Consider the following 57,671-nt stretch of genomic DNA (forward strand, 5'->3'; position numbering starts at 1 on the left):
TCGGCTTGTCGATCTGTTATGACATCTGGTTCCCGGAAACCACCCGCCAGCTGACCAGCCAGGGCGTCGAAGTGCTGCTGCACCCGGTGCTGACCGGCACCACTGACCGGGATGCGGAGATTGCAATTGCCCGCGCGACTGCGGCGCAGTTCCAATGTTATGTCTTTGACGTCAACGGGCTGGGCGCAGGCGGCGTCGGCCGGTCGCTGGTCGTGGATCCTTCGGCCACCGTGCTGCACCAGTCGGCGGGCCAGGAAGACATGTTCCCGATCGAGATCGACCTCGATCAGGTCCGGCGGCAGCGTGAAACCGGCCTGAAAGGGCTGGGGCAGGTGCTGAAAAGCTTCCGCGACCGCGAGGCCGAGTTCACCGTTTACGACCGCGCCAGCGGCGCGGATGCCTATCTCAAGACACTGGGGCCGCTGGAAACGCCGGGGCAAGGGTCGCCGCGCGGTTTGCAAACCGCCGATCCCAGAAGCTCGCTGGAGAATTTGGAACAGACTTTCTATTCGCCGCATAATTTCTCTGTCTTCCCAGGGAAGACAGGCTCAGATTAACCGGACTGGAGGGCGGCACCGGTCCTGACGCGTCAGAAAGGAGGCAGGTTTTGAACTTGCACTCGCGTAAGAAGACGTTGCCGTCGATCCGGGACTACTACAGCGCGACACAGCTTCGCGCGGACAGGTGGAGCGCATTGCGGGAGGCCGCTGAAGGCCTCGCGCGGCACCGCAAGGAAGGCCGAAAGAGCGAGAAGCTCCTGAAAACGGCGGAGCATCTGTTCGAGGTGCTGGCCCCGATCGAGCAATACTGGGCGTTTCCGGGGATACATGCTTTTGAACATCTCCGCCGCCTTTTGCAGCATGGCAATGCCGACGACTTGTCAGTGTCCATCCGCCGCATTGCCAGGGCGCTGACCTCCGGCGCCTACCGGCGGCGGTCTATTCCGCTTTCGTCAGAGGAAATCGACAACGAGGACTATGAGGATGAGGCCTCGCTCGCGCCGGAAGCGCGGGCGCTGGGCCGTCCCTATTTCGAGGTTCTGATCGTTGACGACGTGACTGAATCGCAGGAGCGCTTCCTGCGGCAGAACCTGCTCCGCATGCGCCGGGTCGAGGATCAGTTCATCTATGAGCCGGTGATCGTGCCCTCGCTGGAAGACGCGCTGATCGGCATCCTGTTCAATTACAATGTGCAGGCCGTGGTGGTGCGCCCGGGGCTTTCGCTGAAGTCCAAGATCGACCTGCCGATCCTAAGCCAGTATCTGACGCGGGTCAGCGAGGAGGAGGCCGTCGATGCGATCGAGCCTCATGAATACGGCCCCGAGGCCTGCCGCCTGATCGAGAAGATCCGCCCGGAACTGGATGCCTATCTGGTCACTGACCGGTCAGCTGAGGACATTGCCGGGCTGGACTTGGGACGCTGCCGCCGCGTGTTCTACAACCAGGAGGATTTCCAGGAACTGCACCTGAACATCCTGCGCGGGGTGGACCGCCGTTATAAATCGCCGTTCTTCACCGCGCTCAAGGAATATTCAAAGCAGCCCACCGGCGTTTTCCACGCGATGCCGATCAGCCGCGGCAAGTCGATCAGCCGCTCACATTGGATCCAGGACATGGGGGCGTTCTACGGCTCCAATATTTTCCTTGCGGAAACCTCCGCCACCTCGGGCGGCCTCGACAGCCTGCTGGAGCCGCGCGGCCCGATCAAGGAAGCCCAGGACATGGCAGCGCGGGCGTTCGGGGCCAAGCATACGTTCTTTGCCACCAACGGCACTTCGACCTGCAACAAGATCGTGGTGCAGTCGGTGGTGCGCCCCGGCGACATTGTGCTGGTGGACCGCGACTGCCACAAGTCGCACCACTACGGGATGGTGCTGGCAGGCGCCAGCGTGGCCTACATGGACAGCTACCCGCTGCATGAGCATTCGATGTACGGGGCGGTTCCGCTCAGGGAAATCAAACACACCCTGCTGCAGCTCAAGGCGGCGGGCAAGCTGGACCGGGTGAGGATGGTCTTGCTGACCAACTGCACCTTTGACGGCATCGTATATAACGTGCGGCGGGTTATGGAAGAATGCCTGGCCATCAAGAAGGACCTGATTTTCCTGTGGGACGAAGCCTGGTTTGCCTTTGCGCGGTTTGACCCGACCTACCGCCAGCGCACTGCCATGGGTGTTGCCAACACGCTCAGGGGCACGCTGCGCAGCGAGGAAACGGCGGAGGCCTGGAAGGCGCAGCAGGAAGCGCTGAAGGACGCCGATGAGGAGACCTGGCTGAACACCCGGCTGGTGCCGCCGCCGGATGCGCGGGTACGGGTCTATGCAACCCAGTCCACCCACAAGACGCTGACATCGCTGCGTCAGGGCTCGATGATCCATGTCAACGATCAGGACTTCAAGGGCGAAGTCGAGCAGGCCTTTCATGAGGCCTATATGACCCATACCTCGACTTCCCCGAATTACCAGATCATCGCCTCACTGGATGTCGGCCGCAGGCAGGTGGAGCTGGAAGGCTTCGAATTTGTCCAGAAGCAGATCGAAACCGCGATGTCGATCCGCCGCGCCATTTCCGACAACCCCTTGCTTAACAAATATTTCCGGGTGCTGACCGCCGGCGACATGATCCCCGAAGCCTTCCGGGAAAGCGGGGTTGAGGCCTATTATGATCCCGACCACGGCTGGGCCGACACCTGGAACATGTGGAGCCAGGATGAGTTTGTGCTGGATCCGACCCGTGTCACCCTGGCGGTGGGCGGCACCGGCTGGGACGGCGATACCTTCAAGACCAAGATCCTGATGGATAAGTACGGGATCCAGATCAACAAGACCTCCCGCAACACGGTGCTGTTCATGACCAATATCGGCACCACGCGCTCTTCGGTCGCCTATCTGATCGAGGTGCTGGTGGAGATTGCCAACGATCTGGATGATCTGCTGGACGATGCCTCGAAGATGGAGCGCCGGTCGTTTGAGAACCGGGTCTCAGCATTGGTGGAGCACGTGCCGCCCTTACCGGACTTCAGCCGTTTCCACGATGCCTTCAGGGCTGGCAGCGACACACCGGAGGGCGATATCCGCACCGCCTTCTTCCTCGCTTACAACGAGGACAACTGCGACTACATCCCAACCGATGACAGCCTGATGGAGCGCCTGGAAGCAGGCGAGGAGCTGGTGTCATCCAGTTTCATCATCCCCTATCCGCCCGGTTTTCCGATCCTGGTGCCTGGCCAGGTCATCAGCCCGGAGATCCTGTCGTTCATGCGGGCGCTCGACGTCAGCGAGATCCACGGCTACCGCGCCGACCTGGGCCTGCGCGTTTTCACCAAGGAGGCCTTGAAGTCCGTCCAAAAGTAGAAGTCCGAAGATCAATTAGAAAAATCAGGGAGACGTTACATGCCGAAGAAAGTTCTGAACAACATTTCGGAGATCCGCCGCTATTTCCACACCAATTCGGACCCGATCTATTTTGTCTCAGCGACGAACTTCAATCTTCTCGGGCTTGATGAATGGGTAAAGAATTTCAAGTACATCTGCTACATGGACTGTTTCGACGGCCGTCATCCGAATGTTTTGGTCCCGTCCGAGCTGCCGCACGATGAATTCCAGTCGATCGAAGACATCAACAACTACCTGCTGCAGCACAAGGAAGTCATCGACTACGTCAAGGCGCGCGGCGGCAAGCCGAAATTCGTGTTCCTGATGTTCGACGAAAAGACCGAAAAGCTGGTCAAGGAAATCGGCGGTGAGGTCTGGTTTCCCAAGGCAAAGCTGCGCACCAACATGGACAACAAGATCCAGACCGTACGCGTTGGCAACAAGGCAGGCGTGCCGTCGGTGCCCAATACCCTGTCCAAGGTGGACAGCTACGACCATCTCAAAAAGATCTGCAAGAAGGCGGATCTGGGCGACGATCTGGTTCTGCAAAGCGCCTTCGGGGATTCCGGCCACACCACATTCTTCATCAAGAACGAGGGCGATTTCCGCAAGCACGAGCATGAGATCGTCGGCCAGGGCGAGATCAAGATCATGAAGCGGATCGATTGCCGCGGTTCCGCGATCGAGGCCTGCTGCACATCCGAGGGAACCATTGTCGGCCCCCTGATGACCGAACTTGTCGGTTTCAAGGAACTGACCCCCTACCGCGGCGGCTGGTGCGGCAACGAGATCTTCTCGACCGCCTTCCCGCCGAAAACCCGCGAAAGGGCGCGGGAGCTGACTTTCAAGTTCGGCGAACAGCTGCGCAAGGAGGGCTACCGCGGCTATTTCGAGCTGGATTTCCTGATCGACAAGAAAACCGGCGACATCTGGCTGGGCGAGCTCAACCCGCGGATCACCGGGGCGTCGTCGATGACCAACCACGCGGCCTTCGCCCATGCCGATGCGCCTTTGTTCTTGTTCCATCTGCTGGAGTTCTCGAAGAAGCCGTTCAAGCTGGACGTCGAGGAGCTGAACGCGCGCTGGGCCGACCCGGACATGATCGACTCCTGGTCGCAGATGGTAATCAAGCACACAGAGGACACCGTGGACATCGTGACCAAGGCCCCGGAATCCGGCATCTACAGGATGCTGCCGGACGGTCAGGTTGTGTTTGACCGCTTCGACTACCACCGCCGCGCAGTTGAAAGCGAGGACGAGGCGTTCTTCCTGCGCATTTCCAATGCAGGCGATTACCGTTATGAAGGCGCCGATCTGGGCATTCTCGTCACCCGCGGCCGGTCGATGACCAAGGGGTTCCAGCTGACAGAGAAGTCGAAACGCTGGATCGACGGCATCAAGAACGCCTATTCCGCGCGGCCGCTTCCGTCAGCACAGGCCTTTGAGGATCCGGCGTTCAAGATTATGTAGGCTGCATGAAACTGACCTTCCGCGCCGTCGAAGAAGCGGAGCCTGGGCAGAAACTGTCCGGGCTCTTTGCCGAATACCGCACCGCCTATCTGAACTGGTGGGCGGGGGAGGGGCTGTCGGGCCGGCCGACCTATGCGGAATGCCGCCGGGCGCTGAATGCCTATATGCCGGAGATCATGGGGGTCTATGACCAGCTGTGCGCTTCGGTCGGCGGCGGCGACCTCGAAGCGCGGTTCCTGAGCTTCTATTGCCCGCCGCGCTACCTGGCCGGGTGCAGCCAGGCCATCTGGCAGGGCCGGGAGCCGCTCCTGGTGCGCAACTACGACTACAACCCCTCGGCCTTTGACGCCGTATACCTGAAAACCGGCTGGGGCGGCCGGCAGGTGATGGGCACCACGGACGGGCTGTTCGGCCTGCTCGACGGGATCAATGACGCCGGGCTTACGGTTTCGCTCACCTTTGGCGGGCGCCGCGCGATGGGCGATGGCTTTGGCGTGCCTCTGATCCTGCGGTACATCCTGCAGACCTGTTCGGCGCTTGATGAGGCGGAAGATGTGCTGCGGCGGGTGCCCTGCCACATGAGCTACAACGTGACGGTGCTGGACCGTGCCCGGAACTTCTTTACCGCTTACCTTGCGCCTGACCGGCCGACCGTCATCACCCGGGCGGCAGTCGCCACCAACCACCAGGAACGCGTCGAGTGGACCAGTCACGCCCGGCTGACCGCCTCGGTGGAGCGGGAGCGCTTCCTGCTGCAGCGGCTGACGCTGCATCCGGAGACAAAGGAAAAATTCACTGGTTCCTTCCTGAAGCCGCCGCTTTATTCGCTGGCCTTCGACAGGGGGTTCGGAACGCTATACACGGCGGCCTATCACCCCTGCGATCTGTCGGTGGAGCTGCTCTGGCCTGACCGTGTGTGGCGCAATAAACTGGGCCAGTTTGAAACGGGCCACCTTGGCGTCGATTACCCCGATTTCCAGCGCCAGCCCTTGCCATAGCATCCAGTGCGGCAGCCGCCGGGAAGCCTTGCCAGGCGGCTGATCGGCTCCATATTCAGCAGGGGCGCGCACGCAAAGAATGCTGCAGGGCACTGGATTGAAAGTGCTGCGCCTCGTCATCTTTCGATCCAGCTGTCTGGGAGCTGCCGCGGCAGCTCCGGAAGGGGGCGATGATGACACCATTTTCAGAGGTTTATTACTTCGGCGACAGCCTGACGGACGAGGGCAACGCCGTAGACATTCTGGCATCAGTCATCGAACCGGTCATCCTGCTGGACTTGATTGCCAGCTTTGGCGGGTTTCCCTCTTCGGATGACCTGGACCAGCTTCGGGCTGAAGCCAAAATTGTGGCCCGGCAGACAGTGATCGACAGTTTCGGCGAAGTCGGCCCGGAAGGTGCTGTGACCAATGCGCTGACCCATGCCAGCTACGCCGCCGCACTCGGCGGTTTCAAGGCCGTGAACTATGCAGTAGCGACGGCAACAGCCCTGGGCGATGGCCTGCTGGAGGACCTTATCGACCTCGAAGCCCAGGTTGAAGATTTTCTGGAGGATGCCGCGGGCGGAGTGCCGCCGGACTCGGCTGCGTTTTTCCTGATTGGCGGCAATGATTTCATTGATCTGCTGAGGACAGTTAAGGAACAGAATATCACCAGCCAGGCTGAATTCCTGGCGCTTGCGTCGCCGCTGGTCGAGGCGCTGATCGCGCAGATCGTTTCCGCCGCCGAAACCACCAGCGCCGCCGGGGTTGGCACGGTTTTCCTGGCAACTCAGCCAGCCGATGGTTTCTATCCGGAGTTCGACACGCTCTCGCCTGAGCACGCGGAATTTGCGGATCTGCTGGTCGGGATGTTCAACGCCAGTCTCGCTGACAGTATCGCGGATCTTCGCAGCGGTGGAATCGATGCCAGGGCCGTTGACCTGTTTGCAGTTTCAGAGGCCCTTACCGAGGATCCGGCAGGATTTGGCATTCTCGCGGACCGGACGGACTACCTGATCGACGGAAGCGTATTCGACAGCGACCAGGTGCTGGCGTGGGACGCCATTCATCCGGCGGAAACAGCGCATCAGGTCTGGGGCGCCTATGCTGAATTTGTCATGGGCGGCGGCACGACGGCGCTTCTGGATGACGGCGCATCGGCTCTGAGCACCGGTTCTGCGGCAAATGCAGTGTTTGCGCTGGGCGGAGATGACACCGTAAGGGCCGGCGGCGGAAATGATGTCGCAATCGGCGGCACGGGCAATGACGAACTCCATGGCGGCGGAGGCAGGGACATTCTGCTCGGTGGAAGCGGTAATGACATCGTGAAGGGCGCCAAGGGCAACGATATCATCAGCGGCGGCGACGGCGCGGACGAGCTTCGCGGCGCTGCAGGCAGGGATGTCATCGTGGACGGGCGCGGCGACGATACGGTCTTTGGCGGGGCGGGCAATGACACGTTCATTTTCACCGAAACGGTGCTCATCGGCGGTGGCGGGGAGTCCAACGATGTGTTCCATGGCGGGAAAGGGAACGACACGCTTTATCTTGTCCTGGACGAGGCCAGTTACCTTGCTTTCGAGGGCGGCGATGTTGACGGCGTTCTGAGCGAGCTTGGCATCACCGTTTTTGGTGTGGAGTTCATTCACGCCATCGCGGGCAGGGGCAGTATCGCAACTGAATTTGACAGCTTCGGCTGGTTCCCGGCCGCCGATTACTGGGGGGCGGTTTCTGCCCCGTCTTCCGGCGATGACCTGCTGACTTGACGCAAGGGCAGGCTTTGGACATCGCAAAAGCTCGTGCACGATCCCAAGCAGGGCAGGCGTACTGTCCGGCTGGTTTCATAGGTTCAGCCTATGATGTGATGTGTATAATCGATTTTTCTTGCTCTGCAATTCTGTCAAACTGCCAGTCACTAAAAAAACATAAGTCCAAAGCGCCTCGTCAGAAGGTGCGTGAAAACGACATCAAGCCAACAGAGGAAATCCATGAAACAGAAAGCGTCATTTTTAACCGCACTGGCCTTCACCATGACGGCGGCCACCGCCGGGCTGGCCGAAACGGAGCTGACCGTTTACACGGCAGTGGAGGCGGAAGACCTTGCGCGGTATGCGGAGACCTTCAACCAGAGCCATCCGGACATTAAGATCAACTGGGTGCGGGACTCCACCGGGATCATCACCGCCAAGCTTCTGGCGGAACGCGACAACCCGCAGGCCGATGTGGTCTGGGGGCTGGCCGCAACCTCGCTGCTGCTGTTGAAGTCGGAAGGGATGCTGGAACCCTATGCGCCGGCCGGGGTTGAAGACCTCGATCCCAAATTCGTCGATGGCGACAACCCGCCCAGCTGGGTTGGCATGGACGCCTGGGTGGCCTCTGTGTGCTACAACACGGTTGAGGCAGAGAAACTGGGCCTGACACCGCCCGCGTCCTGGAAGGATCTGACCGATCCGCAGTATGCCGGCCATGTGATCATGCCGAACCCCAATTCCTCCGGCACCGGCTTCCTGGATGTCTCCAGTTGGCTGCAGATGTTCGGCGAGGAGGAGGGCTGGAAGTTCATGGACGCGCTGCATGAAAACATTGCGCGCTACACCCATTCCGGTTCCAAACCCTGCAAGCTGGCGGCGGCTGGCGAGATCCCGATCGGTATTTCCTTCGCCTTCCGCGGCGCCAAGTCCAAGGCCGCAGGCGCACCGCTGGAGATCATTGTTCCCTCCGAGGGCGTCGGCTGGGACATGGAAGCAACTGCGATTGTGGCCGGCACTGCAAATCTGGAAGCGGCGCAGACACTGGTCGATTTCACCGTCACCAAGGAAGCCAACGAAATGTACAACACCGGCTATGCGGTTGTCGCTTACCCAGGCGTCGCCAAGCCGGTTGAGCATTTCCCCGAAGGGCTTCTGGACGCGATGATCGACAATGATTTCGAGTTCGCGGCCAACAACCGCGCTGCGATCCTCAAGGAATGGCAGGCCCGCTACGACGGCAAGTCGGAAGCGAAATAAGCCTTCAGGGGCGGAGGTTTAGCCTTCCGCCCCTCCGCCTTCCTGAACCTTACTGCCCCATGCCCTGAGCCATGCCGCCCGTTGACAACAGACAGGGTGCCGCGTTGGCATATGCAAGGACCAACGACGTGCTTCAAATGACCCCGCCAAAAGAAACCTACCTGAGCATCCGCGACCTCTGGAAAGCCTTCGGCAGCTTCATCGCGCTGAAAGACATCTCGCTGGACGTGAAGGAGGGCGAATTCATCTGCTTCCTCGGCCCGTCCGGCTGCGGCAAGACCACCCTGCTGCGTGCAATTGCGGGTCTGGACCTGCAAACCAAGGGCACGGTGACCCAGGGCAGTCAGGATGTCTCCAACCTGCCGCCGTCAGAGCGCGACTTCGGCATTGTGTTCCAATCCTATGCATTGTTCCCGAACCTTACGATCGAAAAGAACATCGCCTTCGGCTTGGAAAACGCGGGCCGCAGCAAGCAGGAAATCAATGCGCGCGTCGCTGAACTGCTGGAACTGGTCGGCCTGCCGGACCAAGGCCGCAAATACCCGGCCCAGCTGTCCGGCGGCCAGCAGCAGCGGATTGCCCTGGCGCGCGCCATTGCCACCAATCCCGGCCTTTTGCTGCTGGATGAACCGCTGTCTGCCTTGGATGCCAAGGTGCGTGTCCACTTGCGCCACGAGATCAAGGAGCTGCAGCGCAAGCTGGGTGTGACCACTATCATGGTGACACATGACCAAGAGGAGGCGCTGGCGATGGCCGACCGCATCGTGGTGATGAACCACGGGGTGATCGAGCAGGTCGGCTCTCCCACGGAAATCTACCGAGAGCCGGCCAATCTGTTTGTGGCCGACTTTATCGGCGAGATGAACCAGATCAGTTCATCGGTCGCCAAGGGCGGCCGTCTGGCTGTGGGTGAAAAGACCTTTGCCTGCCTGCCGCATGAATTTGCTGACGGCACCCCGGTCATTGCCGCCATCCGGCCCGAGGATGTGATCCCGCATGAGGCCGGATACCTTGAAAGCAGCGGCAACCGGAACTGTATCGACGTTCAATTGGCGGAAATGGAATTCCTCGGCTCCTTCTGGCGCTGCCGCCTGACCAGTGAGCGTTTTGGCGGCAAGGAACTGATCGCAGACTTCTCCATCAACGCGGTGCGGCGCCTGGATCTGGAGGCCGGCTGCCAGATGGAAATCGAACTGCCTGACAACCGGCTGATGGCCTTTGCGCAAGACGGGCAGGGGGCGTGAGCAGATGACTGATACCACGCAATCCGTCATGCCCGCTGGACCTGTGATCAAGGGCAAGCTGAGCCGCGACGATATCATTATGCGCGGCAGCATGATCATCATCGCGCTTTACCTGGTCGTATCGCTGGTCTTTCCGCTTTATGCGATGCTGTCGAAATCCTTCTCCACCTACCGGGTGGAGCTGTCGCAGTATGAGTTCCAGGTCAGCGATGAGGCGGGTCAGTTCGATGGCAGCGTCCTGACCGGCGCAGACCTGAACGCACGCAGCGCCACCTTTGCCGATGCCGATCTGTCCACCGGTGCGGACGGGCGACTGCCGGTCACCGGTTTTTTCCCGGACTTCAGCTTCCGCAGCCCGGTGATGTACCAGATCCGCAATACCTCTGACTCCGGCCGCTTCCTGATCGGCTCCAACCTGCAAACCGGCACCGAGTGGGTCACGCTCGACTCAAACACCTTCCGCCGGGTGCAGCTGCGCCCCGTGCAGGCGCGGGGGCTGGACAACTTCGTCTCCTATTTCTCTACGCCTGCGCTGTTCAACTCGATCAAGAACTCGCTGTGGATCGCGGTCCTCAGCACCGTTGTCACCGTCTCGCTTGCCTTCTGGTTCGCCTACGCGCTGAACCGCAGCTGCATGAAGTACAAGGGCGTGTTCCGCCTCATTGCCATGGCGCCGATCCTGGTGCCGTCGCTGCTGCCGGGTATCGCGCTGGTCTATCTGTTCGGCAACCAGGGCATGATCAAGGAGCTGTTGTTCGGCGCCAGTATTTACGGCCCCATAGGCATCGTGATCGGTTCTGTTTTCTTCACCTTCCCGCATGCCTTCATCATCATCTCAACCGCGCTGGCAATTTCTGACGCCCGTCTTTACGAGGCCGCTGCCAGCCTGCGCTCCACCCCGTGGCGCACCTTCTGGACGGTAACAGTTCCGGGTGCGCGTTACGGCCTGATCTCGGCAGCCTTCGTGGTCTTCAACCTTGTGATCACCGATTTTGGCCTGCCCAAGGTGATCGGCGGCCAGTTCAACGTGCTGGCGGTGGACATCTACAAGCAGGTGATCGGACAGCAGAATTTTGAAATGGGCGCGGTGGTCTCGGTGGTGCTGGTGATCCCCGCAATCCTCGCCTTTGCCATCGACCGCATGGTGCAGTCCAAGCAGGTGGCGCTGCTGTCGGCCCGCTCGGTCCCGTATGAGCCGCAGCCGAACAAGAAGATGGACCGTATCTTCTTTGCCTATTGCACCCTGATTGGCATCTTCATCGCCGGGCTGCTGGCAGTCTGCCAGTTTGCGGCACTGATCAAGTTCTGGCCCTACGATCTGAGCCTCAGCCTGAACAACTACCAGTTCGATAAGATGGACGGCGGCGGCTGGGGCTCCTACGTGAACTCCATCAAGCTGGCGCTGATGACGGCTGTGGCCGGCACTGCCGTGGTGTTCTTCGGCGCCTATCTGGTGGAGAAGTCCAAGGGCTTCCGCACGGGGCGCGCCATCTTCCAGATGTTTGCGATGCTGCCAATGGCCATCCCGGGCATGGTTCTGGGACTGGCCTACATCTTTTTCTTCAACAACCCCGCCAACCCGCTCAATGCGATCTACGGCACCATGGCGATCCTGGTGGTCTGCACCGTCACCCACTTCTACACGGTGTCGCATCTGACGGCGGTCACCGCCCTCAAGCAGATGGACCGGGAGTTTGAATCCGTCGCCGCGTCGCTCAAGCAGCCGACCATGAAGCTGTTTGCCCGCGTCACGGTGCCGGTCTGCCTGCCCGCTGTGCTGGACATCTCAATCTACCTCTTCGTCAACGCGATGACGACGGTGTCGGCGGTGGTGTTCCTCTATTCACCCAAGACCACGCTGGCGTCGATTGCGGTGCTGAACATGGATGACGCAGGCGACATTGCCCCGGCTGCGGCGATGGGGATGATGATCTTCTACACCAATGCGCTGGCGCGGATCATCCACCTGCTGGCCTCCCGCGGCATCCTGCGCCGCACCCAGGCCTGGCGCAGCCGCTAGCCCGATCTCAAGCAGCTGGCCGCCGCAGATGAGGGCGCGGCCAGCTGCACCTGCTTTGACTGCCAATAGAGCGCAACAAGACCGGTGCGGCACGCCCCGGCAGCCAGCGGTGCGTTGTCGCCATATTGACAAAACCGGTTTTGTGGTTATTTTGACCTGATGACGACATCAAGTTTCAACGCCCGCGCCCTTGCCGCCTTGGGGCACGACGCCCGCCTGGCCATCTTCCGGCTGCTTGTCAAAGCAGGGGAGGACGGGCTGCGGGTCGGCGACATCGCCGAGCATCTGGGTCTCGCGGCCTCCACACTGGCGCACCACCTGTCGACGCTGGTCGATGCCAAACTGGTGGTGCAGGAAAAGCGCGGGCGTGAGGTGTTCAGCCGGGTCGACTATCCCGTCATACTGTCCGTCGTGAACTTTCTGACATCGGAATGCTGCGCGGGCGTGGCCCTGACCGCAAAGGAGGAGACCGCTTGAGATGCTGGCGGGCTTTTCTTCGATCTTAAACAACTACAAAACTGGTGATTTAGAAATGACAAGCACAACAGAAAACTCCCCAAGGCCCGGCGCTGCCGTCTGGCAGGTCCTCAAGGACCAGCGGGTCTGGGCGGCCTCCGCGGCCATCCTGCTGCTGCTGGCGCTGTTCGACCCGGCGCAATCGGCAGACAGCGCGGTCTTTGCAGGCACGGCTTTTGCCCATACGGCGCCATACCTGCTGTTCTCCATTGCCGTCGCGGCCTGGGCCGGGGCAACTGGCGCGGACAACCTAGTGGCCAAGGCCTTCACCGGCTCACCGCTCCTGATGATAGCGCTGGGGGCGCTGGCGGGCGGGCTGTCTCCGTTCTGCTCCTGCGGGGTGATCCCGCTGATTGCGGCGCTTTTGTCGATGGGCGTGCCGCTGTCAGCCGTCATGGCTTTCTGGCTGGCCTCGCCGATCATGGACCCGTCGATGTTTTTCCTTACCGCAGGGGTGCTGGGTGTTGAGTTCGCCGTAGCCAAGACCCTTGCCGCTGTAGGTCTGGGGCTGTTCGGCGGCCTGACTGTCCACCTGCTGAGCCGCGGCGGCGCATTGACCGACCCTTTGCGCGATGGTGTCGGTAACGGCGGCTGCGGCGGCTCGAAAATGCGCGCGCCGAAACCGGTGGTCTGGCGGTTCTGGCGCGAGGCGGAGCGCCGCGCGAAGTTCGGCGCGACCGCCTGGACCACAACCTTGTTCCTCGCCAAGTGGCTGCTGCTGGCGTTCATTCTCGAAAGCCTGATGCTGGCCTGGGTTCCGGCAGAGACCGTAACCGCCGCCCTCGGCGGCGAGGGCCTGCTGCCGATTGTCACTGCAACGCTGGTGGGGGTGCCTGCTTACCTGAACGGCTATGCCGCGCTGCCGCTGGTTGGCGGGCTGATTGATCAGGGTATGGCGCCCGGTGCGGGCCTCGCCTTCCTGGTGGCCGGCGGCGTCACCTCAATCCCAGCGGCGATGGCGGTCTGGGCGCTGGCCCGCCTGCAGGTTTTCGCTCTATACCTCGGGCTGTCGCTCTCCGGCGCCTTTGCGGTTGGCCTGCTTTTCCAGCTCTGGCACGCAGTCTGACCAAATACCGGCCCGGGCACTGTTCATTGCCCGGGCGATCTTTTCCCAGCGGCCTTGCCAAGCCCGGCACAGCATTCGGGTACGCGGCCGCTTTGACCGCCGGGGGCTGCGGTAACAGGCGGCAGGTTGGCAAGGCTGCAAACCGCCGTTGGGCCGCCTGTTGAGTTTTTGCCTGACCAGTGATTCCGTCCTTCGGTTGTTTTTTACGAATAATTACCGCGGCCGAAACATGCATTCGGAGCATTGGTATGATGTTGTTAACAGCTCTCTCTCAGGTTGATCGGCAACCGTTTTTTAAATGAGTGAGGCGAAAGCATGGGTGCGAATGAACCAGCTGCAGTGTCTGTTTCCGATCACGGCAGCGCAGAACTTACGGGGGTTGTTGACGCTATCAACCGGGTTCAGGCCGTCATAGAATTTGAGCTGGACGGCACGATTATTACGGCAAACGAGAATTTTCTGGCGACGGTCGGCTATTCCCTGGAGGAAATACAGGGACGGCATCACCGCATGTTCTGCGACCCGGCATATGCTTCCTCGGATGAGTACCGCGACTTTTGGCTGCAACTGGCGATGGGCGAATTCTCTGCCGGGGAATACAAGCGCTTCGGCAAAGGCGGCGCGGAAGTGTGGATCAACGCCTCTTACAACCCGATTTTCGATGCGGACGGCAAACCGTTCAAAGTTGTCAAATTCGCCACCAACATCACCGGGGAAAAACGGCGCACGGCAGAGCAGGACGGCAAGATGGCCGCAATCAGCCGGGCTCAGGCGGTAATCGAGTTCGAACTGGACGGCACCATTCTGACCGCCAATGAGAATTTTCTGGCCACTGTCGGCTACTCCTTGGAGGAAATCCGCGGCCAGCATCACCGGATGTTCTGCGACCCGGCATACGCCAGCTCTGCGGAATACCGCAAATTCTGGGCCGATCTGGCCGCTGGCGAGTTTTCGACCGGTGAATACAAACGCGTCGGCAAGGGCGGAGAAGAGGTTTGGATCAACGCGTCCTACAACCCGATTTTCGATGCGGACGGCAAGCCGTTCAAAGTTGTCAAATTCGCCACCAACATCACCGGGGAAAAGCTGCGCACGGCAGAGCAGGACGGCAAGATGGCCGCTATCAGCCGGGCCCAGGCCCTGATCGAATTCGAGCTGGACGGCACGATTATAACGGCAAATGAGAACTTTCTGGCCACCGTCGGCTATTCCCTGGAGGAAATCCGCGGCCAGCATCACCGGATGTTCTGCAACCCGGAATACACCAGCTCTCCAGAGTACCGGAAATTCTGGGCGGACCTGGCCGCGGGCGAGTTTTCAGCCGGGCAATATAAGCGCTTTGGAAAGGGCGGGGCAGAGGTCTGGATCAACGCCTCTTACAATCCGGTTTTCAATGCCGATGGCAAACCGTTCAAGGTGGTCAAGTTCGCCACTGACATTACGGCCGAAAAAATGGTCGAGCAGGAAGTGACGCGGATCGCAACCCGGTTTGCCGAGCAGTCACAGGAGATCTCCGCGCAGGCACAGACGGTCGCCAGCGGCGCCCAGACGCTGGGGTGCACGACAGAGGAAATCAGCGCCTCCGTCGAAGAGCTGAGCGCCTCCATCGACTCGATTGCCCAAAACAGCAATCACTCCGACGAGATTGCTCAAAAGACCAAGGAAGAAGCCGACTTGGGCGCCAAGGCGATCGAACGCTCGATCGAAGCGATGGATCTCATCAATGCCTCCTCCGAGGAGATCAGCGAGATCGTCAAGACCATCAGCGAGATTGCCAGCCAGACAAACCTGCTGGCCTTCAATGCCGCGATTGAGGCGGCGCGGGCCGGCGAGCACGGTTTGGGCTTTTCCGTGGTTGCAGACGAGGTGCGCAAGCTGGCTGAGCGCTCGTCGCAATCGGCCAAGGAAATCAGCAAGCTGATCAGTGAAACGGTGAAACGGGTGAGCCTGGGCAGCGAGGTCTCAAGAGAGGCTGGCGCGGCCTTCACCAAGATCCTGGCAGGCATCTCCGACACCACGGATTCCATCGCCCAGATTTCCGTGGCCGCGAACGAGCAGCAGACCGCAGCGCGGGATGTCGCGGAGGCGATCCAAAGCATCGTTGACGCCTCCGAGGAGGCCGTCATCGCCTCCGATACCATCGCGGCGGCAACAGAGGAGCTGAACACCGGGGCGCAGGAACTGAAGACGGAAGTCGGCAAGCTGGGGTGCTGAACCCTTGCACGGGCACAAGGAGGGGGCATGAGTAAGCCTGACACCGATGTCACCATGAGCGATGGGGATTTTTCCAAGCTCCGTGCCATCGTTCACCAGAATACCGGGATCACCATCGGGGAAACCCGGAAAACGATGCTGGTCAGCCGCCTGCGTCGGCGCCTGCGCGAGGTTGGTGAGCCAAGCTTTGCCGCCTACATTTCGCGGCTGTCTTCAGATCCTGAGGAGATGCAGGAACTGACCAACCGGGTGACCACGAACGAGACCTATTTCTACCGCACCCCGCGGGTCTGGAATTACTTCCAGGAAGTGTACCTGCCAGAGTATCTGGCGAACGGGCCGGACCGGCGGATGCGGGTCTGGTCGGCGGCGGCTTCGACCGGGGAAGAGGCGCATACCATCGGTGCGATGCTGGAACAACGGCGCCTTGCCAACCCGGGTTTCGACTATTCGGTGCTGGGCACAGATGTCTCCTCCCGGGTGCTGCAAGTGGCGCAAAAGGGGGTTTACAACGGCCGCTCGATTGCCCGGTTCCGCAAGGAGCAGCCCGCGCTGTTCGCAGGCCAGATGGCCGGCAGTGATGCGGCGGGGTACAAGGCGGTGCCGCAGATCCGGGCGCGCCTCAAGTTCAAGCTGCACAACCTGTTGGAACGGCTTGGCGGAACCAGTCCGTTTGATGCGGTTTTCCTGCGTAACGTGCTGATTTATTTCACCGATGAAGATCAGGAAAAGATTCTCCGCCATGTCCGGGATCTGATCAAGCCTGACGGTGTTCTGTTCATCGGTGAAAGCGAGACTTTGAACAACCTGCGCACCGGGTTCGAACAGGTGGCCCCGATCATTTACCGGCCGGCGGCCAGGGCGGGCAGTCCATGTGCGTGAATGAAGTGCAGAAAATCCATGTTCAGATCGGCCAGGTGAAAACCGGCCGGGCAGGGCAATCACTGAATGCAATCCTCGGCTCCTGCATCGGCCTGGGCCTGCTGTATCCCGCCAGGGGCATTTGCGGGCTGGCCCATTGCCTGCTGTCCAAGTCGCCGGAAACAAGTGACGCGATCAGCGGCAGGCACGTGGATCAGGCTCTCAGATCGCTGCAGTCCCTGATGGAGGTTTCCGGCAAGGACTTGCGCAAAATTCAGGCGATCGTTGTTGGCGGTGCCAACATGACAATGCCTGCGGACACGGATCCGGGACGGCTCGTCGGAAGCATCAATGCGCGCTCCGCCTACCGCGCCTTGCGGGATGCCGGCGTTCGCAACATTCACGAGGACGTCGGGGGCGTGCAGGGCAGGCAGGTGGCCATCGACTGCACCAGCGGCGAGTTCACAGTGAAATCCATCCCGCGCTTGGGGGCACGCACATGAAACCGGACATTTCAGACCCGCTGATCCCGGGGTCGCACGCTCTGACCGTTGACGGCGGGGATCGCGCCGGTTCCAGCGGCCAGGAGGGTGATGCTGTACGGCAGAGATCCGGAATGCGGCCCGGTGGCCGGACGGGGCAAGGCTTGGCCGAGAAATACGGCTCGTTTCTGATCGGCGACAGCGAATTCGCCATCTCTGTTTCCGTGCTTCAGGAGGTCGTGAATGAACCGGGGGACATTTCACCGGTACCGCTTGCGCCGCCTTACATGCTCGGTCTGTTCAACTTGCGGGGCATGATTGTCCCGGTTGTCGACCTGCGCAAGCTGCTGGATTTTCCGGCTGCCGAAAGCGGGCAATCCCGCAAAGTGGCCATCATTGAACACGGCGAACACTGTATTGGCCTGCTGTTTGACCGGACCGGCGAAGTTTTGAACGCAAAGGGCGTGGCGCGGGTGGATTTCCGTCCCAATGGCAAAGGCGTCAGGGATGTTGTTATCAGCGGCGTGCTGAAGTTCGATAGCGGGGAAAGGCTGGTTCAGATACTCGATCCGCATGAATTGCTGAATCTGGAAAAGGTGCCGAGAGCTGACAATGACTCCGGGCAGGAAACCGTCAAATTCAGCAGAGGCAAGAAACTCGCCTGCGTGTCGTTTCAAACCGGCCATACGGTATGCGCAATCGATCTGCGCTACGTGAAAGAGGTCAAAACCGTTCCCAAGCTGGAGCAATCCTTGCTGGCAGGAGGCAATGTGATCGGCACCGCAAACCTGCGGGGGATCATTTTGCCTGTGATAGATTTCCGCGGCTTCATGGGGGACGACGCCAAGTTCGTGCTTGGGGAAACCCTCCCCAAGGAACGCAGAATGCTGGTGATCGATACCGCGGAAGGTCCGGTCGGCCTTATGGTTTTCTCCATCGACAGCATCCTGTCCTATTACGGGGATGAAGTGCGGCCGTTTGCCAAACTGGCGCTGCCGCGCGGTGATCTCGTCAACGGATGCCTGATCGGTAAGAACAACCAGATTGTCATGATGCTGGATCCAGAGAAGCTCATGCAGGAGCCGAGCTTTCTGGCGGCTGCAAAGTCCTGCCAGGAGATATTCCCGCCCGAAGCGCCTGACGGCGAGGCGGCGGAACTGGAAGCGCGAGCGGCGCGGCGCACCTTCATCAAGTTCACCTTCGAGAGAAGATTTGCCTTGGATACGTCGCATGTCAGCGAAGTGATCAATCGCCCCACGGATCTGCTGGAGCCGCCATTCTCGCTGAATTTTGTCGAAGGAATCCTCAATCTGAGAGGCGACCTGATTACCGTGTTCAATCCCCGCGTGCTTTACGGCTTGCCGGTGAAGCCCTGCCAGGATCAGAAGGTTCTGATATTCAGGCACGGCGCGCAGAAGTTTGGAATTCTTGTGGATTCCGTCGACGAAATCATCATTACGACCGAAAGCCGCGTGGCCGAACTCAAGCCGCTGGATCAGCAAAACACCTCCAAAAGCATTGCTGAGGATGTGGCCGGCTGCCTGCAGCACACCTCGCCGGACGGCAAGTACGAGTCGATATTGATCCTGGATACCAGCGCTCTCGTGGAACGCTGCTTCAAGGCTGCGTAACAGGCGCTGGCAGGGCAGCACTCCCGGACGGGAAAGCGCCGGGCAGGCGCGGCCGGGCGGGCTCAAGACCACTATGAGCCGGTGTGATTGCCCGCGGCCACCTGCGCAAGGGGGCGGGGCGGGTGTGCAAACGGCCGCCTGTTTCTGCCGCCGCTCTTGGGTGAAAAATCAACGCCGGCCCGAGCCGTCGCAACCCGCCCTCCCGCGGCTGGCTGGCAAGAATTCAGCAATCCGGACGAACTTTTTCTTGCCGCACGGTAAGTGATGCGCTACCCGCGCTTCACCGGTCCCGTGAGGGCTAAGAGGGAATCCGCGGCGCCGTACGGTGCCAAACGGAACTGCCCCCGCAACTGTAGGCGGCGAGTGCTGTCCCATCGTGTCACTGGGCCTGACCGGCCCGGGAAGACGGGACAGACAGTGACCCGCCAGTCAGGAGACCTGCCGGTGCGAAACCGAAACACACCGGACGGGGTTGTCCGGGGAGGTTGCCGATAAGATGCGCCGCCGCTGTCTGGCGCCGCATGCAGGGGGCCAGGCTCCCGCCTTAGCGGTCAATGCCCTTTCACCCGTTCTCCGGTCATTGACACATGGAGATCGAAGATCATGTTTCTGCGTTCCGGCCTGATGGGCCTTTCCTTTGTTGCGGCAGCTCAGGCCGCAGCAGCCAGCGAGACCTTTCCGCTGACCATTCAAAACTGCGGCGAGGCCGTCACCTTCGAGGCGCCGGTTGCGTCCTCCGTGACCGTCGGCCAGGCCGCGACAGAGGTGCTCTATGCGCTGGGGCTGGGCGACAAGGTGCTGGGCACCTCGGTCTGGTTCAACGACGTGCTGCCCGAATATGCCGAGCTGAACGGCAAGGTCGAGCGGCTGGCCGATAACGACCCGAGCTTTGAAAGCGTCGTGGCCAAGCGCCCGGGCCTGGTGGCTGCCCAGTATGAGTGGCATGTCGGCCCCGAAGGCGTAGTCGCCAAGCGCGAGCAGTTCCATGACCTCGGCATCCCGACCTATGTGATGCCCGCGGATTGCGTCGGCAAGGACAACACCACCGGCGGCGACGGCACCCGCACCCAGATGTTCACCACCGAAAGCCTCTATCAGGGCATCGAGGAACTGGCAGCGATCTTCGGCGAGTCCGAAAAAGGCGCAGAGCTGGTCGCAGACTACAAGGCGCGCGAGGCCGCGGCTGTTGCCAAGGCGCAGGAGGTTGCGCTGGACGACGCCTCCGCCGTGTTCTGGTTCTCTTCGCCGGAGATGGAGAGCGACCCGTTCGTGGCCGGCCAGAAGGGCGCACCGGGCTACATGATGCAGCAGCTGGGCCTGCGCAATGTCATCGAAACCGACGAAGAATGGCCGACTGTCGGCTGGGAAACCATCGCCAAGGCCAACCCGACGGTGATCGTGATTGCCCGCATGGACCGCCGCCGCTTTGCCGCGGATGACTACGAGAAGAAGCTGGAGTTCCTGCGCAATGATCCGGTCGCCAGCCAGATGGAGGCGGTCAAGAATGATCGCATCGTGGTGATGGACGCCCAGGCCATGGATGCAACCATACGCGCCATCCCGGCGCTGGAGGATATTGCCGCTGAGCTCAGCGCGATCGGCAACGGCGAATGAGCGCAGCCGCCGCACTGGCCTGGCAGGGCCTCCGGGGCGCATGCCTGGCCCTGCCGGTGCTGGCTGCGGCGGTTCTGGCAGGCGCAATGATCGGGGAAACCTCGCTTGCGCCTGACCTTGTCCTGTCCGTTCTGGCCAACAAGCTGGCCGGGGCGGGCCTGCCGGTGGACCCGGTAGACCAGGGCATCATCTGGAGCTACCGGCTGCCGCGGGCGCTGGTGGCTGCGGCCTGCGGGGCGGCGCTGGCGGTGGCCGGCGTGGTGTTGCAGGCCTTGCTGCGCAATGCGCTGGCAGACCCCTATATCCTTGGTATTTCGGCCGGCGCCTCGACCGGGGCGGTGGCGGTCACCATTGCGGGGCTGGGCGGCGGCGCCCTGTCGCTGTCCTTCGGCGCCTTCAACGGGGCGCTGCTGGCCTTTGGCTTTGTCGCCGTTCTAGCCCGCGCGGCCGGGGCAGGGGGCAGCCGTGCAGCGGCGGCGCAGATCGTTCTGGCGGGCATTGCCGGTTCGCAGCTGTTCAACGCGCTGACCGCCTTCATCATCGCCAAGTCCGCCAATGCCGATCAGGCCCGCGGCATCATGTTCTGGCTGATGGGCAACCTCAGCGGCGTGCGCTGGCCGGATGTATGGCTGGCGGTGCCGCTGGCGCTGGCGGGTTGGATGATCTGCCGGTTCCATGCCCGTGCGCTGGACGCCTTCACCTTTGGCAGCGACTCCGCCGCCTCGCTTGGCATCCCGGTCCGGCGGGTTCAGGTGGTGCTGATCTTCGCCACTGCGCTGACGACCGCGGTGATGGTGTCGATCGTCGGCTCCATCGGCTTTGTCGGCCTGGTGATCCCCCATGCCGCACGCTTCCTGGTCGGCCCCGGCCACCGCAGGCTGATGCCTGCCGCGGCGCTGACCGGCGCCGTGTTCCTGGTCGCCGCCGACATCGTGTCCCGAATCATCATCCCCGGCCAGGTGCTGCCCATCGGCGTTGTCACCGCCTTGATCGGGGCGCCGTCCTTTGCGGTGATCCTGGTGCGCGGGCAAAAGGCTGCGCGATGAAGATCGAAGCCCGCAACCTGTCGTTTGCCGTGCGCGGCAAGACCTTGCTGCAGGACGTGTCGCTGGCAGTGCAGCCCGGCGAAACGCTGGCGCTGGTCGGCCCGAACGGCTCCGGCAAGTCGACCCTGATGCGGCTGTTGTCAGGCTTGGCCAAACCCTCGCGTGGCGAAGTGCTGCTGGCAGGCAAGCCGCTGGCCAGCCTGACCCGCCGGGAGATCGCCCAGCGGATCGCCATTGTCGAACAGCAGGCCGAAACCGCCGAGCGCATTACCGCGCGCTCCGTGGTGGAACTGGGGCGCACCCCCTGGCTGTCGGCGCTGAAACCCTGGAACGGGCAGGACACGCAACTGGTGGACAAGGCGCTGCGCACCGTTGAGATGGAAGGCTTCGCAAGCCGCGAGTGGGCCACTCTGTCCGGCGGCGAACGGCAGCGGCTGCACATTGCCCGTGCCCTCGCGCAGCGGCCGGGGCTTCTGCTGCTGGATGAGCCGACGAACCATCTGGACATCCACCATCAGCTGTCGATCCTGAACTGCATCCGGAACCTGAAAGTGACCACCTTGGTGGCCCTGCATGACCTGAACCAGGCGCTGACCTGCGATAAGGTGGCGGTGCTGTCACGCGGTCGCCTCGTGGCCTGCGGCGCGCCCAGCCAGGCATTGGCTCCGGAAACCGTATCTGAGATTTTCGGCATCCAGGCCCGCTGGGTCCGGAATGCCGAGGGCGCGGCTCCCTTCCTGTCCTTCCAATTGGCCTGAGACATCAGGGATGACTGGCACCCAGCCATGCCGGGTGCTTCAGCCTGGCTCGCCGGACAGATCGCAGGACTGAATAAAGGCGCAGCACTCCTCGGTCAGCGCGGCAAAACGGGATCGTTCGCGCTGGTACAGGTAAACCGCCCGCTTGTCGGGCAGATCGGCAACCGGCCGAAACGCCGTTGTCTCCGGCATGAAGCGGGCAACAGTCTGCGGCAGTACGGTCACCCACTTGCCGGTGCGGACCATGGTGATCAGCGAATGGGTGTTGTGGATCGTGACATCTGCCGTGCTGCTGGCCTCAACGAAGCGTTCATTGCGGATCAGATCGCACAGGGCATTGCGGACAAAGGACGCGTTGATCACATCGGCAATTGCGGGCGGCTGCTCCTGGGTGAACAGCGGGTGGTCGGTGGAGCAGACCAGGCCAAACCGGTCCTCGAACAGCGGCACCGCTTTCACGCCGTTCAACGGGTGGTGGCCGGAGGCGATGCCGATATCCGCCTTGCCCTCTGCCAGCGCGTCCAGCACCTGCTGGGTGTCGGTGTCGCGCAGTTCCACCTTCAGGCCCGGATGCCGCGCCGTCATGTGTGCCAGCACCGAAGGAAAGACCAGCGCCGCGACCGATGGGACCGAGACAATCCGCAGCAGCCCGTGCGCCGCCTCAGCGGCCATCTCGATGCTCTGCAATGTCTGATCGAACTGTCGCACCTGTTTCTGGGCCAGCTCGAATACCTGCTCGCCCAGCGGCGACAGCTGGTTCTTGCGCTCGCCCTCGAACAGCCGCTTGCCCAGGTGATCCTCCATCTGCTTGAGCGTCATGGAAACGGCGGACTGGGTCCGGCCCAGCCGGTTGGCGGCCTCGGACAGGTTCCCGGTCTGCGCCACAGTGCAGAAGGCGCGCAGCATTTCGATTTTCAGGGTCATGCTTCAATTTTTCTGAAGTTGTTTACAGTTTATTGAGTTTGACTGATGCGGGCTGCGGAGTCCATCCTGTTGCAAACCTGAAATTCAGCATCTGGGGCTTCTCCGTGACCAAACTGAACCTGATTGCCGGCGAATGGCTGGCGGGCGAAAGCGAAATCGAAAACCGCAACCCTTCGGACCTGAGCGATCTGGTCGGCATGTTTGCCCAGGCCAGCTCCGATCAGCTGGAGGCGACCCTGGATCAGGCGCTAATCGCACAGCGCGAATGGGCGGCTTACGGGCTGGAGCGCAAGCAGGCGGTGCTGATGAACATCGGCAATGAGCTGATGGCCCGCGCCGAGGAGCTGGGCACGCTCTTGAGCCGCGAAGAAGGCAAACCGCTGGCCGAGGGCAAGGGCGAGGTTTACCGCGCCGGCCAGTTCTTCACCTATTACGCCGCCGAATGCCTGCGCCAGATCGGTGAAAACGCCGACTCCGTGCGCCCCGACATAGAGGTGGACGTGCGCCGCGAGGCCGTGGGCGTGGTGGCGATCATCTCGCCCTGGAACTTCCCGACCGCGACCGCTTCCTGGAAGATCGCGCCGGCGCTTTGCTACGGCAATGCCGTGGTTTGGAAACCCGCCAACATCACCCCCGCCTCGGCCGTTGCCCTGACCGAGATCATCGCGCGTCAGGACATTCCCAAGGGCCTGTTCTCCCTGGTCATGGGGTCGGGCCGTTCCATCGGCCAGCGTCTGGTCGAAAGCCCCAAGGTGAACGCGATCTCCTTCACCGGCTCGGTGCCGGTGGGCAAGGGCATCGCGTCCGCCGCCATCCAGAACCTGACCAAGGTGCAGATGGAGATGGGCTCCAAGAACGCGCTGGCGGTGATGGACGACGCCGATCTGGATCTGGCCGTCACGCTGGCGCTGGGCGGCGCCTTCGGCGGCACCGGCCAGAAATGCACCGCTTCCTCCCGGCTCGTGGTCCACGCGGCTGTTCATGATGCCTTTGTCGACAAGCTTGTCGCCGGGGCACAGGCCATGAAAGTGGGCCACGCGCTGGAAGAGGGCGTGCAGATGGGGCCGGTGGTCAGCGAGCAGCAGCTGAACGAGAACCTGGCCTATGCTGACCTTGGCAAATCCGAAGGTGCTGAGCTGGCCTGCGGCGGCCAGCGCCTGGAGATGCCGCACGAGGGCTTCTACATGTCCCCGGGCGTGTTCCTCAACACCACCAACGATATGCGCATCAACCGCGAAGAAATGTTCGCGCCGCTGACCAGCGTGATCAAGGTCGGCAGCTATGACGAGGCGCTGTCCGTGGTGAACGACACCAACTTCGGCCTGACCTCCGGCATCGTGACCCAGTCGCTGGCCCGCGCCACCCATTTCCGCCGCAACGCGCGCACCGGTGTGGTCACTGTCAACCTGCCGACTGCAGGCACTGACTACCACGTGCCGTTCGGCGGCCGCGGCGACAGTTCTTATGGCCCGCGCGAGCAGGGCAAGGCGGCGGCGGAATTCTACACCACCGTCAAGACCGCCTACATAAGCGCCGGCAAGCCGGTCTGAGACTGAAACCGTGGCAGCGCCGGACACCGGCCTGCCAGTTTGCGGAAGCGCCCGCCCTCCTAGTTTCCCCTGTGGCAGGCGCTTCCTGCCCGCCGCCAGAAGGCCGGGTGTGTGACATTGAAAACCGAGGTGCCTGAATGACCGGATACCGTATCGACTGCCTGCAATACGCCAACTGGTCGGAAAAGATCTTCCGCCAGCTGCGCGAGGGCGGCGTGGACGCGATCCATGTCACCATTGCCTACCATGAGAACTTCCGTGAGACGGTTCTCAACTTCGAGAAATGGAACCGCTGGTTCGAGCAGTACCCGGACCTGATCATGAAGGGGCAGTGGGCCTCTGACATCGACAAGGCCCGCGAAACCGGCCGCACCGCGGTGTTCTTCGGCTTTCAGAACCCCTCGCCGATGGAGGACGACATCGGCCTGGTGGAGATCCTGCACACCCTGGGCGCCCGCTTCATGCAGCTCACCTACAACAACCAGTCGCTGCTGGCGACTGGCTGTTACGAGGCCGAGGATATGGGGATCACCCGCATGGGCAAGCAGGTCATCAAGGAGATGAACCGGGTGGGCCTGGTTGTGGACATGAGCCACTCCGCCGACCGCTCCACCATCGAGGCGGCGGAGATTTCCACCCGGCCGATCGCCATCACCCATGCCAACCCGCATGAGTGGTCGCCCGCCCTGCGCAACAAGAAGGACGATGTGATCCGCGCAGTGACCGGCCACGGCGGCATGCTGGGCTTCTCGGTCTATCCGCACCATCTGAAGGACAAGTCCGACTGCACCCTGCAAAGCTTCTGCGAGATGATTGCACGCACCGCAGAAAAATACGGGGCAGAGCACCTCGGCATCGGCACCGACCTTTGCCAGGACCAGCCCGACAGCGTCGTTGAATGGATGCGCGTCGGCCGCTGGACCAAGGAAATCGACTACGGCGAAGGATCAGCCGCCGCGCCGGGCTTCCCGGCAATGCCCAGCTGGTTCAACGACAACCGCGACTTTGGAAACATCGAAGAAGGCCTTCGCGCGACGGGCATGAACGATGACGAGGTCAGCGGCATCATGGGCGGGAACTGGTACCGGTTCTTTGCCGAAAACTTTGGCCCAAAGGGATAGGTCATGGAAACAACCGCGCAGACAACGATATCACGACGGGACCCGGCTCAGGTTATGCGCCTCAGCCGTCTGGGCTCCCTGCACCAGTGCCGCCTCAGCTTCATGCGGGTGCTGACACGCCGCATGGCCCGGGAAAACTGGAGCTTTGCACGCCCCAAGTTCGATATCGACGGTAACGGCGTCGGTGTGGCGGTCTACACCGCCGCCGGCCCTGCGCGGACCTACTCGCTGATTGCCTTCGCCCACGACCTGCCGCCGGAGATGCGCTCAGACCGGGTGATCGCAACCGCCTGGGACGCGACTTTCACCCTGTTCGACGGGGTGCCGACGGATGCGGACATCGAACGCCTGTCGAAGAACGTTCCCTATCAGGAGGCGGGCCGGGTCAACGAGAAATCCCTGTCGGTCTCCCGCGCCAACCGCTCGGTGCGCCTCTGGGCGCATTTTGTCGACGCGCTGTCGCAGGGGCAGCAGCCGGACCCCGCGCAGGTGGATGCTGTCGGCTACCTGATGCGCACCACCGCCGTTTACGGCTCCGGCAAGCTGGGCGCTGCGGACCGGGAGGCAATTGCAGACCGGCCCGAACTCAGCGCGCCATTCCAGGCAGAGATGCTCTCGGTCTATCTGACCCGTGCCTTTGTCCGCGATCTGGTGGAACATATGGCCCGTGCCAAGGGCGGCGAAAAAGCGGTGCCGCTGGCGCCGGAGACCGCGCGGCGGCTGGGCATCGGCAACTCCACCGGTCTCGGCATGGCGCCCTACATCGTCAACCACCCGGTGCTGTTCAACAACTGGATTGCGGCACGGGAAGAGGCGATTGCCCGGGTGCGCTCGGTCGAAACCGCCTCGGCTGAGGAAGCCGCCTGTTTCCGCCGTATGCTGCGGCGGAGCGAACTGTCGGCAGCGCGCTGGCATTCGGAACACCCGGCGCAGATCGAAAAGCTGGCAAGCCTTCACAAGGATCTTGAGGCCCTGGCCGCCTGGGCGGCAGCAGACGATCTGCTCAACGACCATCCTTGGGACCGCCTGATCCGCTGGAGCGAGACAGCTTTGGGCCTGGAGGGGCAGGAGCTGGCAGCCTCGCTGATCCTTGAACCCTATGCGGACCTTGTGGACGGGCTGTCTGACTGCATGGCCGATGCCAACAAGGACGCCTTCATTATCGACGGCGCAATGCCGGTGTCGCAGGTGCGGCAGCTGATTGAGGCCAGCTTTGCCTGGGCGCTGGATCTGGACTGGGCTGCCCGCGAAAACTGCGCCCGGGCCTGGTATGTCTCGGAGGAGAAGCTGGAGCCGCGTATGGGCGAACGCTTCGATGAGCCGATTGCAGCTTATGAGCAGCCGCTGGCCCCGGCCCGCGACGCCGCTGCGGCCCATGCGGCGCTGGCAGATTGGGACGGGGATGAACCCGTCGCAGCCTTCCTGCTGCGCCACCCGGAACACCGCCACACCGTGCGCCGGGCGCAGATGAGCCAATTGGCGCCCTATGGCGAGATCCGCAGCAACACCATCAGCGACCGGGTGCTGCCGGTCGACATGCTGCGGGCCAAGCTTTCGTTCTTCGGGGCAACGCATTTCGACCCGCGATCCGACCGCTGGGTGCGGATCTGCATGTATGCGGGCGCGCCGTATCCGGAGGACCTGACCGCCGCCAACGCCGACCTGTGGGTATATCCGGAGGCAGACCAATGAGCTATGCACTGAACGAAGTGGAAGCCACCGCCAAACGCGCCGCCCGCGGGGCTGGCTACGACTGGGGCCTGTCCGAGGAAGCTGCAAAAGCCACCCGCTGGCTCTGCGCGCAGGGGCTGGACGGGGCCGCGGTGCTGGCAGGCCTTCTGGAGGCTGGGTACGCCGCTGAGCTCTCTGCCCACGTGCCGCAATCGCTGGACGGCAGCTGGTCGGCTCAGGCGCCGCTTTGCCCGCTGGCCACCGGTGCGGCCATTTCCGATTGTGCGGCACGGCTTCAGGACGCGCCGCTGTCGCTCGGACAGGTCTCACAGCCTGCAATGATCCTGCCTTTTGCCGCGATGGCCGCACGCCAGCTTGATGCCTGCGTCACCGTCGAGTGCGAGGGTTTCCAGGCCGTCACCGATGGCGCCGCGCTGCATTGCGTGGGCGACCTGCCGGATGCGGCAGCCCGGCTGACCATCCGCGCGGCCGGCAGCCTGTCAAACCGATACCCGACCCACACCCGGGCCGAACCGGAGGAGGCGGCCTGGGCCGTCCTGAACCGCTTTGCCCATAAAACCTACGCTCCGGCCACCGAGGAGTCGCGCCTGCTGGGCGCCGGCGCCGGGCTGTCGGACAACGACTGAAGAGGCACCGACATGACCGAAACCAGAACCATGACCCTTGCCGAGATCGAGGACCTGTCCTTCCGCGCCCTGGTGGCGGCTGGCACCTCCGAGGCCAACGCCCGCCCGCTGGCGGTTGCCACCGCCGCGACCGAAGCCGATGGCGTGGCCAGCCATGGCCTTGCCTATATCCCGATCTATGCCGAGCACGTGCAATGCGGCAAGGTGGACGGGCAGGCGGCACCGGTTCTGACCCGCCCGCGCCCCGGCGTCGTGGCGGTGGATGCCGCCACAGGCTTTGCCCATTCCGCGATTGATATGGGCTTTGAGGTCCTGATCCCGGCGGCACGGGAACAGGGCGTCGTGGTCCTTGCCATCCGCAACAGCTACAACTGCGGTGTTCTTGGCTACCACACCGCCCGCCTGGCCCGCGCCGGGCTGGTGGGGCTGGGCTTTACCAACGCGCCGGCCTCGATCGCGCCCTCGGGCGGCAACAAGCCGGTTGTCGGCACCAACCCGTTCTCCGTTGCAGTGCCGGGCGAGGATGGCGAGCCGGAACTGCTGATCGACCAGAGCGCCAGCACCATCGCCAAAAGCGAGGTGATGAAGCACGCCCGCGAAGGCAAGGAAATCCCCTTGGGCTGGGCGCTGGACGCTGACGGCAACCCGACCACCGACCCGGACGCGGGCCTCAAGGGCTCGATGGCGCCGTCGGGCGGCTACAAGGGCGTCGGCGTGGCGCTGCTGACCGAAATCATGGCCGCCGCGCTGACAGGTGCCACCCTCGGCATCAACGCATCGCCGTTTTCCGGCACCGCGGGCGGGCCGCCGAAAACCGGCCAGATGTTCATCGCAATCGACCCGGCTGCGACAGCAAATGACGCTTTTAGTGCTGGAATGGCCGGGATCGTGGAAGCGGTGCGCGGGCAAGCCGGCGCACATCTGCCCGGAGACGGGCGGCGAGCAAAACGCTTGCAGGCCCGCCAAGACGGCGTCGCTGTCAGCGTTGCAACGCTGGCAAGGATCGAAGCCCTGCTGGGCTGACGCCAGACTCCGGCGGTTGCGCGAACCGCCGGACAACCCGCACCCCGGTGCGGAACGTGCGAAACGGGAGGAAACGCATGTCAATAAAGCAACCTTTTACGGATCTGGAGATCAAGACCTCCGACGAGGGCTTCTATAAGGGGCACAGCGTCGAGATCGCCTTGCTCAGCAAGGGGATCATGGTCGCCCTGGTTCTCTGGGCACTGGTCTGGCCGGCAAACGCCACGGGCGTTCTGGGCAGCCTCAACTGGCGTATCCTCGAGGATTTCAACGCCTTCTACATCATTATCGTCGGTTTCTTCGCCTTTTTCCTGTTTGTGGTCGCCGCATTGCCGCAAACCGGTAAGCGGATCATGGGGGGACCGGAGCAGGGCAAGGAATTCTCGGACTTTTCCTGGTTCTCGATGATGTTCGGCGCCGGTCTGGGTGTTGGCCTGATGGTTTTCGCCACCGCCGAGCCGCTGGGTCTCTGGGGCTCCAACCCGGTGGTGCTGGCGCAGGAGGTGACACCGAACACCGAAGAAGCCATCCAGTCCGGCTTCCGCTACACGTTCCTGCATTACGGCTTCCACGCCTGGGCGATCTATGTGGTGACCGGCCTGTCGCTGGCCTACTACGCCTATACCCGTGACATGCCGCTGACCATCCGCACCGCGCTGACGCCGCTGTTCGGCAAGCTGATGAACGGCTTCCTGGGCCACGTCGTTGACGTGCTGGGCGTTGTTGCCACCATCCTGGGCGTCTCCGTGACCATCGGCTTCGGCGTCTCGCAGTTCGTGGACGGCGTTTATGCCATCACCGGCATGGAATGGATGATGGACATGAGCGGCGAGGCTCCGGCACCGGGCACCGTTGGCCTGCTGGCCGGCCTGTTTGCCATCATGGGCCTGTCGATCATCTCGGCGGTGTCCGGCGTCGGCCGCGGCGTGAAGTATCTGTCGAACCTGAACCTGGTTCTGTCGATCATCCTGCTGCTGACCTTCGTGGTCTTCGGCTCCTTCATGTTCGCCATGACCACCTATGCCTCGGCGTTCGTGGACTACATCCTGCACTTCACCTCGCTGAGCTTCGGTGCCTACGGCCCGCAGTCGGCGTCTGACTTCGCGGCGGCTCTGCCGGCCGAGGCTGCACCCTACGCCGATGCTCTGCGCGGCGGTGCAACCAATGCCTGGGGCTCTTTCGATGGCTTCAAATCCGGCCTGGAAGGCGAAGCAGCCGCCCTGTCCGACGATGTTCTGGCCGCAACCTACGCCGCTGGCGAGGCACAGCGCCAGTTCGGCTGGCAGGCAGGCTGGACCACCTTCTACTGGGCCTGGTGGATCGCGTTCTCGCCCTTCGTGGGCCTGTTCCTGGCGCGCATTTCCCGCGGCCGCTCGGTGCGTGAGTTCATCGTTGGCTGCGTGTTCGCCCCGGCGCTGGTCTGCTTTGCCTGGATGACCATCCTGGGCGGCACCGCCATGGACCTGGAACTGTCCGGCGCGGCAGAGGGTGCAATCATCGGCGCTTCCAACACCGCCAAGCTGTTCGTGACCCTGCAAAGCATGATCGACGGCGGCCTGCTGTCCGGCATCACCATCATGTGCGTGGTGCTGATCATGACCTTCCTGGTCACCTCGGCGGACTCCGGCATCCTGGTGATGAACACCATCATGTCCGGCGGCGACCAGAACATCGGCAACAAGCACAAGATCGTTTGGGGCCTGATCCTGACCGCAGTCATCGGCACCCTGCTGTTCGCAGGCAAGCAGAACGGCGGTGCGGACCCGATGGAAGCGCTGAAGAGCGCAATGATCATCGGCGCGCTGCCGTTCACCATGGTGATGGGCCTGATGTGCGTGTCGCTGGCCAAGGCGCTGTTCCGCGACGGGCAGCGTGAGAAGGCCGCGGCGCCCGCCGAATAACACCAGAACACCGGGCAGCGCTGCCGCGTTTGCCCGGCCGTTACAAAACGCCTTTCCGCGGAAGGGCTGGAAGGCCGGGGGAGAGATCCTCCGGCTTTTTACTGGCTGTAGTGCAGCGGCTGGCGGATTCAGCCGCGCACAAAAAAGCGCCCCGGACATCCGGGGCGCTGCTCTATTGCTGTTGGGAGTTCAGCCTGCCAAATCGAACCGGTCGGCGTTCATCACCTTGACCCAGGCCGCAACAAAGTCGCGGACAAAGGCAGCGGCGCCATCATCCTGGGCATAGACCTCCGCCAGCGCCCGCAGCTGCGAGTTGGAGCCAAACACCAGATCCGTGCGGGTGCCGGTCCATTTGACCGCGCCGCTGGCCCGGTCGCGGCCCTCATAGGTGCCGTCGCCGGCCGGTTTCCACTCCACCCCCATGTCGGTGATACCGGTGAAGAAGTCTGTGCTCAGCACGCCAATCCGGTCGGTGAAAACACCGTGCTTGGAGCCGCCGTGATTGGCGCCCAGCACCCGCAGCCCGCCAATGAGCGCGGTCATCTCCGGCGCGCCAAGTGTCAGCAGCTGAGCCCGGTCCACCAGCATCTTCTCGGCCGGGACGCTGTACTCCGCCTTCTGGTAGTTGCGGAAGCCATCGGCCTCCGGCTCCAGCACCGCAAAGCCCTCGACATCGGTCTGCTCCTGCGAAGCATCGGTGCGGCCCGGGGTGAAGGGCACATCGACGGGGTGGCCTGCCGCCTTGGCAGCTTTCTCAACACCGGCGCAGCCCGCCAGCACGAACAGGTCAGCCATCGAGATCTTCTTGCCGCCGGACGCATTGGCGTTGAAATCGCTCTGTACTTGCTCCAGCGCCTTCATCACCTTGGCCAGCTGCGCAGGCTCGTTTACCTCCCAATCCTTTTGCGGCGCCAGCCGGATACGGCCGCCATTGGCGCCGCCGCGCATGTCGGAGCCGCGGAATGTTGAGGCCGAGGCCCAGGCGGTGGAGATCAGCTCCGGAACCGAAAGCCCGGTGGCCAGGATTTTCGACTTCAGGTCTGCCACATCGCCAGCATCCGCCAGCGCATGATCGACGGCGGGCACGGGGTCCTGCCAGATCAGGTCCTCGGACGGCACGTCGGCCCCCAGGTAGCGCGATTTCGGCCCCATGTCGCGGTGGCACAGCTTAAACCAGGCACGGGCAAATGCATCAGCGAATTTCTCCGGGTTGGCATGGAAATCGCGCGAGATCTTCTCGTACTCCGGGTCCATCCGCAGCGACATGTCCGCGGTGGTCATCATCGGGGCGTGTTTCTTGCTCGGATCATGGGCGTCCACAACCATATGCTCCGGCTTCACGTCTTGTGCCTGCCACTGGTTGGCGCCTGCCGGGCTCTTGACCAGCTTCCACTCATAGCCGAACAGCACGTCGAAATAGCCCATGTCCCAGGTTGTCGGGTTCGGCTTCCACGCACCTTCGATGCCCGATGTCGTTGTGTCGCCGCCTTTGCCAGAGCCATGCGCATTGGCCCAGCCAAAGCCCATCTGCTCCATCGCGCCGGCTTCCGGCTCTGCGCCCACAAGCTCAGGGTCGCCCGCGCCATGCGCCTTGCCAAAGGTATGGCCGCCTGCCACCAGCGCTACGGTTTCCTCGTCGTTCATGCCCATCCGCGCAAAGGTGTCGCGCACGTCAAAGCCCGACGCCACCGGGTCCGGATTGCCGTTCGGCCCTTCCGGGTTCACATAGATCAGGCCCATCTGCACGGCTGCCAGCGGGTTCTCCAGGTCGCGGTCGCCGGAATAGCGTTTGTCGCCCAGCCACTCGGTCTCAGTGCCCCAGTAGATGTCTTCCTCTGGCGCCCAGACGTCCTCGCGGCCGCCGCCAAAGCCGAACACCGGCCCGCCCATCGATTCAATGGCGCAGTTGCCTGCCAGGATCATCAGGTCCGCCCAAGAGATCTTGTTGCCGTATTTCTGCTTGATGGGCCACAGCAGGCGGCGCGCCTTGTCCAGGTTGCCGTTATCCGGCCAGGAGTTCACCGGCGCAAACCGCTGGTTGCCGGTGCCGCCGCCGCCGCGTCCGTCGGCGGTGCGGTAGGTGCCCGCGCTGTGCCAGGCCATGCGGATGAACAGGCCGCCATAATGGCCATAATCCGCGGGCCACCAGTCCTGGCTGTCGGTCATCAGCGCAAACAGGTCCTTCTTCACCGCCTCCAGGTCGAGCTTCTTGAACTCCTCGCGGTAGTTGAAGCCGGCCCCCATCGGGTTCGACGTGGGGAAATGCTGGTGCAGGATTTTCAGGTTCAGCTGGTTCGGCCACCAATCCTGGTTCGAAGTGCCGCCGGCATCGGTGTTCAGCGCTGCGCCGTGCATCACCGGGCATTTTCCTGCGGGGGTATTTCCGTCCATTACGTTCTCCGATCGTGGCTTCAAATGGTTGAACTGCGTCGCGGCGGAAGCGTCCCGGAACCGCTCCAGCAGCCCGCGCGCCGCCTGAAAATGCAAGCGGGGCGGTGGCCGCCTGTGCCGGGTCTCCCTGTCTTCCTGCAGATGAGGCTAGCAGGGAAAAATCATTGGGATAAGTTGCATTTATTCATCGCAGTGATAATGAAACCCTATGATAAACGTGACCATCCGCCAGATGCGCTACTTCGAGGCGCTGGCCCAGCATCGCCATTTTGGCCGCGCGGCCGACGCTTGCGCCGTTTCGCAGCCGGCTTTGTCTGTTCAGATCAAGGAGTTGGAGGGGGCTCTGGGAGTGCAGCTGGTGGAACGCGGCGCCCGCCAGGTGCGGCTTACCAGCCTGGGCGAGGATCTGGCGGCGCGGGTGCGCGGCATTTTGCGCTCGGTGGATGAGCTGGGAGAGCTGGCGCGGGCCTCGCGCGACGGGCTGGCCGGGCGGCTGCGCATCGGGGTGATTCCCACTATCGCGCCCTATCTGCTGCCCTCGATCGTGGGCAACCTGACCCGCCAGTATCCTGACGCTGACATTCGCGTGCGAGAGACTGTCACACCGAAGCTGCTGGAGGAACTGGGGGAGGGGCGTCTGGATACCGCCATCGTGGCGCTGCCGGTCTCCGAGCCTTCGTTTGAGGAGGTCGCGCTGTTCTCAGAGAACTTTGTTCTGGTGCGCCCCGGCGAAGACGGCGGAACACCCGTTCCAGGCCCCGAAGGGCTGCGCCAGATGCGGCTTCTTCTGCTGGAAGAGGGGCACTGCTTCCGCGATCAGGCGCTGTCGTTCTGCAAGATGCAGTCCGCTGCCCCGCGCGAGCTTTTGGATGGCAGTTCCTTGTCCACCCTGGTGCAGATGGTCAGCGCCGGGATCGGGGTGACGCTGATCCCCGAAATGGCGGTGCCGGTGGAGACCCGCTCGGCGGAGGTGTCGGTGGCCCGCTTCCGCGACCCGCAGCCTGCGCGCACCATCGGCATGATCTGGCGCCGCAGCAACCCGCTGGCGCGGCAGCTGATCCAGGTGGCTGAAGTGGTGCGGCAGGCGGCGGACGGGTTGCGCTCCAGCTACCGCCCGATGGGCTAAAGGGCCGTTGCGCAAGCCGGCGCTGGCGGTGCCTGCAAGTGCTCCCTTGGGCTGAATTGTCTGGACTGGCTCAATCATGCGGAGATTGGTGCGCATTGGGCACGCTCACAGTTGTTTGGGCGGGGCTGTTGTTTCCGGATCGGGGCTAATTTGTTAGCGTTCCGTAAATAATAAGATTGAAGCAGGCATACAGGCAGATGAAAACGGGCTTCCGTGGCACGTTTGTTGTTTCCTGGTCGCAGACCGAAATCGACGGCCTTCCGGCCGCGCCGGTGAACGCTTTGGATGTGGGGGCGTCGTGGTGCTGGCATGGCGATGCCGTGCGGGTGGATGGCCCGGCTGGGCTGTTGCGTCAGGATTTGGCAAGCGGTGCAGAAGACTTGCGGCGCAGGGCCGCGCGCTCGGTGCGCAGGCTGGTCGGAGCAGCCGTCCAGAACCGCACCGATGTGCATGCGGTTCACGTGGACGAGCCGCTGATGGACCGCAGCTTTGTGGTGACCAATGGCGTTCAAAGTTTCACAATCACCCTGATCGAGACCGGGCAGGGCCAATGCCCCCTCCTGATGTTCTTGGATGAGCTGCCGCCGCGCGGCACCGATCTGTGGGTGGTAAGCCATGCCCTAGGCGCGGACCGGTCCGGCCAGCCACAGGGGGACAGCGGGGTGATCTGCTTTACACCCGGAACCCTGATCGCCACCCCGAGCGGCCCGAAACCGGTGGAGCAGCTGCGCGAAGGCGAAAGGGTCCAGACCCGCGACAACGGCGCCCGGGAGATCCTTTGGATCGGCTCCCGCCGGATCAGCGGCGCGCGGCTGTACGTGATGCCGCGGCTGCGTCCGATCCGTATCCATGCCGGCGCCCTGGGCATCGACCGCCCGGAACAGGAGCTGCTGGTCTCCCCTGATCACCGGATGCTGCTGCGCGGCGCGCGGGTGCGGGAGCTGTTCAACACGCCGGAGGTTCTGGTCGCAGCCAGCGACCTGGTCAATGGCCGCACCATCCTGCCCGATACCTCTGTGCGCGAAGTTACCTATATCCACCTGATGCTGGCCGATCATCAGGTGCTCTGGGCCAACGGGGTGGAAACCGAGAGCTTCCATCCGTCGAACGCATCGCTCACCGCGCTCAGCGATGCGGACAGGGCGCGTCTGTTCCAGCTTGAGCCGGGGCTGGAGCGCGACCCGCTGTCCTATGGCCCCTATGCCCGCCGCAACCTGAACACGTCCGAGGCCGCGATTCTCGGTCACGAGGCAGCCTGACGTCTTTTCCCGGCGGGGGCCGGGTGCTATTTGGCGCCCATGGCCGGGGATTTCTGCAGATTTCCTGCCGAACAGGCATTGACCGTGTTGACTCTGCCCCATCCCCCTATATAAGCGCGGCTTCATTGGTGTTGGTGGCCCCCGCAAGGGGATGCCTGTCATGGGGGAAACCTCAAGAGGACAACGCCCTTCGAAACCATATACGAAGGAGATCAGCCGTGACCAAACGCACGTCTGCCAAGTACAAAATCGACCGCCGCATGGGCGAAAACATCTGGGGCCGCCCGAAGTCCCCGGTCAACCGCCGCGACTACGGCCCGGGCCAGCACGGCCAGCGCCGCAAGGGCAAACTGTCCGACTTCGGCATCCAGCTGCGCGCCAAGCAGAAGCTCAAGGGCTACTACGGCGACCTGACCGAAAAGCAGTTCCGCCGCATCTACGGCGAAGCCGTGCGTGTGACCGGCGACACCGGTGAAAACCTGATCGGCCTGCTGGAGCGCCGCCTGGACGCGGTCGTTTACCGCGCCAAGTTCGTGGCCACCGTGTTTGCAGCCCGTCAGTTCGTCAACCACGGCCACGTCCTGGTCAACGGCAAGCGCGTGAACATCCCCTCCTACCGCGTCAAAGAAGGCGACGTGATCGAGGTCCGCGACAAATCCAAGCAGATGGTTGCGCTTCTGGAAGCCGTCCAGCTGGCTGAGCGCGATGTGCCGGATTACATCGAAGCCGACCACTCCAAGATGACCGCAACCTTCGTGCGCACCCCCGCTCTGGGCGACGTGCCGTACCCGGTTGTGATGGAACCGAACCTGGTCGTCGAATTCTACGCCAAGAACTAAGCCTGCTGCCCCCGGGGCATCTGGCGGAAGGGCTGTCCTCGCGGGCAGCCCTTTTTCGTTGCCGGCCTGCCAGGCCGGAACCGCATTGGCCGGGCAGTTCCAAAAGCGGTGGTCCGGCGGAAGTATTGGGTCTATCCTGTCCCTAAAACGACAGGGAGTGACCAATGAAGTTCTTGATGAAAGCAACTGCCGTGGCCGCGCTCACGGTCCTCGCGGCGGCGGCTGGCGCCGCACCGCTGAAACTCACACCTGCGAATCCGCAGCCCTCCGGCGTCAAGCCCGGCCTCGCGGTGGTCTACGCCTACCCCCAGGATGTGAAGTCATTGGCCGAAGCCTCCTCTGCGCTGAAGATCAGCAGCGAGCGGGGCCGCCCGATTGCCGGGCTGGACAACCGCGACACAGAAGAAGGGCAGAATACGCTGACCTCCAAGCGGCCGATGCATGTGGCCGCGCGCATCACCGGCTATGTGAAACTGGACACGCCGGGCGTCCACAACATCGACTTTCTGACGAACGACGGGCTGCTGGCCAAAATCGGCGGCCAGGTGGTTGGCGAATTCGACGGCCGCCAGTCCTGCGACAGCACCATCCTCACCCAGGTCGAGGTGCCCTCGGCCGGCTGGTATCCTGTCGACATCCTCTACTTCCAGCGCTTGGGCACCGCCTGCCTGCACATGCGCATGGGTCCGGACGGCAAGCGCCCGAAGTGGATGAAAAACAGCGCATTCGGGCACTGACAGCCTTGGCCGCGGGGCAGGGGGCTAACCCCTGCCAGCATCCTCACAAGGGCAGCGGCCGGCCCTCCGCGATGGCCTCCATCGCGAAATAGGAGGTCACGCTGTCCAGTTCCACGCCTGAAATCAGCCGCTGATAGACCTTGTCATAGCTGGCCATGTCCTCGGTCACCACTTTCAGCTGATAGTCGTAATCGCCGCCGATGCGGTGGAAATCCACCACCTCTGGAATTGTCAGCACATGGCGGCGGAATTTCTGCAGCCAGTCCGCGGAATGATGCCGGGTGCGCAACAGCACGAACACCACCAGATCCAGCCCCAGCTGCTTGCGGTCCAGCCGCGCGGTGGAGCCCTTCAGCAGCCCGCTTTCATTCAGCGCTTTCAGCCGCCGCCAGCAGGCGTTCTGCGACAGTCCCACTTGGTCCGCCAGCTCCCGCTGCGACAGGCTGGCGTCCCGTTGCAGGGCGCGCAGAATGGCGCGGTCAATATTGTCTGCATTCTTGCTCATTGGGCGATCATATGACACAAAAATTCAGCAATCCACTCAGTAATTGATTAAGTTTCCGCGCCAAGAACCGTTCATCATGCTTCCACAGAATTCGGAGGCGCGACATGACCCTGGCAGCATTCAAACAGACAATCCGGCAAGCGGCACAGGACGGATCCCTTGGCCGCAGCGTGATCGGCGACGGGGTGATGATCCCCGGCCTCGATGGCGAGGTGCCGCTGGTCTATGCCGACTACGTCGCCTCCGGCCGGGCGCTGCGCCAGGTGGAGGACTTCGTGGCAGGCCAGGTGCTGCCCTTCTACGCCAACTCCCATACCGAGGCGTCCTATTGCGGCACCCAGATGACCCGCCTGCGCCGCGAGGCGCGCGCTGAGATTGCCCGCATCACCGGCGCCACCGCAGAGGACGCGGTGATCTTCACGGGTTCAGGCGCCACCGCGGGGCTTAACCGCCTGGTCAGCCTGTTCGGCGTGAACGAGGCCGCACGTCCGGTGGTCTTCATCGGCCCTTACGAGCATCACTCCAACATCCTGCCCTGGCGCGAGAGCAAGGCCGAGGTGGTGGAAATCCCCGAAGCGGCGGAGGGCGGGCCGGACCTGGCAGTGCTGGAGCTGGCGCTGAAACAGCACGCGGACAGCGACCTGAAGATCGGCAGCTTCTCAGCAGCGTCCAATGTGACCGGTATCGTGACCGGTCCCGACGCCATCAGCCGCCTGCTGCATGCGCATGGCGCGCTGGCGGTCTGGGACTATGCCGGCGGCGGCCCCTACCTGCCCATCGACATGGGGCAGGGCGGCGCCGCGCGCAAAGATGCCGTCGTGGTCTCGCCGCATAAGTTCCCGGGCGGCCCCGGCGCCTCCGGCGTGCTGATCGTCAACCAGGCTGCAGTGCGCCGCCGCTGCCCGTCCTGGCCCGGCGGCGGCACCGTCAGCTTCGTCTCGCCCTGGCGGCACGAATACAGCCGCGACCTTGCCGCCCGCGAGGAGGCCGGGACCCCGAATGTGATCGGCGACATCCGCGCAGCCCTGGCGTTTCTGGTCAAGGAGGCCGTGGGCCAGGAGCAGATCGAGGCCCGCGAAGCCAAATTCGCGCAAATGGCCTGGCAGGGCTGGTCCGCCAACCCGCGGCTGCGCATCCTCGGCCACCGCGACGCGCACCGGCTGCCGATCTTTTCCTTCCTGGTGACAGACGCGGCAGGCAAGCCGGTTCATCAGCAGCTGTTCACCCGTATGCTGAGCGACGTCTACGGCATCCAGGCCCGCGGCGGCTGCGCCTGCGCTGGCCCTTACGCGCACCGTCTGCTGGGCATCAATCAGCCGGAGTCGGAAACCCTGTTCGCAGACCTGCAGGCCGGTGAAGAGATGAAGAAACCCGGCTGGGTGCGGCTCAACTTCTCTTACCTGATGGAGGAGGAGACAGCCCAGTACATCATCGATTGCGTGAATGAGCTGACGATGAAGGCGGGGGAGATTGCGGCCCGTTACGACGCCGACCCGCAGACAGCCCGGTTCAAGGCACAGGCCGCCTAGGCCAATCGCGCCGGGTGCTTTCCCGCATCGGGAGAGCACCTTGCATGCTTGTGATATGTAGGCAGCCGCCCCCAGCATTTAAAGGGGGAATGTCTATTCCAAATCCCCCGCGACGGAACGGCGGCGGCATGGCACGCTGGAACCAGTAGTTAATTGGTTGGAGCAAAGTCATGGCTCTCAAGCTTTCCGCACCCGTTGGTGACAAGAAACGTATCACCAAACCGGACCCCAAGACTGGCGAAAGCAAATTCAAACCGGTCAAGAACGCCCCGGCAGATGTCGAACTGGTCCGCCTGATGCTTAAGGCGAACGGCTATTCCGTCGAGATCAGCACCAAATGCGATGCCGGGCTGATCAAGACCATCCGGGATTTCCAGAAAAAGAAACTGGGCTTCAAGAAGCCTGACGGCATTGTCGATCCAGGGATGCGGACCTGGAACGCGGGCCTGCCCAAACTGGCCGCGCAATATGCGGCGGACACCAAGATCGAACGGGTCGAGGTTGTCGAGAACGGCAAGACCAAGATGATCACCGTGGCGGAGTTTGAAGCCGGGCAGGAGGAGCTGCGCCGCAAGCTGCTGGCCAAGGCCAACATGATGTACGGCCAGGCGGAATCCTGGGTCGACTTCTGCAACGAGGTGGAGAACACCCGCCAGGGCAACGAGACCTTCCTGAATGCGCTGACCGAATTTGCTGTCAGCATGGTCAACGACAAGACCGATCCGCCCTGGACGCCGATCCTGAACGCGCGTTCCGAGTCGAGCCTGCTCAAGACGCTGGTCAGCAAGAAAAAACCGGACTGGAAAAAGGTTTACAAGCAGGACGTCAAGGCGACCAAGGCCTATAACAAGGGCGGCAAGGCGTTCAAGAAATTCATCGACCAGCGCATCAGCACCGCAGGCGCCATCGTCTGGAAGCTGGAGGTGGTGCGCGAGGTCTCCTTTGCCGTGGTCGAGACCTACATGACCGCGCGCCTGGTGGCGACCAAGGGAATGTCACCGGCCAAGGCCCACGCCATCGCCGCCGCCAGCACCGAGGCGCTGAAATCCAGCGCCGGCCAGCTGGGCGAGCATCTGGCTGGCAACAACGTGACCTGGGACGGCGCTGCCAAGAAGGTGTTCATCGACAGCTTCATCGCGGGGCTTGCGGGTGCTGCCGGCGGCAAGCTGACTTCCAAGCTGTCAGCAGGGCTTGCCGACGACCTGGCCAAGGCCGCCGCCTCCAAGCTGTCGCGCGAGATGCCCAAGAAGGCGGTCAAGCTGTTCTTCGAGAAGTTCCTGAAATCCAAGGCCGGCGAAGCCATGGTGACAGAGGCTTTGAAGGAAACCATCGGCCTGGCCAAGCCCTTGATCGAAAAGGGCCGTCCGCCCAACACCAAGGAGATCAAGGAAAGCATCGCCAAGATCCTGACCGCGGGCATCATGTCCGCAGGCGCCGGCAAGGCGCTGGACAAATTCTCGTCCGGTTTCACTTCGGGCGCCGAGAAGTTCCTCAAGACCAAACTGGCGCCCGCCGCAATGGAGGGTGCGGTCAAGAAGGACCTGATCGCCAAATACGGCACCAAGGCCACTGAGGACTTCATTAAGCTGCACGGCGATGCCATCTACGGCGAGATCGCCAAGCAGATCTCCGGCAAGACGCTCAGCAAATACGCGGGCGAGGCCCTGGCCGGCGCCGACGGCTCGCAGTCGGCTTCGACCATGCAGAAACAGGCCAATGAGGCGATGCGCAAGGATATGGAACTGCGCAAGCAGATCCAGAAGATCATCATGGCCGAGGCCAAGCGCAAGATGCCCAAGGGCGCGGCCGCGCATTAACGCGGGCACGCTTGCTGCGGCAGGCTGCCGCTGGGGGGCGGCAGCACTGGGGAAGCGTCATCTTGGTGCTTCCCCGCCAGCGTTTGGGCCGTTATGACGGGTTGGAATTAAGGAGCCCGTATTATGACCCAACTCACACCGCAGCCCGGTATCATGGACATCGCCCTCTATCAGGGCGGGGCTGCCCATGTGAAAGGGGTGAGCAATGTTGTGAAGCTCTCCTCGAACGAGAACCCCTTTGGCCCCAGCCCGCGTGCCGTCCAGGCGATGCAGGACGCGGCGGCCAATATGCACCGCTATCCCAGCTCGGACCACGCGGCGCTGCGGCAGGCGATCGGCGAGGTTCACGGGCTGGAGCCGGAGCAGATCATCTGCGGCGCGGGCAGCGACGAGATCATCGCCTTCCTGTGCCAGGCCTATGCCGGGCCGGGGGATGAGGTGCTCTATACCGAACACGGCTTTGCCATGTACCGCATCAGCGCCCTGGCCGCCGGCGCCACCCCGGTGGAGGTGAAGGAGCGCGAGCGCGTCACCGACGTGGACGCGCTGCTGGCGGGCTGCACCGCCAGGACCAGGCTGGTGTTCATCGCCAACCCCAACAACCCCACCGGCACCATGATCAGCGAGGCCGAGGTGGCTCGGCTGGCAGATGGCCTGCCCGATGGCGCGCTGCTGGTGCTCGACGGCGCCTATGCCGAATATGTCGAAGGCTTTGACGCCGGCGCCGCGCTGATCGGCACCCGCAGCAACGTCTTCATGACCCGCACATTCTCCAAGATCTACGGCCTGGGCGGCGCCCGGATCGGCTGGGGCTACGGCCCCAGGGAGATCATTGACGTGCTGAACCGGGTGCGCGGCCCGTTCAACGTCTCCAGCACCGCGCTGGCCGGGGCCGAGGCCTCGGTGCGCGACACGGATTACGTGGACCACTGCCGAACCGAGAACGCCAAATGGCGCGCCTGGCTGGCCAATGCGCTGGCCGAACTCGGCGTTCCCTCGGATGTTTCCAGCACCAACTTCATCCTGGCCCGCTTTTCCAGCCAGGCTGAAGCAGAAGCCTGCGATCTGTACCTGCAGGCGCAGGGCCTGATCGTGCGCCGGGTGGCGGGCTACAACCTGCCAACCGCGCTGCGCATCACCATCGGCGACGAGGACTCCTGCCGCCGCATCGCGCAAGGGGTGAAGGCATTCAAAGAGGGCAAGGCATGAGCGAACACGTTTATGGCCGCGTCGCGCTGATCGGCCTTGGCCTGATTGCATCCTCGATGTTCTGGGCGATGAAACGCGCAGGCCTTGCAGGCGAGGTCACCGGCTATGCCCGCAGCCTTGAGACCCGCGAAACCGCCCGCCGCATCGGCCTCTGCGACCGCGTCTGCGACAGCGCGCAGGAGGCGGTGCAGGACGCCGACCTGATTGTGCTCTGCGTGCCGGTCGGCGCCATGGGACCGGTGATGGAAGACATCGCGCCGGTGCTGAAGCCCGGCGCGACGGTCTCCGACGTGGGCTCGGTCAAGCGCCATGTGATCGAGGCGGTGCAGCCGCACATCCCCGAGGGCGTGCATTTCGTGCCTGCCCACCCGCTGGCAGGCACCGAGCATTCCGGCCCCGAATCCGGTTTTGCCGAACTGTTCGACAACCGCTGGTCGCTGCTGGTGCCGGTCGAGGGCACCGATCCTGAGGCCGTGGACCGCCTGCGCAAGCTGTGGGAGGGCATGGGCGCGCATGTCGATGTGATGGACGCCGACCACCACGACCTGGTGCTGGCCGTCACCTCGCACACGCCGCACCTGATTGCCTATACGATGGTGGGCGTGGCAGACGACTTGCGCCGGGTCACTGACAGCGAAGTGATCAAGTATTCCGCCGCGGGTTTCCGTGACTTCACCCGCATCGCGGCCTCCGATCCGACCATGTGGCGCGACGTGTTCCTGACCAACAAGGATGCCACGCTGGAAATTCTTGGCCGTTTCACCGAAGAACTGTTTGCCCTGCAGCGCGCGATCCGCACCGGCGACGGGCAACACCTGCACGACTATTTCACCCGCACCCGTGCCATTCGCCGCGGCATTATCGAAGCAGGCCAGGACACTGACGCGCCGGACTTCGGCCGGGGGCAGAAGAAATGATCCGCCCGGGCGCCCTGCTGCTGGCGGCGGTGATCAGCGGTGCGGCCCTGGCCGCAACGCCGGATGCCTCGCTGGAGCCTCCCGTGCGCCCAGCGGCAGAGACCGGGCTTGAGACCGGCTTGGCGCCCGTGCCCGGCATGCGCCCGGCGTCCCGCCCGCAATCTGAGCAGCGCCTGGCGGCAGCAGCCCGCCCCGCAAATCTGCCGCTGCTGGCTCCCGGTGCCTCGCTGATGCCTTCGGCCCGGCCCGACAGCCTGGCAGAGCAGGTTCTGTTCAAGCGCCGCAAGCTGCGTGAAGGCTCGGTCTGCGGCGACATTGAAATCCAGGGCGACAGTGTCGGCCATGTTTCCGGCACGCTGCCCGGCTGCGGCGCCAAGGACGCGGTGCGGGTGCGCGAGATTGCCGGCGTCCGCCTCAGCCAGTCCTCTTTGATGACCTGCAACACCGCCCGGGCGCTGAAAACCTGGATCAACCGCGAGGTCGAAACCGCCTTTGGCCGCCGCAACAAGGTGGTCGGCTTGCGCGTCGCTGCCCACTACGCCTGCCGCACCCGCAACAACCGCCCCGGCGCCAAGATATCTGAGCACGGCAAGGCGCGGGCGATCGACATTTCCGGCTTCACCCTGGCCAGCGGCGAGACCGTTTCCGTTCTGCACGGCTGGCAGAACCGCAAGACCCGCAAGAAGCTGAAAAAGATCTGGCGCGCCGCCTGCGGCCCCTTCGGCACCGTGCTGGGCCCGGAGGCCGACCGCTATCACAAGGACCATATCCACCTGGACGTGGCGCGCCACCGCGGCGGCACCTATTGCCGCTGACGGTGCATGGGGCAATCCAGGCCCCCTGTTCATCTGGCCTCAAGTATCCCGGAGCGCCAGGCAGAGCCTCGCAGAAAATATCGGGCAGCTAAACAATTCGCAGCGTGAGGGCATGCTCCCGTGCCTGCAAGTGCCCCTCTGGGAGAACATTCCAGCCTTGGCTCGGGCGCGCTGCGCGCGAAGGGCATCCTGTGGGAAACACTTTAGCGGATGATCAGCCGCGGCGCGTGGCCCAGTGGCAGCGGGCCAAGCGAGACATACCCATCCGCAAATCCCAGCGTGATATCCAGATTGCGCGGGTTGCCGCTGGCTTCGGCCAGCAGCCCCAGCACCCGCTCCACCGTGCCGCGCAGCGCCGGGGCAAGAGCACCGCTGCGTTCGGCCATCAGCACCAGCCCGCGCCAGTTCTCTGCCTGCAGCGCAATCTCGCCCTCCGGCAGCCCCAGTTCATCGACCGTCAGCACGCCGGTGGCCTTGAGGCGCAGATCGCCCCAGCGGGCATCGGCCAGCTTCAGATCGATCCGGCGCGGCTGCGGCCGTCTCTGCTCCAGCGCGGTCCGGTCCCAGGGCGTGTCAAAGGCAACCGTCATCTGCAGCGCCAGCGTGTCGAACCGCTCCGGCAGCGGCGCACTGGCCGCCAGCAGCCGCCGCCAGGCGGCGCGCGGCGCGAATTCCCTGGCGTCTGCAGTGATCAGATAGGCCTCGGGTCGGTCCGTCTGCGCCATGCGCAGGTCCAGCGCGGCGCCGCTCAGCACGGTTTCGCCGCGGCGGGCAATCTGCCAGCTGTCCGCCACGGCGGCCATCTGCTCCAGCTCCAGCGCCACGCCCGGCTTCAGGTGCAGGCTGGCCTGCAGCCCGTCCGCGGCAATCACCGCGGTCTGGTCGAAATACGAGAGCCGCTGTGCCGTGGCGGGAAAGTGCAGCTCCAGCCGGCCGGGCCAGGCGGCGGGACTGTCCAGCTCCAGCCAGTCTGCCCGCCAGGCAGCGCCGGTGCGGGGATCCGCCAGGGCCGGACGGCTGATCCGGGTCTGGTGCCGGAACGGGTAGCCTTGCGTTTCCAGCGCCGCGTATTCTGCCTGCCAGCCCCGGTTTTCCTGCACATCGAACCAGGCCGTGATGCCGTTCTTCAGCCCCCAGGCCGCCGCCGCCCAGTAGAGGCTCCACACCAGGAAGGCGGCAATCATCAGTTTTGCCAGGCGCATCGGATAGCCTCTTTTGTCCGGATCAGGATTGCTGTTTATAGGGGGAGAGCAGAAAGGACCAGAAGACATGACCATGTGGGTATTCGGATACGGATCACTGCTTTGGAACCCCGGCTTCCCGGTGGCCCGGCGCGAGGTGGCAGTGCTGCACGGCTATGCGCGCTCCTTCTGCATGTCCTCGATCCACCACCGCGGCAGCGAGGAAAAGCCCGGCCTGGTGCTGGCGCTGGACGCTGTCGAGGACGCCCATTGCAAGGGCATCGCCCTGGCGGTGGAGGGCGGCCACGAGGAGCAGACCCTAGCCGAACTGCGCGAGCGCGAGCTTATTTCGTCCGCCTATCTGGAGCGCGATCTGGAGGTGGAGCTGGGCGACGGTTCAATGGTGACGGCGGTCACCTATGTGATCGACCCGCACCACGTGCAGTATTGCGGCGGCCTCAGCCTTGAGGAGCAGGCCCAGATCATCGCCCATGCGGTGGGCGGCCGCGGCCCCAATACAGAATACCTGTACAACACCGCCGAGCATCTGGCCGAGATCGGTCTGCACGACAGCGATCTGGACTGGCTGGCGGGCCGGGTGCGGGAAATCACCGCATAAAGCCTTGGCGCTTTTGACACTTTGCTTATAGGCTGCGGGTCAACACGAGCAGTCAAAAGTGTCAGGAGCCACAAGAAATGGCGCAGCCAGACCGCAAGACCCGGCCGCAGTTCTCCCAGCCGGTGCGGCAGATCATCATGATGCTGATCGCGCTGGGGCTATCGGGGTTCGGCGCCTTTGTGGCGCTGCCGCGGGTGCTGCCGGTGTTTCAGGCCAACCCTTGGCTAAACGGTTTCATCGTCTTTGTTTTCGTAATCGGGGTGCTGGCCTGCTTCTGGCAGGTGGTGCAGCTGATCGGCTCGGTGCGCTGGATCGAACGCTTCGCCGCCGGCGACAATCAGGACCACCGCCGCCCGCCCTCGATGCTGGCGCCGCTGGCCTCGCTCCTGGGCTCGCGCAGCGCGCGGATGCAGCTGGGCTCGGCCTCGACCCGCTCCATCCTGGACTCTGTCGCCAGCCGCATCGACGAAGACCGCGAGATCACCCGCTACATCGTCAATTTGCTGATCTTTCTCGGCCTTCTTGGCACTTTCTACGGGCTGGCCACCACCGTTCCCGCCGTTGTCGACACCATACGCAGCCTGGCACCGCAGGAGGGGGAGGAGGGGCTTTCTGTCTTCAACCGCCTGATGACCGGGCTGGAGGCGCAGTTGGGCGGCATGGGCGTCGCTTTCGCCTCGTCGCTGCTGGGCCTTGCGGGATCGCTGATCGTCGGCCTGTTGGAGCTGTTTGCGGGCCACGGCCAGAACCGCTTCTACCGAGAACTGGAGGAATGGCTGTCCACCATCACCCGGGTCAGCTTCTCTTCGGGCGAGGACGGCGCCGGCGACAGCGGTGTTGTCTCCCAGGTGCTTGACACCATGGCCGAGCAGATGGAGATGCTGCAGGAGATGTTCGCAGAAACCGCCGAAGGCCGCGCGGCGGTGGATCAACGGCTCTCGGACCTGGTTGAAACCATTCAGGAGATGAACCGCCGCCAGGAGCAGACCGGCACCATCACTGCAGCGCTGGACCGGGTTGCGGTGGGGCAGGAGGCGCTGACCGAGATCCTGCGCGCCCAGGGCGAGCACGGCGGCATAGACGCCGAAAGCCGGATGCGGCTGCGCTCCATCGACGTGCAGATGCTGCGCATTCTCGAGGAAATTTCAGCGGGCCGCCAGGAAAGCCTGGCAGAGCTGCGCAAGGACATCGACCTGATGATCAAGGCCTTTGCCCGCCCGCGCGGCCTCTCGCGCGGCGGTCTGCCGGGCCGGGACGCGGGGGAATAACCGATGGCCCTTTCCCGGCGCACAGGGCAGCGGTTCCAGGCCTCGATCTGGCCCGGGTTTGTCGATGCGATGACCGGGCTTTTGCTGGTTCTGATGTTTGTGCTGACCATCTTCATGGTGGTCCAGTTCGTGCTGCGCGAGACTATTACAGGCCAGGAAAGCCAGCTGGATGAGCTCTCGGCCGAAGTCAGCGCGCTGGCCTCTGCCCTGGGGCTGGAGGAACGCGAGAACCGGCGCCTGAACGCCCGGATGGGGGCGCTGACCTCGACCCTCAACACGGCTGAACAGGATCTGGCGCAGGCCCGCAGCCTGATCTCCTCGCTTACCGCCGAACGCGACCGTCAGGCCGGCGAGCTGGAGGAAGCCGCCAGCCGCATTACCGGTTTCGAGGCCCAGGTGGCCGCCCTGATCGCCAGCCGCGACGCCGCCCAGGCGCGGGTTGCGGACCTGAGCGCCGAACGGGAAACCCTGGAGGCAGCCCGCGCCGCGCTGCTGAGCGAGCAGGAGGCTCTGAACCTGGCGCTGGCGCAGGCCCGCGGCGAGATCGACGCCCAGTCCGAGGCGGCCAGGCTGGCAGCAGCCGAGCGCGAAGCGATGGAGGCGCTGATCGACAGCCTTGAGACGGAAGAAGCCGCAAAGGCCGAAGAAATCGCCGGCCTGCAGGAGCAGCTGAGCGCCGAGGAAGCGGCCCGGATGGTGGAGGCCGCCGCCGCTGAAGCCCTGCGCGAAAGGCTGCAGTCAGCAGATGCGGAGCTGACCGCCATGACACTGGCGCTGGAGGCGCAGCGGCAGCAGGCGGAGGACACCCTGACCCTGCTGGCGGCGGCAGAGGCGGCAAAGAAACAGCTGGACGCGCAGCTCTCGGAACTGGAAGCCGCCCGTGCAGGCTCAGACGCCGAGGCCGGGCGGCTGGCAGCTGAGCTGGCCGAGGCCAGGGCAGCTCTGGCCGCGGCGGAAACCCAGGCGGAGGATCTGGATGTCCTGCGCCAGCGGCTGCTGGCCGCCGTGGCTGCGCAAGAGACTGCTGAAGCCGGCGCCGCCGAGCAGCTCAGCCGGGCCGAGGAACGTGCCGCCCTGCTGGCGCAGGCGCGGGAGGCGCTCTCGCAGGAGCAGGCGGTGTCGGAGGAAGCCCGCCGCGAAACTGCGCTGCTCAATCAGCAGGTCGCGGCCTTGCGCGAGCAGCTGGGCGGGCTGCAGGCCATCCTGGACGACTACCAGGCCCGTGACGCGGCGCAGCAGGTGCAGCTGCAGAACCTCGGCCAGGACCTGAACGCAGCCCTGGCCCGCGCGGCATCCGAGGAGCGCAAGCGGCGGATTCTGGAAGAACAGGAGCGCAAGCGGCTCGAGGCAGAAGCGGCAGCGCTCGCCACCAAGGCGCAGGACCTGGAGCGCTACCGCTCCGAGTTCTTCGGGCGGCTGCGCGATCTTCTCGGCACCCAGGAGGGCGTGCGGATCCAGGGCGACCGCTTTGTCTTTGCCTCCGAAGTGCTGTTCCCGCCCGGCAGCGCCACCCTGTCGCCGGAAGGCCGTGTGGAGATCGCCAAGGTGGTGTCGATCCTGCAAAGCGTGGTGGCGGCAATCCCGCCGGGGATCAACTGGATCATCCGGGTGGACGGGCATACCGACAACACGCCGTTGGGGGCGCATCCGAAATTTGCCGACAACTGGGAGCTCAGCCAGGGCCGGGCGCTGTCGGTTGTGCGCTACATGGTCGAGGCGCTGGGGGTGCCGCCCTCGCGGCTGGCGGCCAACGGCTTTGGGGAATACCAGCCGGTGAACCCGGCGGACACGCCTGAGGCGCGCGCCCAGAACCGGCGGATCGAGCTGAAGTTCACCGAGAAATGATCGGGGCAGCCGCCCTGTCAGGCCGCGTTTCAGCCTGAAACGGCCAGTCCGGCAGCCATCGCGGGGTGCAACCCGCTTCACTAATGGAGACAAGCTACTAGTTACACACGGGTTGCGGCCCCACCGGGCAGTAGGGCTAGCTTTAAACTATTGCAGATGCGGGCATAATCAAATCCGGCTGCCGGATTTCCGGCCGTGGCGCGGCTGGCCGCAGCGGGCGCGGCGGCTCCCGCCCGGCGCCAGGCCGCCCTGCCAGGGCGGCAGCGCCCGTTGGGCCGCGCAGCCGCGCCGCGGCTGCAGGGGCGTGGATCACTGGGTGTCCGGGTCCGCAGGCGCGGTGATTTCCATGCTGCGGACCAGGCGGCCGATCTCCTGCCCGTCCCTGAGCAGCCGGGCAATGCCGGTATAGCTGCCCGCGGGCCACTGGCCGCCGCGCAGGCGCCGCCCGGCGGCGCGGAAAAACTGCGCCTGGTTCTTGTTCAGCGCTTCGCTGTGGGAGACGAACTCGCCTCCGGGCCCGGTCACGGTCAGCTCCAGCGCGTCGCCGGCCTGGCCGCCAAAAGCATAGGCCCAGAACACGAAGGCAGGCGCGTCCGCTGCCAGCGGAGCCTCATCGGCGAGGCCGGACTTGACTGCGCCGTAGTCCGGCACGGCGGTGCTGAACCCCGCGCCCATCACCCCGCCGGGCTGGTAGGCAGGCAGATCCGCCCAGAGCGTCTCGCCCTCAGCCGTGCCGCAGGTCTCCAGCGTTTGCGGGGCAAAGGGGTCCACCACCGCGCCATCCTTGCGCACCGACAAATGCAGATGCGGAAACTGGGTCTTGCCGGACAGCCCGACCTCGCCCAGCACATCGCCGGCTTTCACCTTCTGGCCGCTTTCCACCCGGACCGAGCCGCGCTTCATGTGGCAGTACTGGGTTTCCCAGCCGCCGCCGTGGCGCAGCACCACCCCGTTGCCGCACTCCTTGCCATCAATGCTGTCTGCATTTTCCGCTGTGGCATACTGGTCCGCCATCGTGTTCCGGGTGCCCCGCACAACCCCGTCCGCCGCCGCGCGCACCTGGACGCCGGCCTGCATGTCCGACAGGAAGGGCAGGGCGAAATCGGTGCCCTTGTGGCCGTCATAGCTGAGCGTGCCGCAGGTGAAATCGCGTGCGCCGGGGCCGGGATCGCGGTCGACAAACTGCTGGATGTGGCAGGTCTCGCCCAGGGTGCAGTCCAACGGGAACTGCAAACGGAAGTCGCCCGCCGCGGCAGGCGCGGCGAGCGGTATCAGGGCCAGTAGCGCTGCGAGGCGCATCAGTCCGCTGTCAAGAGCGGCGGCTTGTCCCCGGAAATCCGCGGCTTGCCCGGGCCTTCCAGGCGCAGGTCCAGCTTGCCGTCCTTGATGCCGACCTTGACGACGCCGCCCTTGGTCAGCTTGCCGAACAGCAGCTCTTCTGCCAGCGGCTTCTTGATGTGCTCCTGGATGACACGGCCCAGCGGACGCGCGCCCATGCGGTCGTCATAGCCCTTGTCGGCCAGCCATTCGGCCGCCTTGCGGGTGAGCTCGATCGAGACGTTGCGGTCCATCAGCTGCGCTTCCAGCTGCAGGACGAACTTCTCGACCACCTGCAGGATGACTTCCTTGCCGAGCGGCGCGAAGGAGATCACCGCATCCAGGCGGTTGCGGAACTCCGGTGTGAAGGTGCGCTCGATGGCGGCTGTGTCTTCGCCCTCGCGGCGGTCGCGGCCAAAGCCGATGGCGGCTTTCGCCTGCTCCGAGGCGCCCGCGTTGGAGGTCATGATCAGGATCACGTTGCGGAAATTCACGGTGCGGCCGTTGTGGTCGGTCAGCTGGCCGTTGTCCATCACCTGCAGAAGGATGTTGTAGACATCCGGGTGCGCCTTCTCGATCTCATCGAGCAGCAGCACGCAGTGCGGATGCTGGTCGACACCATCGGTCAACAGGCCGCCCTGGTCAAATCCGACATAGCCCGGAGGCGCGCCGATCAGGCGGGAAACCGCGTGTTTCTCCATGTATTCCGACATGTCGAAGCGCAGCAGTTCCACCCCCAGCTGGTCCGCCAGCTGCTTGGCCACCTCGGTCTTGCCGACGCCGGTCGGGCCTGCAAACAGGTAGTTGCCGATCGGCTTTTCCGGCTCGCGCAGGCCGGCACGGGCCAGCTTGATTGCGCTCGACAGGGCGGTGATGGCATCGTCCTGGCCAAAGACCACGCGCTTCAGCGAACGTTCCAGGTCCTTCAGCACCTCGGCATCGTCCTTGGAGACGTTCTTGGGCGGAATGCGGGCGATCTTCGCGACAACAGCCTCGATCTCCTTGACGCCGATGGTCTTGCGGCGCTTGCTCTCGATGATCAGATGCTGCGCGGCGCCGGCCTCGTCAATGACGTCGATTGCCTTGTCCGGCAGCTTGCGGTCGTTGATGTAGCGCGCCGACAGCTCCACCGCGGTCTTGATGGCATCGCCGGTGAACTTGATGCCGTGATGCTCCTCGAAATAGGGCTTCAATCCCTTCAGGATCTCGATGGAATCCTCCACCGAGGGCTCGTTCACGTCGATCTTCTGGAACCGGCGGCTCAGCGCACGGTCCTTCTCGAAATGCTGGCGGAACTCCTTGTAGGTGGTGGAGCCCATGGTGCGCAGCTTGCCGCCCTGCAGCGCAGGTTTCAGCAGGTTGGATGCATCCATTGCGCCGCCGGAGGTGGCGCCGGCACCGATCACGGTGTGGATCTCGTCGATGAACAGCACCGCGTCCGGGTGGTCCTCCAGTTCGGAGACCACGGCCTTCAGCCGCTCCTCGAAATCTCCGCGGTAGCGGGTGCCCGCCAGCAGCGCGCCCATGTCGAGCGAGTAGATGGTGGTTTCCGACAGGATTTCCGGGGTTTCGCCGGACACGATGCGGCGCGCCAGGCCTTCGGCGATGGCCGTCTTGCCGACACCGGGGTCGCCGACCAGCAGCGGGTTGTTCTTGCGGCGGCGGCACAGCACCTGGATGCAGCGCTCCACCTCGTGGTCGCGGCCGATCAGCGGGTCGATGTCGCCGTCGCGGGATTTGGCGTTCAGGTCGACGCAGTATTTGGCCAGCGCCGACTCCTTCTTCTCGCCCTCGGGCGCGGTGGTCAGGTTGTCCTCTTCCTGCTCGGTCGCGCCGGACACCGGGCGGGATTCACCGTAGGCCGGGTCCTTGGCAACGCCGTGGGCGATGAAGTTCACCGCGTCATAGCGGGTCATCTCCTGGTCCTGCAGGAAATAGGCGGCGTCGCTCTCGCGCTCGGCAAAGATGGCGACCAGCACATTCGCCCCCGTTACCTCAGTGCGGCCAGAGCTTTGGACGTGGATCGCGGCGCGCTGGATGACGCGCTGGAAGGCGGCGGTCGGCACTGCCTCCGATCCGTCGATGTCGGTCACAAGGTTGGCAAGATCCTCATCCACGAATTCCACCAGGGAGGATCGCAATTCGGTCAGGTCGACGCTGCAGGCACGCATCACGCGGGCCGCGTCGGGCTCGTCGATCAGGGCCAGAAGCAGGTGTTCCAGGGTTGCGAATTCATGACGGCGTTCATTCGCCAGCGCCAGCGCTGCGTGAATGGCCTGTTCCAGGGTGCTCGAGAATGAAGGCACGGGCGTGCTCCTCTGATCTTGGGTTGGCCGGTGGGGCGGTATTAACCAACCCCTCAGTTCAACCATGTGCTTATAAGGTTAGAGTTTGGTTGATAGCGCGCCGGCTTCAAGGTCTTTTCTTCATTTTGGGGTCACAATTATTTTTCCCCTGTTGCACCCCGCTGCGCTTGAATTGCTCAGAAATTGTCCTTCCGCTTGCGGATTTCGGCAAAAACCTCTGCATTTTCAGCACCTTCCATGCCAAGGTGCGCCCGGATGGCCGCGTCGCCCGCGCGCAGGAACGGGTTGGTGTCAAGTTCCAGCTGCAGGGACGACGGCACCGTCGGGATGCCGCTGTCCCGGGCCGATGCGATATCGGATATCCGCGCCTGCAACGCGGGGTTGCCGGCGTCTACCGTCACCGCAAAAGCACCGTTAGCCTGGGTGTATTCATGTCCAGAATAAACCATAGTTTGCGGCGGCAGCGCGGCAAGTTGCGACAGGCTGGCCCACATTTGCTGCGGCGTGCCCTCAAACAGCCGCCCGCAACCCAGCGCCATCAGGCTGTCGGCGGTAAAAACCGCCTCTGCGCCGGGCAGGTAATAGGCGATATGGCCGACCGTGTGGCCCGAAACATCCGTCACCTGCACCTCTTCGCCCATGAGGGTGAAGGCGCCGCCGTCCTCCACCGCCATGTCCAGCGGCGGCAGCCGGTGCGCATCCGCCTTGGCGCCGATCACCTTGGCGCCATAGGCCGCCTGCAGTTCGGCCACCCCATCCACATGGTCCCAGTGGTGGTGGGTCAGCAGGATCCAGTCCAGCCCCCAGCCGCGTTCCGACAGCGCCGCCTTGATGGCGCCGGCTTCGGGCGCATCCACCAGCGCGGTTTCCCCGGACGCCGGATTATGGATCAAAAAGGCATAGTTATCCGACAGGCAGGGCAGGGTGATGATCTCGACAGGCATGGTCATTCGCCTTTACATTGCTAAACTGCGCCCAGATTGGCCGAAGCAGCAGGCGCCCGCAATGCATCTTGATGTTCAGGATCTCAGGAACTTCTACTACCGCAGCACCCTGGGGCGCGCGGCGCAGGCCTCGATCCGCGGCCGCCTGCTGGAGCTGTGGCCGGAGGCCGCCGGGCTGACGGTGGCGGGCTTCGGCTTTGCCGCGCCGCTCCTGCGCCCCTACCTGCCGGAGGCGCGCCGGGTGATGGCGCTGATGCCCGGGCCGCAGGGGGTGATGCAATGGCCCGCGGGGATGCCCAACGTCTCAGTCCTGTGCGAGGAGACCAGCTGGCCAATCGACACCGGGCGGGCCGACCGGCTGGTGGTGATGCACGGGCTGGAGACCTCGGAGCGGCCCAGCAGGCTGCTGGAGGAATGCTGGCGGGCGCTGGGGCCGGGGGGGCGGGCGATTTTCATCGTGCCGAACCGGGCCGGCCTCTGGGCGCGCTCGGACCTGACGCCGTTCGGCTATGGCCGCCCCTACACGCTGCGCCAGCTGGAGGGCCAGCTGCGCGAGCACCAGTTCGCCATCGAGCAGCACACCGCCGCGCTTTACCGGCTGCCCAGCCACAAGCGGTTCTGGCTGAAATCCGGCGCCATGCTGGAAAAGATGGGCCGCAAGCTGCCCGCGATGCTGGCCGGCGGGGTGTTCATGGTCGAGGTCAGCAAGCAGACCTATCCGCAGAAGGGCCACATGATCCGCACCAAGACGCCCAGCCGCATCCGGGTGCTGGAAGGCCTGTCCAACCCGATGCCGGAACCGGCCTGACGCGGGGCCGCGCAAAGGCGGCGGATTTCGATTCCCGAAAATGACCGGAACTGCCCGTTCGGGTGGTTTTACACCCGAGTGTGACGTTTTTTGGCGCAAATGCCGCTTTCCGGAATCGCAAAATCCTGCAGTTCACCCGCACTTTTTTATTTATCGACTGTGGTCAAAGGGCCGCACTTGGGGCAAGTCATTGAAAACGCAGGAAACATGCTTTCTTCTGTTACCGTTATAGGCAGTTGATAGGTCGCATCCGCTCTGCTAGACCCACGCTGATTTCAACGCCCCGCTGCCAATGGGGGATGACTCACGCCCCCGGACGCCGCCTGAGGCCAGGTATGCCAACCGGGGCCAAAAACATATCGGAAGGGTGGACGTGTCCGAACCAGCTTCGATTTCTGCAGGCATTGCTGCGCGCTATGCCACGGCGGTGTTCGACATCGCGGAAGAGAACAAGGCGCTCGACAGCCTTGAAACCAGCATCAATGACCTGGCAGCCGCCCTGGCTGACAGCGACGATCTCAACAGCCTGATCCAGTCGCCGCTGGTGTCGCGCGAAGAGCAAGGCGCCGCAATCACCGCGGTGGCAGACAAGATGGGCCTGGACCCCGTTCTGCGCAACACCCTGGCTCTGATGGCCGACAAGCGCCGCCTGTTCGTGGTGCCCGCGCTGATCAGCGCGCTGCGCGACCGCCTGGCCGAAGCCCGCGGCGAGGTCACCGCAGAGGTGGTGTCCGCCAAGGCGCTGACCAAGACCCAGAGCGAAAAGCTGGCCAAGACCCTGGCCGAGCGCGTGGGCAAGAAAGTTACCATCAATGCTTCCGTCGATGCCTCCATCATCGGCGGTCTTGTCGTTAAAGTGGGCTCGAAGATGATCGACAGCTCGATCCGCTCCAAGCTCAACTCCCTACAGAATGCAATGAAAGAGGTCGGATAAATGGGTATCCAAGCAGCAGAGATTTCTGCGATCCTGAAAGACCAGATCAAGAATTTTGGTCAAGAAGCCGAGGTGGCAGAAATCGGCCGCGTGCTGTCCGTTGGTGACGGTATTGCCCGCGTTTACGGCCTCGACAACGTTCAGGCCGGTGAAATGGTCGAATTCCCGGGCGGCATCATGGGCATGGCGCTGAACCTGGAAGCCGACAACGTCGGTATCGTGATCTTCGGCTCCGACCGCGACATTAAAGAAGGCGACACCGTCAAGCGCACCAACTCGATCGTGGACGTTCCGGCCGGCCCCGAGCTGCTGGGCCGCGTTGTCGACGGTCTGGGCAACCCGCTGGACGGCAAGGGCCCGATCAACGCATCCGAGCGCAAGGTGGCTGACGTCAAGGCGCCGGGCATCATCCCGCGTAAATCGGTGCACGAGCCGATGGCAACCGGCCTCAAGTCGGTCGACGCGATGATCCCGATCGGCCGCGGCCAGCGCGAGCTAATCATCGGCGACCGTCAGACCGGCAAGACCGCCGTGGCTCTGGACACCATCCTGAACCAGAAGGTCTACAACGACGCCGCCGGCGACGACGAGTCCAAGAAACTGTACTGCGTCTACGTCGCAGTCGGCCAGAAGCGCTCCACCGTGGCGCAGCTGGTGAAGAAGCTGGAAGAAACCGGCGCGATGGAATACTCCATCGTCGTGGCCGCAACCGCGTCCGACCCGGCACCGCTGCAGTTCCTGGCCCCCTATGCCGCAACCGCGATGGCCGAATACTTCCGCGACAACGGCAAGCACGCGCTGATCATCTATGATGACCTCTCCAAGCAGGCCGTGGCCTACCGCCAGATGTCCCTGCTGCTGCGCCGTCCGCCGGGACGTGAAGCCTACCCGGGCGACGTTTTCTACCTGCACTCCCGCCTGCTGGAGCGTTCGGCAAAGCTGAACGAAGACTTCGGCGCCGGCTCGCTGACCGCTCTGCCGGTCATCGAAACCCAGGGCGGCGACGTGTCCGCGTTTATTCCGACCAACGTGATCTCGATCACCGACGGCCAGATCTTCCTGGAAACCGAACTGTTCTACCAGGGCATCCGCCCCGCCGTGAACACCGGTCTGTCGGTTTCGCGTGTGGGCTCCTCGGCCCAGACCAACGCGATGAAGACCGTTGCAGGCCCGGTTAAGCTGTCGCTGGCCCAGTACCGCGAGATGGCGGCCTTCGCCCAGTTCGGCTCCGACCTCGACGCCGCCACCCAGCAGCTGCTGAACCGCGGTGCGCGCCTGACCGAGCTGATGAAGCAGCCGCAGTACTCGCCGCTGACCAACGCCGAAATCGTCTGCGTCATCTTCGCCGGCACCAACGGCTACCTCGACAAGATCGCGCTCAAGGACGTCGGCCGCTGGGAAGCGGGCCTGCTGTCGCACATGCGCGGCAAAGGCAAAGAGACCCTGGACTGGATCACCAACGAAGATCCCAAGATCAAGGGCGACGCCGCTGACAAACTCAAGGCTGCGATCGACGAATACGCCGCCACCTTCGCATAAGGAGAGAGTCGGGACATGCCTTCTCTCAAGGACCTTAAAACCAGGATCGAGTCGGTCAAATCGACCCGCAAGATCACCAAAGCCATGCAAATGGTGGCCGCGGCGAAACTTCGCCGCGCCCAGGAAGCTGCCGAGGACTCCCGTCCCTACGCCAAGCGGTTCAACGCCGTGATGGCGGGGCTGGCGGCCTCGGTCGGCGGCAGCGAGTCGGCTCCCAAGCTGCTTCGCGGCACCGGCAGCGACCAGACCCACCTGCTCGTCGTGATGACCGCAGAGCGCGGTCTGTGCGGCGGCTTCAACTCGAACATTGCCAAGCTCGCCCGCCACAAGGCGGCCGAGCTGAAGGCTGCGGGCAAGACGGTCAAGGTTCTGACCGTCGGCAAGAAGGGCCGCGACGCCCTGAAGCGCGACCTCGGCAGTGATTTCGTCGGCCATGTGGACCTCAGCGAGTTCAAGCGGATCGGCTATGCCAATGCGCAGGAGATCGCCAAGGACATCCTGACCCGGTTCGATGCTGGTGAATTCGACGTCGCCACGATCTTCTACTCGGAGTTCGTCAACGTCGTGACCCAGATCCCGACCGCGCAGCAGATCATCCCCGCTTCCTTCGAAGCCGAGGAAGGTGAAAGCTCTGGCGCCGTCTACGACT

The 57,671-nt window shown here is 63.7% G+C and carries 45 protein-coding genes, 1 pseudogene and 1 riboswitch (2 of these 47 cut by a window edge); of the genes and pseudogenes, 39 read left to right on the forward strand and 7 right to left on the reverse strand.

Annotation, left to right across the window (positions count from 1 at the left end; genetic code table 11):
* From LHL23_RS08685 to LHL23_RS08765, 17 genes and pseudogenes are all read left to right on the forward strand, one after another.
* A protein-coding gene (locus LHL23_RS08685; RefSeq protein ID WP_222477812.1) for a carbon-nitrogen hydrolase family protein crosses the window boundary here: on the forward strand, positions 1-557 show its 3' portion. 412 nt of this gene lie to the left of the window's left edge; the window shows 557 of its 969 coding nt (coding positions 413-969); the start codon falls outside the window, past its left edge; the stop codon is at positions 555-557.
* A 50-nt stretch (positions 558-607) separates the two neighbouring features.
* Complete coding sequence (locus tag LHL23_RS08690) at positions 608-3,352, forward strand: aminotransferase class I/II-fold pyridoxal phosphate-dependent enzyme (RefSeq protein ID WP_226429553.1); 2,745 nt, start codon at positions 608-610, stop codon at positions 3,350-3,352.
* A 39-nt stretch (positions 3,353-3,391) separates the two neighbouring features.
* The gene (locus tag LHL23_RS08695) at positions 3,392-4,843 is read left to right on the forward strand and encodes a biotin carboxylase (RefSeq protein ID WP_226429554.1); all 1,452 of its coding nucleotides are present in this window, start codon (positions 3,392-3,394) and stop codon (positions 4,841-4,843) included.
* Positions 4,844-4,848: 5 nt separating this feature from the next.
* The gene (locus LHL23_RS08700) at positions 4,849-5,841 is read left to right on the forward strand and encodes a C45 family autoproteolytic acyltransferase/hydolase (RefSeq protein ID WP_226429555.1); all 993 of its coding nucleotides are present in this window, start codon (positions 4,849-4,851) and stop codon (positions 5,839-5,841) included.
* Positions 5,842-6,014: 173 nt separating this feature from the next.
* Positions 6,015-7,586: an SGNH/GDSL hydrolase family protein gene (locus tag LHL23_RS08705; RefSeq protein ID WP_226429556.1), complete on the forward strand. Its 1,572-nt coding sequence runs from the start codon at positions 6,015-6,017 to the stop codon at positions 7,584-7,586.
* Between the two features lie 222 nt (positions 7,587-7,808).
* On the forward strand, positions 7,809-8,828 hold the full coding sequence (locus LHL23_RS08710; RefSeq protein ID WP_226429557.1) for a putative 2-aminoethylphosphonate ABC transporter substrate-binding protein: 1,020 nt from the start codon (positions 7,809-7,811) through the stop codon (positions 8,826-8,828).
* A gap of 137 nt (positions 8,829-8,965) precedes the next feature.
* On the forward strand, positions 8,966-10,072 hold the full coding sequence (locus LHL23_RS08715; protein ID WP_226429558.1) for a putative 2-aminoethylphosphonate ABC transporter ATP-binding protein: 1,107 nt from the start codon (positions 8,966-8,968) through the stop codon (positions 10,070-10,072).
* Positions 10,073-10,076: 4 nt separating this feature from the next.
* Positions 10,077-12,092, forward strand: coding sequence for a putative 2-aminoethylphosphonate ABC transporter permease subunit (locus LHL23_RS08720; protein ID WP_226429559.1), 2,016 nt, complete (start codon positions 10,077-10,079; stop codon positions 12,090-12,092).
* 159 nt (positions 12,093-12,251) lie between these two features.
* Complete coding sequence (locus LHL23_RS08725) at positions 12,252-12,569, forward strand: ArsR/SmtB family transcription factor (protein WP_226429560.1); 318 nt, start codon at positions 12,252-12,254, stop codon at positions 12,567-12,569.
* A 55-nt stretch (positions 12,570-12,624) separates the two neighbouring features.
* Positions 12,625-13,674: a permease gene (locus LHL23_RS08730; protein ID WP_226429561.1), complete on the forward strand. Its 1,050-nt coding sequence runs from the start codon at positions 12,625-12,627 to the stop codon at positions 13,672-13,674.
* 315 nt (positions 13,675-13,989) lie between these two features.
* Positions 13,990-15,888, forward strand: coding sequence for a methyl-accepting chemotaxis protein (locus LHL23_RS08735; protein WP_226429562.1), 1,899 nt, complete (start codon positions 13,990-13,992; stop codon positions 15,886-15,888).
* 27 nt (positions 15,889-15,915) lie between these two features.
* Positions 15,916-16,770, forward strand: coding sequence for a CheR family methyltransferase (locus LHL23_RS08740; RefSeq protein WP_226429563.1), 855 nt, complete (start codon positions 15,916-15,918; stop codon positions 16,768-16,770).
* Positions 16,761-17,252 carry a chemotaxis protein CheD gene (locus LHL23_RS08745; RefSeq protein ID WP_226429564.1) on the forward strand — a complete coding sequence of 164 codons (492 nt, stop codon included), beginning with the start codon at positions 16,761-16,763 and terminating at the stop codon, positions 17,250-17,252. Before LHL23_RS08740 ends, LHL23_RS08745 begins: the two co-directional genes overlap by 10 nt.
* Positions 17,249-18,862, forward strand: a complete 1,614-nt coding sequence (locus tag LHL23_RS08750; RefSeq protein ID WP_226429565.1) for a chemotaxis protein CheW — start codon at positions 17,249-17,251, stop codon at positions 18,860-18,862. The genes LHL23_RS08745 and LHL23_RS08750 overlap by 4 nt, the downstream gene beginning before the upstream one ends.
* A gap of 267 nt (positions 18,863-19,129) precedes the next feature.
* Positions 19,130-19,322: riboswitch (cobalamin riboswitch) on the forward strand.
* A 143-nt stretch (positions 19,323-19,465) separates the two neighbouring features.
* The gene (locus LHL23_RS08755) at positions 19,466-20,476 is read left to right on the forward strand and encodes an ABC transporter substrate-binding protein (RefSeq protein ID WP_226429566.1); all 1,011 of its coding nucleotides are present in this window, start codon (positions 19,466-19,468) and stop codon (positions 20,474-20,476) included.
* The gene (locus LHL23_RS08760) at positions 20,473-21,522 is read left to right on the forward strand and encodes a FecCD family ABC transporter permease (RefSeq protein WP_226429567.1); all 1,050 of its coding nucleotides are present in this window, start codon (positions 20,473-20,475) and stop codon (positions 21,520-21,522) included. Before LHL23_RS08755 ends, LHL23_RS08760 begins: the two co-directional genes overlap by 4 nt.
* Positions 21,519-22,029: pseudogene (locus tag LHL23_RS08765) on the forward strand (ABC transporter ATP-binding protein); the annotation flags it as partial. The gene LHL23_RS08760 and the pseudogene LHL23_RS08765, both read left to right, overlap by 4 nt.
* Before the next feature lie 290 nt (positions 22,030-22,319).
* Here the strand turns inward: LHL23_RS08765 and LHL23_RS08770 are convergent.
* Complete coding sequence (locus tag LHL23_RS08770) at positions 22,320-23,204, reverse strand: LysR family transcriptional regulator (RefSeq protein ID WP_226429569.1); 885 nt, start codon at positions 23,202-23,204, stop codon at positions 22,320-22,322.
* 104 nt (positions 23,205-23,308) lie between these two features.
* Between LHL23_RS08770 and LHL23_RS08775 the strand changes: the two genes are divergently transcribed.
* The 6 genes from LHL23_RS08775 to LHL23_RS08800 all read left to right on the forward strand — a co-directional run bounded on the left by LHL23_RS08775 (position 23,309) and on the right by LHL23_RS08800 (position 31,117).
* A complete protein-coding gene (locus LHL23_RS08775; RefSeq protein WP_226429570.1) occupies positions 23,309-24,754 on the forward strand; it encodes an aldehyde dehydrogenase family protein in 1,446 nt (481 codons plus the stop codon).
* 137 nt (positions 24,755-24,891) lie between these two features.
* A complete protein-coding gene (locus LHL23_RS08780) occupies positions 24,892-25,875 on the forward strand; it encodes a membrane dipeptidase (RefSeq protein WP_226429571.1) in 984 nt (327 codons plus the stop codon).
* A 3-nt stretch (positions 25,876-25,878) separates the two neighbouring features.
* Positions 25,879-27,567, forward strand: a complete 1,689-nt coding sequence (locus tag LHL23_RS08785) for a hypothetical protein (RefSeq protein WP_226429572.1) — start codon at positions 25,879-25,881, stop codon at positions 27,565-27,567.
* Positions 27,564-28,193, forward strand: coding sequence for a DUF3726 domain-containing protein (locus tag LHL23_RS08790; RefSeq protein ID WP_226429573.1), 630 nt, complete (start codon positions 27,564-27,566; stop codon positions 28,191-28,193). Before LHL23_RS08785 ends, LHL23_RS08790 begins: the two co-directional genes overlap by 4 nt.
* 12 nt (positions 28,194-28,205) lie before the next feature.
* Positions 28,206-29,216, forward strand: coding sequence for an Ldh family oxidoreductase (locus LHL23_RS08795; RefSeq protein WP_226429574.1), 1,011 nt, complete (start codon positions 28,206-28,208; stop codon positions 29,214-29,216).
* A gap of 77 nt (positions 29,217-29,293) precedes the next feature.
* Positions 29,294-31,117 carry a BCCT family transporter gene (locus LHL23_RS08800; protein ID WP_222477855.1) on the forward strand — a complete coding sequence of 608 codons (1,824 nt, stop codon included), beginning with the start codon at positions 29,294-29,296 and terminating at the stop codon, positions 31,115-31,117.
* 189 nt (positions 31,118-31,306) lie between these two features.
* Here the strand turns inward: LHL23_RS08800 and katG are convergent, their stop codons facing one another.
* Positions 31,307-33,508, reverse strand: coding sequence for a catalase/peroxidase HPI (katG, locus tag LHL23_RS08805; protein WP_226429575.1), 2,202 nt, complete (start codon positions 33,506-33,508; stop codon positions 31,307-31,309).
* 208 nt (positions 33,509-33,716) lie between these two features.
* Here katG and LHL23_RS08810 point away from each other — a divergent pair, with 208 nt between their 5' ends.
* The 4 genes from LHL23_RS08810 (at position 33,717) to LHL23_RS08825 (ending at position 37,469) form a co-directional block, all read left to right on the forward strand.
* Positions 33,717-34,634, forward strand: coding sequence for a LysR substrate-binding domain-containing protein (locus LHL23_RS08810; RefSeq protein ID WP_226429576.1), 918 nt, complete (start codon positions 33,717-33,719; stop codon positions 34,632-34,634).
* 197 nt (positions 34,635-34,831) lie between these two features.
* A complete protein-coding gene (locus LHL23_RS08815; RefSeq protein WP_226429577.1) occupies positions 34,832-35,893 on the forward strand; it encodes a Hint domain-containing protein in 1,062 nt (353 codons plus the stop codon).
* A 218-nt stretch (positions 35,894-36,111) separates the two neighbouring features.
* Positions 36,112-36,732 carry a 30S ribosomal protein S4 gene (gene rpsD, locus LHL23_RS08820; protein WP_222477862.1) on the forward strand — a complete coding sequence of 207 codons (621 nt, stop codon included), beginning with the start codon at positions 36,112-36,114 and terminating at the stop codon, positions 36,730-36,732.
* 164 nt (positions 36,733-36,896) lie between these two features.
* A complete protein-coding gene (locus tag LHL23_RS08825) occupies positions 36,897-37,469 on the forward strand; it encodes a PA14 domain-containing protein (protein WP_222477864.1) in 573 nt (190 codons plus the stop codon).
* A 43-nt stretch (positions 37,470-37,512) separates the two neighbouring features.
* Here the strand turns inward: LHL23_RS08825 and LHL23_RS08830 are convergent, their stop codons facing one another.
* On the reverse strand, positions 37,513-37,974 hold the full coding sequence (locus LHL23_RS08830; RefSeq protein WP_226429579.1) for an Lrp/AsnC family transcriptional regulator: 462 nt from the start codon (positions 37,972-37,974) through the stop codon (positions 37,513-37,515).
* Between the two features lie 104 nt (positions 37,975-38,078).
* On the opposite strand from LHL23_RS08830, the gene LHL23_RS08835 reads away from it, so the two are divergent.
* The 5 genes from LHL23_RS08835 to LHL23_RS08855 all read left to right on the forward strand — a co-directional run bounded on the left by LHL23_RS08835 (position 38,079) and on the right by LHL23_RS08855 (position 44,261).
* Positions 38,079-39,503 (forward strand): aminotransferase class V-fold PLP-dependent enzyme, encoded by a 1,425-nt coding sequence (locus LHL23_RS08835; protein WP_226429580.1) that lies wholly within the window; start codon positions 38,079-38,081, stop codon positions 39,501-39,503.
* Between the two features lie 170 nt (positions 39,504-39,673).
* The gene (locus tag LHL23_RS08840) at positions 39,674-41,320 is read left to right on the forward strand and encodes a peptidoglycan-binding protein (RefSeq protein ID WP_222477870.1); all 1,647 of its coding nucleotides are present in this window, start codon (positions 39,674-39,676) and stop codon (positions 41,318-41,320) included.
* 123 nt (positions 41,321-41,443) lie between these two features.
* Positions 41,444-42,529 (forward strand): histidinol-phosphate transaminase, encoded by a 1,086-nt coding sequence (gene hisC, locus LHL23_RS08845; RefSeq protein WP_226429581.1) that lies wholly within the window; start codon positions 41,444-41,446, stop codon positions 42,527-42,529.
* On the forward strand, positions 42,526-43,446 hold the full coding sequence (locus LHL23_RS08850) for a prephenate/arogenate dehydrogenase family protein (protein ID WP_226429582.1): 921 nt from the start codon (positions 42,526-42,528) through the stop codon (positions 43,444-43,446). Before hisC ends, LHL23_RS08850 begins: the two co-directional genes overlap by 4 nt.
* On the forward strand, positions 43,443-44,261 hold the full coding sequence (locus LHL23_RS08855; RefSeq protein ID WP_226429583.1) for an extensin-like domain-containing protein: 819 nt from the start codon (positions 43,443-43,445) through the stop codon (positions 44,259-44,261). The genes LHL23_RS08850 and LHL23_RS08855 overlap by 4 nt, the downstream gene beginning before the upstream one ends.
* Positions 44,262-44,464: 203 nt before the next feature.
* Here LHL23_RS08855 and LHL23_RS08860 read toward each other — a convergent pair whose 3' ends face one another.
* Positions 44,465-45,463: a DUF2125 domain-containing protein gene (locus tag LHL23_RS08860; protein ID WP_226429584.1), complete on the reverse strand. Its 999-nt coding sequence runs from the start codon at positions 45,461-45,463 to the stop codon at positions 44,465-44,467.
* Between the two features lie 67 nt (positions 45,464-45,530).
* Here LHL23_RS08860 and LHL23_RS08865 point away from each other — a divergent pair, with 67 nt between their 5' ends.
* The 3 genes from LHL23_RS08865 to LHL23_RS08875 all read left to right on the forward strand — a co-directional run bounded on the left by LHL23_RS08865 (position 45,531) and on the right by LHL23_RS08875 (position 49,174).
* On the forward strand, positions 45,531-46,061 hold the full coding sequence (locus LHL23_RS08865; RefSeq protein WP_226429585.1) for a gamma-glutamylcyclotransferase: 531 nt from the start codon (positions 45,531-45,533) through the stop codon (positions 46,059-46,061).
* Between the two features lie 77 nt (positions 46,062-46,138).
* On the forward strand, positions 46,139-47,329 hold the full coding sequence (locus tag LHL23_RS08870; protein ID WP_222477882.1) for a biopolymer transporter ExbB: 1,191 nt from the start codon (positions 46,139-46,141) through the stop codon (positions 47,327-47,329).
* A gap of 3 nt (positions 47,330-47,332) precedes the next feature.
* Positions 47,333-49,174, forward strand: a complete 1,842-nt coding sequence (locus LHL23_RS08875; RefSeq protein WP_226429586.1) for a peptidoglycan -binding protein — start codon at positions 47,333-47,335, stop codon at positions 49,172-49,174.
* A gap of 309 nt (positions 49,175-49,483) precedes the next feature.
* On the opposite strand, the gene LHL23_RS08880 is transcribed toward LHL23_RS08875, so the two are convergent.
* From LHL23_RS08880 to gloB, 3 genes are all read right to left on the reverse strand, one after another.
* Positions 49,484-50,473, reverse strand: a complete 990-nt coding sequence (locus LHL23_RS08880; RefSeq protein WP_226429587.1) for a M23 family metallopeptidase — start codon at positions 50,471-50,473, stop codon at positions 49,484-49,486.
* Positions 50,473-52,797: an ATP-dependent Clp protease ATP-binding subunit ClpA gene (clpA, locus tag LHL23_RS08885; protein ID WP_222477888.1), complete on the reverse strand. Its 2,325-nt coding sequence runs from the start codon at positions 52,795-52,797 to the stop codon at positions 50,473-50,475. The genes LHL23_RS08880 and clpA overlap by 1 nt, the downstream gene beginning before the upstream one ends.
* A 176-nt stretch (positions 52,798-52,973) precedes the next feature.
* Positions 52,974-53,747 (reverse strand): hydroxyacylglutathione hydrolase, encoded by a 774-nt coding sequence (gene gloB / locus LHL23_RS08890; protein WP_222477890.1) that lies wholly within the window; start codon positions 53,745-53,747, stop codon positions 52,974-52,976.
* A 55-nt stretch (positions 53,748-53,802) separates the two neighbouring features.
* On the opposite strand from gloB, the gene LHL23_RS08895 reads away from it, so the two are divergent.
* The 4 genes from LHL23_RS08895 to LHL23_RS08910 all read left to right on the forward strand — a co-directional run.
* On the forward strand, positions 53,803-54,549 hold the full coding sequence (locus tag LHL23_RS08895) for a methyltransferase domain-containing protein (protein WP_222477892.1): 747 nt from the start codon (positions 53,803-53,805) through the stop codon (positions 54,547-54,549).
* A gap of 373 nt (positions 54,550-54,922) precedes the next feature.
* Positions 54,923-55,483 carry a F0F1 ATP synthase subunit delta gene (locus LHL23_RS08900; RefSeq protein WP_222477895.1) on the forward strand — a complete coding sequence of 187 codons (561 nt, stop codon included), beginning with the start codon at positions 54,923-54,925 and terminating at the stop codon, positions 55,481-55,483.
* Positions 55,484-57,022 carry a F0F1 ATP synthase subunit alpha gene (gene atpA / locus LHL23_RS08905; RefSeq protein ID WP_222477897.1) on the forward strand — a complete coding sequence of 513 codons (1,539 nt, stop codon included), beginning with the start codon at positions 55,484-55,486 and terminating at the stop codon, positions 57,020-57,022.
* 15 nt (positions 57,023-57,037) lie between these two features.
* On the forward strand, positions 57,038-57,671 hold the 5' portion of the coding sequence (locus LHL23_RS08910) for a F0F1 ATP synthase subunit gamma (protein ID WP_222477899.1). Its footprint extends 242 nt past the window's final position; only the first 634 of its 876 coding nucleotides appear in the window; its start codon is at positions 57,038-57,040; its stop codon lies beyond the right edge, outside the window.

This window comes from Leisingera sp. McT4-56 (genome assembly GCF_020514995.1).
Taxonomy (GTDB): Bacteria; Pseudomonadota; Alphaproteobacteria; order Rhodobacterales; family Rhodobacteraceae; genus Leisingera; species Leisingera aquaemixtae_A.

What these genes read in the sequence shown, in the direction of transcription:
- LHL23_RS08695 (WP_226429554.1), top strand. Translation starts at nt 3,392, where the DNA reads ATGCCGAAGAAAGTTCTGAACAACATTTCGGAGATCCGCCGCTATTTC.
- LHL23_RS08700 (WP_226429555.1), top strand. Translation starts at nt 4,849, where the DNA reads ATGAAACTGACCTTCCGCGCCGTCGAAGAAGCGGAGCCTGGGCAGAAA.
- LHL23_RS08705 (WP_226429556.1), top strand. Translation starts at nt 6,015, where the DNA reads ATGACACCATTTTCAGAGGTTTATTACTTCGGCGACAGCCTGACGGAC.
- LHL23_RS08710 (WP_226429557.1), top strand. Translation starts at nt 7,809, where the DNA reads ATGAAACAGAAAGCGTCATTTTTAACCGCACTGGCCTTCACCATGACG.
- LHL23_RS08715 (WP_226429558.1), top strand. Translation starts at nt 8,966, where the DNA reads ATGACCCCGCCAAAAGAAACCTACCTGAGCATCCGCGACCTCTGGAAA.
- LHL23_RS08720 (WP_226429559.1), top strand. Translation starts at nt 10,077, where the DNA reads ATGACTGATACCACGCAATCCGTCATGCCCGCTGGACCTGTGATCAAG.
- LHL23_RS08725 (WP_226429560.1), top strand. Translation starts at nt 12,252, where the DNA reads ATGACGACATCAAGTTTCAACGCCCGCGCCCTTGCCGCCTTGGGGCAC.
- LHL23_RS08730 (WP_226429561.1), top strand. Translation starts at nt 12,625, where the DNA reads ATGACAAGCACAACAGAAAACTCCCCAAGGCCCGGCGCTGCCGTCTGG.
- LHL23_RS08735 (WP_226429562.1), top strand. Translation starts at nt 13,990, where the DNA reads ATGGGTGCGAATGAACCAGCTGCAGTGTCTGTTTCCGATCACGGCAGC.
- LHL23_RS08740 (WP_226429563.1), top strand. Translation starts at nt 15,916, where the DNA reads ATGAGTAAGCCTGACACCGATGTCACCATGAGCGATGGGGATTTTTCC.
- LHL23_RS08745 (WP_226429564.1), top strand. Translation starts at nt 16,761, where the DNA reads ATGTGCGTGAATGAAGTGCAGAAAATCCATGTTCAGATCGGCCAGGTG.
- LHL23_RS08750 (WP_226429565.1), top strand. Translation starts at nt 17,249, where the DNA reads ATGAAACCGGACATTTCAGACCCGCTGATCCCGGGGTCGCACGCTCTG.
- LHL23_RS08755 (WP_226429566.1), top strand. Translation starts at nt 19,466, where the DNA reads ATGTTTCTGCGTTCCGGCCTGATGGGCCTTTCCTTTGTTGCGGCAGCT.
- LHL23_RS08760 (WP_226429567.1), top strand. Translation starts at nt 20,473, where the DNA reads ATGAGCGCAGCCGCCGCACTGGCCTGGCAGGGCCTCCGGGGCGCATGC.
- LHL23_RS08770 (WP_226429569.1), bottom strand. Translation starts at nt 23,204, where the DNA reads ATGACCCTGAAAATCGAAATGCTGCGCGCCTTCTGCACTGTGGCGCAG.
- LHL23_RS08780 (WP_226429571.1), top strand. Translation starts at nt 24,892, where the DNA reads ATGACCGGATACCGTATCGACTGCCTGCAATACGCCAACTGGTCGGAA.
- LHL23_RS08785 (WP_226429572.1), top strand. Translation starts at nt 25,879, where the DNA reads ATGGAAACAACCGCGCAGACAACGATATCACGACGGGACCCGGCTCAG.
- LHL23_RS08790 (WP_226429573.1), top strand. Translation starts at nt 27,564, where the DNA reads ATGAGCTATGCACTGAACGAAGTGGAAGCCACCGCCAAACGCGCCGCC.
- LHL23_RS08795 (WP_226429574.1), top strand. Translation starts at nt 28,206, where the DNA reads ATGACCGAAACCAGAACCATGACCCTTGCCGAGATCGAGGACCTGTCC.
- LHL23_RS08800 (WP_222477855.1), top strand. Translation starts at nt 29,294, where the DNA reads ATGTCAATAAAGCAACCTTTTACGGATCTGGAGATCAAGACCTCCGAC.
- katG (WP_226429575.1), bottom strand. Translation starts at nt 33,508, where the DNA reads ATGGACGGAAATACCCCCGCAGGAAAATGCCCGGTGATGCACGGCGCA.
- LHL23_RS08810 (WP_226429576.1), top strand. Translation starts at nt 33,717, where the DNA reads ATGATAAACGTGACCATCCGCCAGATGCGCTACTTCGAGGCGCTGGCC.
- LHL23_RS08815 (WP_226429577.1), top strand. Translation starts at nt 34,832, where the DNA reads ATGAAAACGGGCTTCCGTGGCACGTTTGTTGTTTCCTGGTCGCAGACC.
- LHL23_RS08825 (WP_222477864.1), top strand. Translation starts at nt 36,897, where the DNA reads ATGAAGTTCTTGATGAAAGCAACTGCCGTGGCCGCGCTCACGGTCCTC.
- LHL23_RS08830 (WP_226429579.1), bottom strand. Translation starts at nt 37,974, where the DNA reads ATGAGCAAGAATGCAGACAATATTGACCGCGCCATTCTGCGCGCCCTG.
- LHL23_RS08835 (WP_226429580.1), top strand. Translation starts at nt 38,079, where the DNA reads ATGACCCTGGCAGCATTCAAACAGACAATCCGGCAAGCGGCACAGGAC.
- LHL23_RS08840 (WP_222477870.1), top strand. Translation starts at nt 39,674, where the DNA reads ATGGCTCTCAAGCTTTCCGCACCCGTTGGTGACAAGAAACGTATCACC.
- hisC (WP_226429581.1), top strand. Translation starts at nt 41,444, where the DNA reads ATGACCCAACTCACACCGCAGCCCGGTATCATGGACATCGCCCTCTAT.
- LHL23_RS08850 (WP_226429582.1), top strand. Translation starts at nt 42,526, where the DNA reads ATGAGCGAACACGTTTATGGCCGCGTCGCGCTGATCGGCCTTGGCCTG.
- LHL23_RS08855 (WP_226429583.1), top strand. Translation starts at nt 43,443, where the DNA reads ATGATCCGCCCGGGCGCCCTGCTGCTGGCGGCGGTGATCAGCGGTGCG.
- LHL23_RS08860 (WP_226429584.1), bottom strand. Translation starts at nt 45,463, where the DNA reads ATGCGCCTGGCAAAACTGATGATTGCCGCCTTCCTGGTGTGGAGCCTC.
- LHL23_RS08865 (WP_226429585.1), top strand. Translation starts at nt 45,531, where the DNA reads ATGACCATGTGGGTATTCGGATACGGATCACTGCTTTGGAACCCCGGC.
- LHL23_RS08870 (WP_222477882.1), top strand. Translation starts at nt 46,139, where the DNA reads ATGGCGCAGCCAGACCGCAAGACCCGGCCGCAGTTCTCCCAGCCGGTG.
- LHL23_RS08875 (WP_226429586.1), top strand. Translation starts at nt 47,333, where the DNA reads ATGGCCCTTTCCCGGCGCACAGGGCAGCGGTTCCAGGCCTCGATCTGG.
- LHL23_RS08880 (WP_226429587.1), bottom strand. Translation starts at nt 50,473, where the DNA reads ATGCGCCTCGCAGCGCTACTGGCCCTGATACCGCTCGCCGCGCCTGCC.
- gloB (WP_222477890.1), bottom strand. Translation starts at nt 53,747, where the DNA reads ATGACCATGCCTGTCGAGATCATCACCCTGCCCTGCCTGTCGGATAAC.
- LHL23_RS08895 (WP_222477892.1), top strand. Translation starts at nt 53,803, where the DNA reads ATGCATCTTGATGTTCAGGATCTCAGGAACTTCTACTACCGCAGCACC.
- atpA (WP_222477897.1), top strand. Translation starts at nt 55,484, where the DNA reads ATGGGTATCCAAGCAGCAGAGATTTCTGCGATCCTGAAAGACCAGATC.